Source organism: Streptomyces cinereospinus, from assembly GCF_042430725.1.
Lineage (GTDB): Bacteria > Actinomycetota > Actinomycetes > Streptomycetales > Streptomycetaceae > Streptomyces > Streptomyces cinereospinus.
The window spans coordinates 1-44428 of sequence record NZ_JBHMCY010000065.1 but is presented as its reverse complement, the minus strand read 5'-3'; the positions used below and the strand labels follow the sequence as shown (position 1 = coordinate 44428).

42 protein-coding genes, 3 tRNA genes and 4 pseudogenes are annotated in these 44428 nt (G+C 72.3%); 26 read left to right on the top strand and 23 right to left on the bottom strand.

The genetic code is table 11. The annotated features are described in order from the left end of the window. Positions 1-51: 51 nt before the first annotated feature. Positions 52-453 carry a DUF5958 family protein gene (locus ACFF45_RS27365; protein WP_381349238.1) on the bottom strand — a complete coding sequence of 134 codons (402 nt, stop codon included), beginning with the start codon at positions 451-453 and terminating at the stop codon, positions 52-54. A gap of 518 nt (positions 454-971) precedes the next feature. On the opposite strand from ACFF45_RS27365, the gene ACFF45_RS27360 reads away from it, so the two are divergent. The 3 genes and pseudogenes from ACFF45_RS27360 to ACFF45_RS27350 all read left to right on the top strand — a co-directional run. After that, positions 972-1535: a GNAT family N-acetyltransferase gene (locus ACFF45_RS27360; protein WP_381349245.1), complete on the top strand. Its 564-nt coding sequence runs from the start codon at positions 972-974 to the stop codon at positions 1533-1535. A 138-nt stretch (positions 1536-1673) separates the two neighbouring features. Further along, a pseudogene (locus ACFF45_RS27355) lies at positions 1674-1956 on the top strand (transposase); the annotation flags it as partial. Then, a pseudogene (locus ACFF45_RS27350) lies at positions 1956-2555 on the top strand (NsdA family TPR-like regulatory protein); the annotation flags it as partial. The pseudogenes ACFF45_RS27355 and ACFF45_RS27350, both read left to right, overlap by 1 nt. On the opposite strand, the gene ACFF45_RS27345 reads toward ACFF45_RS27350, so the two are convergent. Beyond that, positions 2536-3195: an HAD family hydrolase gene (locus tag ACFF45_RS27345; RefSeq protein ID WP_381349237.1), complete on the bottom strand. Its 660-nt coding sequence runs from the start codon at positions 3193-3195 to the stop codon at positions 2536-2538. The pseudogene ACFF45_RS27350 and the gene ACFF45_RS27345 sit on opposite strands and share 20 nt — an antisense overlap. 298 nt (positions 3196-3493) lie before the next feature. Here ACFF45_RS27345 and ACFF45_RS27340 point away from each other — a divergent pair. Beyond that, positions 3494-4099, top strand: a pseudogene (locus ACFF45_RS27340) (Eco57I restriction-modification methylase domain-containing protein); the annotation flags it as partial. A 927-nt stretch (positions 4100-5026) separates the two neighbouring features. On the opposite strand, the pseudogene ACFF45_RS27335 reads toward ACFF45_RS27340, so the two are convergent. Beyond that, positions 5027-5218 (bottom strand): annotated as a pseudogene (locus tag ACFF45_RS27335) (transposase); the annotation flags it as partial. Positions 5219-5679: 461 nt separating this feature from the next. On the opposite strand from ACFF45_RS27335, the gene ACFF45_RS27330 reads away from it, so the two are divergent. The 3 genes from ACFF45_RS27330 to ACFF45_RS27320 all read left to right on the top strand — a co-directional run bounded on the left by ACFF45_RS27330 (position 5680) and on the right by ACFF45_RS27320 (position 7797). Next, positions 5680-6180, top strand: a complete 501-nt coding sequence (locus ACFF45_RS27330) for a DUF3592 domain-containing protein (RefSeq protein ID WP_381349236.1) — start codon at positions 5680-5682, stop codon at positions 6178-6180. Positions 6181-6981: 801 nt separating this feature from the next. After that, positions 6982-7233, top strand: coding sequence for a hypothetical protein (locus ACFF45_RS27325; RefSeq protein WP_381349235.1), 252 nt, complete (start codon positions 6982-6984; stop codon positions 7231-7233). A 342-nt stretch (positions 7234-7575) separates the two neighbouring features. Then, positions 7576-7797: a hypothetical protein gene (locus tag ACFF45_RS27320; RefSeq protein ID WP_381349233.1), complete on the top strand. Its 222-nt coding sequence runs from the start codon at positions 7576-7578 to the stop codon at positions 7795-7797. Between the two features lie 514 nt (positions 7798-8311). Here the strand turns inward: ACFF45_RS27320 and ACFF45_RS27315 are convergent. Further along, the gene (locus ACFF45_RS27315; RefSeq protein WP_381349232.1) at positions 8312-9028 is read right to left on the bottom strand and encodes a siderophore-interacting protein; all 717 of its coding nucleotides are present in this window, start codon (positions 9026-9028) and stop codon (positions 8312-8314) included. Positions 9029-9119: 91 nt separating this feature from the next. Between ACFF45_RS27315 and ACFF45_RS27310 the strand changes: the two genes are divergently transcribed. The 4 genes from ACFF45_RS27310 (at position 9120) to ACFF45_RS27295 (ending at position 15218) form a co-directional block, all read left to right on the top strand. Then, positions 9120-11828, top strand: a complete 2709-nt coding sequence (locus ACFF45_RS27310; RefSeq protein ID WP_381349230.1) for a GNAT family N-acetyltransferase — start codon at positions 9120-9122, stop codon at positions 11826-11828. After that, positions 11825-12298 (top strand): cupin domain-containing protein, encoded by a 474-nt coding sequence (locus ACFF45_RS27305; RefSeq protein WP_381349229.1) that lies wholly within the window; start codon positions 11825-11827, stop codon positions 12296-12298. Before ACFF45_RS27310 ends, ACFF45_RS27305 begins: the two co-directional genes overlap by 4 nt. Further along, entirely contained in the window at positions 12295-13059 is a 765-nt protein-coding gene (locus tag ACFF45_RS27300) for an SDR family NAD(P)-dependent oxidoreductase (RefSeq protein WP_381349228.1), read from the top strand. Before ACFF45_RS27305 ends, ACFF45_RS27300 begins: the two co-directional genes overlap by 4 nt. 104 nt (positions 13060-13163) lie before the next feature. After that, positions 13164-15218, top strand: a complete 2055-nt coding sequence (locus tag ACFF45_RS27295) for a copper resistance protein CopC (RefSeq protein WP_381349226.1) — start codon at positions 13164-13166, stop codon at positions 15216-15218. Positions 15219-15782: 564 nt separating this feature from the next. Here the strand turns inward: ACFF45_RS27295 and ACFF45_RS27290 are convergent. The 4 genes from ACFF45_RS27290 to ACFF45_RS27275 all read right to left on the bottom strand — a co-directional run bounded on the left by ACFF45_RS27290 (position 15783) and on the right by ACFF45_RS27275 (position 17468). Further along, positions 15783-15867, bottom strand: a tRNA-Ser gene (locus ACFF45_RS27290). A gap of 69 nt (positions 15868-15936) precedes the next feature. Then, entirely contained in the window at positions 15937-16368 is a 432-nt protein-coding gene (tadA, locus tag ACFF45_RS27285; RefSeq protein ID WP_381349243.1) for a tRNA adenosine(34) deaminase TadA, read from the bottom strand. A gap of 56 nt (positions 16369-16424) precedes the next feature. Beyond that, the gene (locus tag ACFF45_RS27280; RefSeq protein WP_381349242.1) at positions 16425-16961 is read right to left on the bottom strand and encodes a tRNA adenosine deaminase-associated protein; all 537 of its coding nucleotides are present in this window, start codon (positions 16959-16961) and stop codon (positions 16425-16427) included. A 303-nt stretch (positions 16962-17264) separates the two neighbouring features. Then, the gene (locus tag ACFF45_RS27275) at positions 17265-17468 is read right to left on the bottom strand and encodes a hypothetical protein (RefSeq protein WP_381349224.1); all 204 of its coding nucleotides are present in this window, start codon (positions 17466-17468) and stop codon (positions 17265-17267) included. 96 nt (positions 17469-17564) lie between these two features. Between ACFF45_RS27275 and upp the strand changes: the two genes are divergently transcribed. Further along, the gene (gene upp / locus ACFF45_RS27270) at positions 17565-18200 is read left to right on the top strand and encodes a uracil phosphoribosyltransferase (protein ID WP_381349222.1); all 636 of its coding nucleotides are present in this window, start codon (positions 17565-17567) and stop codon (positions 18198-18200) included. A 226-nt stretch (positions 18201-18426) separates the two neighbouring features. Here the strand turns inward: upp and ACFF45_RS27265 are convergent, their stop codons facing one another. Continuing rightward, entirely contained in the window at positions 18427-19047 is a 621-nt protein-coding gene (locus ACFF45_RS27265; RefSeq protein WP_381349241.1) for a LytR C-terminal domain-containing protein, read from the bottom strand. 145 nt (positions 19048-19192) lie between these two features. Next, positions 19193-19489, bottom strand: a complete 297-nt coding sequence (locus ACFF45_RS27260; protein WP_003991361.1) for a type II toxin-antitoxin system VapB family antitoxin — start codon at positions 19487-19489, stop codon at positions 19193-19195. 104 nt (positions 19490-19593) lie between these two features. On the opposite strand from ACFF45_RS27260, the gene ACFF45_RS27255 reads away from it, so the two are divergent. Then, positions 19594-21195 (top strand): helicase HerA-like domain-containing protein, encoded by a 1602-nt coding sequence (locus ACFF45_RS27255; protein WP_381349220.1) that lies wholly within the window; start codon positions 19594-19596, stop codon positions 21193-21195. Positions 21196-21214: 19 nt separating this feature from the next. Here the strand turns inward: ACFF45_RS27255 and ACFF45_RS27250 are convergent, their stop codons facing one another. The 4 genes from ACFF45_RS27250 to ACFF45_RS27235 form a co-directional block, all read right to left on the bottom strand. Next, on the bottom strand, positions 21215-21340 hold the full coding sequence (locus ACFF45_RS27250; RefSeq protein ID WP_381349219.1) for a hypothetical protein: 126 nt from the start codon (positions 21338-21340) through the stop codon (positions 21215-21217). A 50-nt stretch (positions 21341-21390) separates the two neighbouring features. Next, a complete protein-coding gene (locus tag ACFF45_RS27245) occupies positions 21391-21720 on the bottom strand; it encodes a hypothetical protein (protein ID WP_381349217.1) in 330 nt (109 codons plus the stop codon). A gap of 552 nt (positions 21721-22272) precedes the next feature. Beyond that, on the bottom strand, positions 22273-22950 hold the full coding sequence (locus ACFF45_RS27240) for an HdeD family acid-resistance protein (RefSeq protein WP_381349216.1): 678 nt from the start codon (positions 22948-22950) through the stop codon (positions 22273-22275). 66 nt (positions 22951-23016) lie between these two features. Next, a complete protein-coding gene (locus ACFF45_RS27235; RefSeq protein WP_381349215.1) occupies positions 23017-23628 on the bottom strand; it encodes an HhH-GPD-type base excision DNA repair protein in 612 nt (203 codons plus the stop codon). A gap of 201 nt (positions 23629-23829) precedes the next feature. On the opposite strand from ACFF45_RS27235, the gene ACFF45_RS27230 reads away from it, so the two are divergent. From ACFF45_RS27230 to ACFF45_RS27215, 4 genes are all read left to right on the top strand, one after another. Continuing rightward, positions 23830-24009, top strand: coding sequence for a hypothetical protein (locus ACFF45_RS27230; RefSeq protein ID WP_381349213.1), 180 nt, complete (start codon positions 23830-23832; stop codon positions 24007-24009). After that, entirely contained in the window at positions 24006-24299 is a 294-nt protein-coding gene (locus tag ACFF45_RS27225; protein ID WP_381349211.1) for a Dabb family protein, read from the top strand. The genes ACFF45_RS27230 and ACFF45_RS27225 overlap by 4 nt, the downstream gene beginning before the upstream one ends. A 147-nt stretch (positions 24300-24446) precedes the next feature. Next, positions 24447-25322 (top strand): RNA polymerase sigma factor SigF, encoded by an 876-nt coding sequence (locus ACFF45_RS27220; RefSeq protein WP_381349210.1) that lies wholly within the window; start codon positions 24447-24449, stop codon positions 25320-25322. Positions 25323-25660: 338 nt separating this feature from the next. Then, entirely contained in the window at positions 25661-26596 is a 936-nt protein-coding gene (locus ACFF45_RS27215) for an RNA polymerase sigma factor SigF (RefSeq protein ID WP_381349209.1), read from the top strand. Positions 26597-27256: 660 nt separating this feature from the next. On the opposite strand, the gene ACFF45_RS27210 is transcribed toward ACFF45_RS27215, so the two are convergent. Then, positions 27257-27451, bottom strand: coding sequence for a hypothetical protein (locus ACFF45_RS27210; protein ID WP_381349207.1), 195 nt, complete (start codon positions 27449-27451; stop codon positions 27257-27259). Between the two features lie 184 nt (positions 27452-27635). Between ACFF45_RS27210 and ACFF45_RS27205 the strand changes: the two genes are divergently transcribed. From ACFF45_RS27205 to ACFF45_RS27195, 3 genes are all read left to right on the top strand, one after another. Then, positions 27636-28085: a MarR family winged helix-turn-helix transcriptional regulator gene (locus ACFF45_RS27205; protein ID WP_381349206.1), complete on the top strand. Its 450-nt coding sequence runs from the start codon at positions 27636-27638 to the stop codon at positions 28083-28085. 99 nt (positions 28086-28184) lie between these two features. Continuing rightward, positions 28185-30608 (top strand): MFS transporter, encoded by a 2424-nt coding sequence (locus tag ACFF45_RS27200; RefSeq protein ID WP_465269410.1) that lies wholly within the window; start codon positions 28185-28187, stop codon positions 30606-30608. 75 nt (positions 30609-30683) lie between these two features. Then, the gene (locus tag ACFF45_RS27195; RefSeq protein ID WP_381349204.1) at positions 30684-31505 is read left to right on the top strand and encodes a YceI family protein; all 822 of its coding nucleotides are present in this window, start codon (positions 30684-30686) and stop codon (positions 31503-31505) included. 4 nt (positions 31506-31509) lie between these two features. Here ACFF45_RS27195 and ACFF45_RS27190 read toward each other — a convergent pair whose 3' ends face one another. Then, complete coding sequence (locus tag ACFF45_RS27190) at positions 31510-32202, bottom strand: GAF and ANTAR domain-containing protein (protein ID WP_381349203.1); 693 nt, start codon at positions 32200-32202, stop codon at positions 31510-31512. Between the two features lie 286 nt (positions 32203-32488). Here ACFF45_RS27190 and ACFF45_RS27185 point away from each other — a divergent pair, with 286 nt between their 5' ends. Beyond that, positions 32489-32842 (top strand): STAS domain-containing protein, encoded by a 354-nt coding sequence (locus tag ACFF45_RS27185; protein ID WP_381349201.1) that lies wholly within the window; start codon positions 32489-32491, stop codon positions 32840-32842. 69 nt (positions 32843-32911) lie between these two features. After that, on the top strand, positions 32912-33382 hold the full coding sequence (locus ACFF45_RS27180; protein ID WP_381349200.1) for a PPOX class F420-dependent oxidoreductase: 471 nt from the start codon (positions 32912-32914) through the stop codon (positions 33380-33382). Between the two features lie 24 nt (positions 33383-33406). On the opposite strand, the gene ACFF45_RS27175 is transcribed toward ACFF45_RS27180, so the two are convergent. The 3 genes from ACFF45_RS27175 to ACFF45_RS27165 form a co-directional block, all read right to left on the bottom strand. Beyond that, positions 33407-34165, bottom strand: a complete 759-nt coding sequence (locus ACFF45_RS27175) for a TetR/AcrR family transcriptional regulator (RefSeq protein ID WP_381349198.1) — start codon at positions 34163-34165, stop codon at positions 33407-33409. Positions 34166-34256: 91 nt separating this feature from the next. After that, complete coding sequence (locus ACFF45_RS27170; protein WP_381349239.1) at positions 34257-35816, bottom strand: MFS transporter; 1560 nt, start codon at positions 35814-35816, stop codon at positions 34257-34259. A gap of 957 nt (positions 35817-36773) precedes the next feature. Continuing rightward, on the bottom strand, positions 36774-37514 hold the full coding sequence (locus ACFF45_RS27165; protein WP_381349197.1) for a response regulator transcription factor: 741 nt from the start codon (positions 37512-37514) through the stop codon (positions 36774-36776). A 330-nt stretch (positions 37515-37844) separates the two neighbouring features. On the opposite strand from ACFF45_RS27165, the gene ACFF45_RS27160 reads away from it, so the two are divergent. Beyond that, positions 37845-38639 carry an IS5 family transposase gene (locus ACFF45_RS27160; RefSeq protein ID WP_381349196.1) on the top strand — a complete coding sequence of 265 codons (795 nt, stop codon included), beginning with the start codon at positions 37845-37847 and terminating at the stop codon, positions 38637-38639. On the opposite strand, the gene ACFF45_RS27155 is transcribed toward ACFF45_RS27160, so the two are convergent. Continuing rightward, entirely contained in the window at positions 38587-39138 is a 552-nt protein-coding gene (locus tag ACFF45_RS27155; protein WP_381349195.1) for a hypothetical protein, read from the bottom strand. The two genes, ACFF45_RS27160 and ACFF45_RS27155, sit on opposite strands and share 53 nt — an antisense overlap. A 153-nt stretch (positions 39139-39291) precedes the next feature. Next, positions 39292-40173: a DUF2797 domain-containing protein gene (locus ACFF45_RS27150; RefSeq protein ID WP_381349194.1), complete on the bottom strand. Its 882-nt coding sequence runs from the start codon at positions 40171-40173 to the stop codon at positions 39292-39294. Between the two features lie 119 nt (positions 40174-40292). Here ACFF45_RS27150 and ACFF45_RS27145 point away from each other — a divergent pair, with 119 nt between their 5' ends. Further along, on the top strand, positions 40293-41081 hold the full coding sequence (locus ACFF45_RS27145) for a tyrosine-type recombinase/integrase (RefSeq protein ID WP_381349192.1): 789 nt from the start codon (positions 40293-40295) through the stop codon (positions 41079-41081). Between the two features lie 89 nt (positions 41082-41170). Here ACFF45_RS27145 and ACFF45_RS27140 read toward each other — a convergent pair. Together ACFF45_RS27140 and ACFF45_RS27135 are read right to left on the bottom strand one after the other, a co-directional pair. Further along, positions 41171-41243: transfer RNA gene (locus ACFF45_RS27140), tRNA-Arg, on the bottom strand. A 192-nt stretch (positions 41244-41435) separates the two neighbouring features. Further along, a tRNA-Ser gene (locus ACFF45_RS27135) sits at positions 41436-41526 on the bottom strand. Between the two features lie 184 nt (positions 41527-41710). On the opposite strand from ACFF45_RS27135, the gene ACFF45_RS27130 reads away from it, so the two are divergent. Both ACFF45_RS27130 and ACFF45_RS27125 read left to right on the top strand, forming a co-directional pair. Further along, the gene (locus tag ACFF45_RS27130) at positions 41711-42160 is read left to right on the top strand and encodes an SSI family serine proteinase inhibitor (protein ID WP_381349190.1); all 450 of its coding nucleotides are present in this window, start codon (positions 41711-41713) and stop codon (positions 42158-42160) included. Between the two features lie 221 nt (positions 42161-42381). Beyond that, a partial coding sequence (locus ACFF45_RS27125; RefSeq protein WP_381349189.1) for a PAS domain-containing protein occupies positions 42382-44428 on the top strand: 2047 nt, incomplete at its 3' end.

Here is a 44428-nt window from a genome sequence, read left to right as displayed (position 1 = left end):
TACCCGTTCCCAGCCGGGTCCGCGACAAGATCGCGAAGTCAGACTGGAGTACTAGATTGCGTCCCGCCGCGGATCCGACAGGTTGTGCCACTCGTGGCCGCACCCATCGGCACAATGCAGCATCCGCCTACGGGTATCCGCGATGCTGAAAAGGGCGATGAGCAGGCGGAACGACTTGGTGAGTTCATAGGCCGGGAGTGCTTCCATCCCGAAGCGCCACTTCCTGAGCATCACCGCCGGCGTGTGAGTGGGACGAATGCCGGAACGCGCAATGCTCTCCGGCACGTCCTCCTCGCAGGCGCGGGCCTGCCCGCAGAACAACACCAGTGCGTGCAGGACCTTGCGCTGGTTCTCCTCCGCAAGGCCCTCGAACCAATCGACACCCTCGGCCGTCGGCCTGAGCCCCTGCGCAAGCTCGTTCAGAACCACCTCGTGTACGTACACGTCGGCCACCTCCCCGCGACTACAGACCGACGGTACGCTCACCAAAGCCCCGCCGATTCCCCGAGCCGTTCAGTGCAAAGGCGTGAAGCAGGCGGACTGGTCGAGGTGGAACGCGGAACCCGGAGTCGTCGGAGTCCACCCCTCACCCAGGGCAAGCCGAACAGCCGCAGCAACATTGGACGGTCGTACAGGCTCAGCCTCGCGCCCCATCCAGTTGCTCGGATGCGGCTGGTCGGTGGTAACCACGAGCGTCAGTCCCGGGGTGTCCGCACTCTCGACCGCGAACGTACACGGCGACCAGGCCAAGCCCTGGAGATAGGTCGGCCTGCCTCGAAGCCGCCAGCGGTAGGCCGTACCGTCGACGACGATCCGTCGTGATCCCTTGCGGACCAGCGCCATGACTCCCCCTTCAACAGCGAAGAGGCTAGGAGCATGGGTCAGTAACGGGTTAGCTGCAGCCGAGGCTGGAGCGAGGGATCTCGGCTGGGCCTTGGGGCTGGCCTAGGCTGCTGGCCATGAATCCGGCCATGACCAGCGGTGTGACCACTGCGCCCGCCATCCTTGACGCCATGGAGCTGACTTCCGATCCGGAGCTGGAGGTGTGGTTCCCGGAGTCGGCCCACCAGATCCTGGCGGACCTGGTCAGTGGAGGTGCCGCGCTGGGCTGGGTCGAACCACCCTCGCGGGATGAGGTGGCGGAACTTTTCGGCGACGTCGTCTCTGCGGTGCAGGCCGGGGATGCGGCCCTGCGTGCCGCTTACCTCGACCGTCGGCTTGTCGGGTTGGGGTACTGGCTCCGCTACGCCCGACCGACCCATCGGCCACACGCCGATCTGGAGAAGATCGCGGTAGATGCTGCTGCCCATGGTCGTGGCGTCGGCCGGGCGCTGACCGCTGCCTTGATCGCTGACGCCCGGGAGGCGGGTATCGAGGTCCTCACCCTGGACGCCCGTGGCGACAACACCAACGCCCTGCACCTCTACCGGTCGCTGGGCTTCACCGAATTCGGCCGTCTCCCCGACTTCGTCGCCGTCGGCGAACACCGCTACGACAGGGTCTTCTGCATGCTGGACTTCCGCCAGCAAGGCTGACCACTGACACGTACGAAGGCCCGGCGGCGACCCGCTGGCGCTTCGCGATCTTTCATGCGAGATGATCACGATGGTGGGGACGGACTGTTCGAGGTCGAGCCGGTCGGGAAGAAGCGGTCTCGGGGCCGTCCGGCGGCGGTGGACAAGACGTTTCGGGCCTTCGACCCGCACCAGGTCCTGCTGCTGCCTCCGTCGCTGGACGACTGGCTGCCCGAGGACCATCTCGCCCGGTTCGTCGCCGACCTGGTCGATGAGGTGCTCGACCTCTCGCTGGTGCTGGCGGACTACACCGACGAGCGCGGCTACCCGCCCTACGATCCCCGGCTGATGCTGCGGCTGCTGATCTACGGCTACACCACCGGGGTGCGCTCCTCGCGGGCGATCGAGCGCAAGTGCACCGATGACGTCGCGTTCCGCATGTCGTTTATCCCCGGCTGGACCGATGACCGGGAAGCGGCGATCGAGCGCATGATGGCCGCCCGCACCTACGCTCGACGCGGAGACGCCTCCGCGGAGCTCTGGGCATGGCTGGATGCAGTCGAGGCGGAATGCGAGACTCGATGCGGCGACCCTCGCGCCGCGCTCCGCCTGATCGGACACGCCGAGGACGCCCTTTCCTCGGGCTCCGAGCACCCCACCCCTGAGTGGCTGGACTGGTTCAGCCCCGTGCGCCTGTCCGCGTTTAAAGGGAACACGCAGCTGAAGGCCGGCCATCTGCCACAAGCCCGCCAGACTCTTCAGGAGGTTCTCGACGACCTGCCGCCCGAGTCGGACAAGCAGCGCACGGTCGTCTTCGGTGATCTCGCCGCGGTCGAAGCTGCGGACGGCCACCCTGAGGCGGCATGCCGGTACGCCGTGCAAGCCCTCGACCAGCTCGCCATCACCTGGTACGCCACGGGTATGGAACGTATCCGCGAGGTCCGACGCACGCTCGCCCCATGGCAGAACGAGCAGTGCGTCCGAGACCTCGACGATCGTCTCTACGACTGGGGAACGACTGTCAGCGCTCTCCAGCGTTGAACTTGGCGATCTTCTCAGGCAGCTCCGCGAGCGAGTCGATGCGCATCGTGGTAATCGAGTCCGCATCCGGGTCACGCTGCTGAATCGTGCCCCAGGGCCCACGCCGAATCAGAGCTGTCAGAAGCCCGGCCTGCACGGCCGGACGTATGTCGTTGTCGAGCCGGTCCCCGACGTACAGGATCTCTCCCGGCTCGGCAGGCGTCGCCTCGATGACGTGCTCGAAGAACTTCACGTCCGGCTTCGACGCTCCCCAGTCGTCACTGGTGGCGATCAGGTCGGACGGAAGGTCCAGCCCGCGGAGCAGGCCACCCGCACGCACGGTCTGGTTCCCGGCGATGCCCACCCACAGGCCGGCCTCCCGCAGCGCGGCCAGCGTGGGTCGCACATCGGAATAGAGGTCGTCCTCGCCGAACCATTCCGGCTTCCCGGCAGCCGCGCGCTTCTCGCGCTCTTCGGTCAGGTCGAACCCGGGCCGGAACTCCTGGAACGTCTCGCGGTAGTCGCGCCCCTGCGCGATGACCGCCCCGAACATCGCCGCGAACGTATGCCGCGGCACGCCCAGCCAGTCCGCCCAGGTCCCGTACTCCCGGGTCTCATCGACAAGACACTCACCCACGTCGAACACCACCGCACGAATCATGCTCCGCAGGTTAGACGGTGCAGCGACTGGAGTAGACAGCCCTGTCGGACTGCGGCTGGATATCCACCCCGCACCTGACCTCAAGCGCAGCGAGGCGCCCTCGGTGAGCCAGGCTTCGGCGGTCGACAAGCCGCCCCGATGCTCATCGGGAGAGTCCTGACCGGCCTGCGCGAGCTGCAGTCGAGCCGATCAACCCCGCGCCCGACGCTGACGACCGTACCCCCAATCCCGTTATTAACCGACTACGCTCTGTGGATGGAAGTCAGGCTTCGAGAGGGTTCGGCGGTGCTGTCCTTGCGTGGCAACTATCGCGCTGTTCAGCACCGACGACCTCTCCCTCCCCGAGTCTCTGCAGGAGGCCGTGGAGCACGGTGAGGTGTTCACGCGTGCGTGGGTGGTCGAGCTCATCCTGGATCTCCTCGGTTACACCGCAGACAAGGACCTCTGCGATCTGAGGCTCGTGGAGCCAGCCTGCGGCGGCGGCGCATTCTTGACCGTCGCCGCGTCCCGAATCAGTGCGTCATGCCATGCGCACCAGCGCCCCATCACCGATGCAATCGACGCCGTCCGCGCCTTCGACCTGCTGAGCCGCAACGTGGAGCAGAGCAGGGTGCTGATCACGGAAACGCTGCAGGGCGAGGGCTGGGAGCCGAAGGACGCGAGGAAGGTCGCCACAGCGTGGGTGAAGCAGGGCGACTACCTGCTGCAATCAGACGCCGAACATCGCGCCGACTACGTCGTCGGTAACCCTCCGGACATCCGGCTCGAAGACGTTCCCGACGACCGGATGGCCGCTTACCGCCGGGCCTGCTCCACGATGGGTGGCCGAGCCGACATCTACATCGGGTTCTACGAGGTGGCCCTTCGTAGCCTCAATCGAGGTGGCCAGCTAGGATTCATCTGCGCGGACCGCTGGATGCGGAACCAGTACGGCCAGCGGCTGAGGCAGCTGGTGACCAAGCACTTCAGCATGGATCTCGCCCTCGTGATGCACGACGTCGACGCCTTCGACGATCAGGTTTCGGCCTATCCCGCGATCACCCTCATCTCGAACAAGGCCCGGGGTGCAGCGGTCACCGCGGACACGAATCGGTCCTTCGGAGCGGAGCAGGCGCGGGAGTTCGCGAGCTGGTACCTGAAGGGCGAGCCGCCGACGGTCGCCTCGGCATCCTACCAGGCTGCTCGCATGCCTCACTGGTTTCCGGAGGAGGACTCGTGGCCGGCTGCTTCGCCAGCGAGGCTCGCGGTCCTGGAGGACCTCACCGAGCGGTTCCGGCTCCTTGAAGACACCGAGACCGGAACGAAGGTCGGTATCGGCATCGCCACCGGCGCCGACAAGATCTTCCTCACCAAGGACAAGGACCTGGTCGAGGAAGACCGTTTGCTCCCCATGGCCATGGTGCGCGACACCACCAGCGGCACGATCGGTTGGGCTGGCACGCACCTGGTCAACCCCTGGACTGCCAGCGGTGATCTGGTCGACTTCGGTGGGTTTCCGCGTCTCGCCTCCTACTTCGAGAAGCACGGCGAGGCCCTGCGGGAAGCGCTACGTCGCGGTCAAGCAGCCGCAGCGCTGGTACAAGACCATCGACAAGGTCGACCACCAGCTCACCCGTCGTCAGAAACTGCTGTTTCCGGACATGAAGCTGAGGATCCATCCGGTCCTCGACGAAGGCGGCCTGTACCCTCACCACAACCTGCACTTCATCGTCTCGAACGTCTGGGACATGCGCGTACTCGGTGGCCTGCTGCTGTCCAAGGTCGCGGAGGCATTCGTGGAGGCGTACGCGGTAAAGATGCGCGGAGTTGGGGAGGTGGCGGATGCCGTCGATTCCGGCCGCCCGCCCCGGCCTGCCAGCCACCCCGGAACCGGCAGCAGAGCCCGCACCAGAGCCCACTCGGCATCGCTCATGTCCGAGCCGTACCGGGGCCAGCGTCCCGGCCGGTCGGCCGCGTTCCTGAACCTATGGGCGACACAGTCACACCCAGGAGTGGACGGACAGGACCCACCACCCGTGACCACGCGACACTTCGACAACAGGGCCTCTTGCTCCTCGCTGGACTCGACATCCGCGAGCTACCAAGAGGCCCTTCTTCCATGCGTCCGCACCGGCAGACTCACCCGAACCAGGCCCCTGTTCGAGCCCCGTCGATCACCCGGCCGGATAGAGAACAGCCAGTTACGGAGCCACTTTGGCGTGAGCCTCGAAGATCATGGCCCCAACGTCGCGCTTTACGGGCAGGTCCACAGACTGCCCGACTCGCCGGAAGCTTACGGGGCCATGACCACTCACCCCAAAGCAGCTCCAGCCCAAGGCCGCTCCGCCGACCTTCGTTGCCGACAGCAGGCAGCCAGGCCGTGTCCGATGTGCCGAATCAGCACCCGATGCCACCTCGCCAGACTTTTATCCTGTTCACACCATGGATACGAGGTGCACTCCACGTGTGAGACGTGGCACACAGCCTCGACGTCAACTGAAACGGATGGTGAGAGCCCTGAAGGGCATATCGAACGCAGGTTTTTCCAGCGCGCACCAGCAGAGCGGCAGCTTAGGGCCTCGCGCGTCCCTAGTAGGGTCGCTGGTGCTCGCGCTGCTACTGGGCGCGTTGTCGGCACTGGTGATGCTTCCGGCGGCCCAACACCTACGCTCTCTCCAAGACGGCGAGCGGGCTCGTGCGACGTTGCATACGAGCGGCTCGTGCATGGTGGGCCACTGCCGGGTCAAGTTCGCGGCCGATGGACGGACCGTGGTGGCAGATCTTCCGGTAGGCAGCGGCGGCGGCAAGAACTCTGTCGGCAGCCCACTGACCGTCCGGTACCAGGCGGACGATCCACAGGTCGTCGCCCGTGAAGATGATGTCGGGGGCGGCGGGGCAGCCGTATTGGCGGTGATATCGGGCGGTGGCGCGCTGCTTTTCCTGATGATCTCGGTCGTCGCGGCTCTATACGTGGTGCGGCAGCGGCGCGCGGGCTCGATGCCTTAGCTGCTGCAGTCGATGCAGCGGTCAGGGCGGCCGCAGGCTCGGTGCAGGGGGTGTTGTGCCTGTCCCAGCTACCTTCCACGCTCAAACGCTGCGGCGTCGGCGGCAGGACGGAGGTCGTGCTGATCCCGAGGAGGGGCCCGTCGATTCGTGGTTTCGAATGCACTCCCGCCTCAATGACTGCCTTGATGCCTTCGTGAGAGCAGCACTTAACGCTATGGACGATCTACTGCGCGTGAGTGGACCGAAAGCGGCAGCTCAGCCAGAGGGATGATCCAACGGCTGGGCCGTCCCTGGGCCGTGCGAGGTCGGCCAACGCTGACAGAGGACGCCCGCGGGTGACCACCCCCACCCCGCTCTGGCCTGGGCCCCCGCGGATGATCTGCCACACTGGACGTGTTATGCCTGCACCCGGAGAACTGAGCTGCCGTGCGCTGACCAAGCGCATCGGGAGCTGCACCGGGTGAGCGTCTCACTGCGTGACAACGCTGACGAACAACCGCGGACGAGCACGGACGTCTGCGGACCATCGGCGCAGGTGACGGGCACGCCCTCTCAATGCAGTAGCGCTACCGAAGTGCTTCGGGGCGAAGAAGTCACGACCCCAACGCCCAGTGACCACGCCTCTGCCGTCGAGGCTTGCTCTGGCGGACGTCACCAGGCAGCGTGGCTGAGGCCGGTGGGGGTACCGCGAGACACACGCGCGCCTGATCAGTCAGCGCACCCGCCGTCGTGGCTGACTGTCGTCGGCCGAGGCCCCGTGAGTGCGGTTCTCGACCAAGGCACGAGGGTAGCGACGTCGACGTGAGCGATGACCACAAGGAAGGGCTACGCAGTCTCGTGAGCCACCTGGGCGCCGGCATCCGTGACACGCACTACCGGCCCGCGTACGACGCAGCCGCGAACATCTGCTCCGGCATCTTCAACACGATCCCTGTACACCTCCACGACGTCGTACACGAGGCGGTCATGGCCGGATACGCAGCCGCGCTGAGCGACCTGGTGGACGGCAAGCTAGACGACCAGGTTCGAGAGCGGTCCGAGATCATCGCGTGAGACTCCGCGCAGCAGGCCGTCTCAGTTTCCGTCTCATTCAGCCCCGTTCACGGCCGTTCAGGTGAGACCCGGAGTCGTTTCCACACCAGTGGCGGCCTCCCATGAACCCAGGTGAACGGCCCCGAACGACGCCCAAGACCGCGCCAACACAGTTGGAAAGCGTGTTGGGGGCAACCCCTCACGAGTTCGACTCTCGTATCCTCCGCCAGTGCCTCACCGGGCACGTTGTCGAAGGGCCCCACCGCTCGCGGTGGGGCCCTTCGGCGTCGGTCGGCCCGGCCCGATGCCGGATCTGTGCCCGCGGACACAGCGCGCGGGGCGTTCGTAGGCTCATACTGAACCATGACAAAGCCTGCGGGACCGAAGCGTCATCTGCCCACCAGCCCCTTCAAGGTCCCGGTCGCACCGGCTCCCAAGCACTTCGCCACGGGCGACCAGGTCACGCACGACGTCTACGGGCTCGGCCGGGTGGTCGGCATCGAGGACGGCATCGCCGCACTCGTGGACTTCGGCTCGGCGCAGATGCGGATCCTGAGCCCGTACGCCAAGATGACCAAGCTGTAGGACCGCTGTGCCCGGTCACGGCACACCAGGCCCCGTCAGGGACCTGTACCGAAAGAGAGACCTCCCATCGATCTGACGCCGCTGTTCTCCGCCCCGGACGGGCAACCCCGCCGCTCCAGCGCGGCATCGCCGCCTCCGACGACGCAGCCCTTCCAGGCCCCCGACTTCGGGCAGGACGACTTCCCGCCGTTCGAGGACGCGCAGGAGCCCGACTCGCGTGCGCGCGCGGCGCGAGCCGAGGCGGCCTAGTTCCGCGCACGACATCCGGACGACGACGGCCACGAGGCCGCGTCCCGCCTGCTTCACCAGGTCAGAGGGCCGGGCCGCATCAGCGGTCCGGCCCTCTGCCGTTGGGCCGTCTGCCTCTGCGTCGTGGCGGTACCGCCCTCGGCCACCGGCTCGGACGGACGGCCGGCCGGTCACCGGTCACCGGTCACCGGCGGTGACGGCTCACGGCACCAGGCGGCGTTCGGCGAGGTGTCCCCCACCCGGTCCGCCGCCCGGAGCGAAGCCGTCAGCCCGCCCGCCAGTACCCCAGCGCGTGCACCCGGTCCTTCGGCACGGACAGGTCCTTGCGGACGTACGACGCCAGGGTCCGGGTCGTCGCGGCGTCGCAGGCGATCCAGACGTACGGGTCGGGCGTGGCCGCCAGCAGCGCGGGCAGCGTGGCCCGTACGTCGTCGACCAGGCCGGTGCCGGTGCGGGGCACCTGGCGTATCTCGTGCCGGGCCGGGTCCGCGTGGCACGGCAGGCCGTCCAGGCCGCCCTCGAACCAGACGGTCGCCGGGGCCGGGCCGAGGGCGCCGAGGAGGGAGTTGAGCGCGGGCAGCGAGGCGGGGTCGCCGATCGCGAAGACGTGCGAGGGCTCGGGCCGGGGATGCTGGAAGCCCGTGCCCTGCACCGTCGCCTCGATCGTGTCCCCCGGGCGCGCCGCCCGCGCCCAGTCGCTGGCGCACCCCTCGTGGAGGGCGAACTCCAGGCTGAAGGTGCCCGCCGCCGGATCGGGGTCGACCAGCGTGTACGCCCGCTGGTGCGGCTTGCCCGCGTTGTCGAACCACAGCCGGGCCCACATCGTGGGGTGGACCTCGCAGGCGGTGAGCAGTCCGCCGTCGGTGAAGCGCAGCCGCCGGTACTCCGGGGTGACGTCCTCGGCGCCGGTGACGGTGAGGACGAAGTCCTTCGCTCCCATCAGCTTCAGGACCGTGCCCTGCCAACCGTGCCCCTGCCCCATGGCACTCCTTCACATCTCGCGTACCATTCCGCCACGGCAAACTTAGGGAAGCCTAACCTAAAGCTCAGAAGGATGACAGGGTGATGACCAGGTGACCACAGAGATCTACCGAGACGCCTGGGGCATCCCGCACCTGCGCGCCGCCGACGCCCGCCAACTCGCCCGCGCCCAGGGCCGGGTCACCGCCCTGGACCGGGCCTGGCAGCTGGAGGTCGAGCGCCACCGCGCCCAGGGCACCTCCGCGGCCTTCCTCGGTCCGGCCGCCGCGGCCTGGGACGTACTGGCGAGACGGGCACGGCTGGCGGACACAGCGAAACGTTCCTTCGATGCGCTGGACCCCGACACGGCCGCCTGGGTGCGGGCCTACGTCGACGGCGTCAACGAAGGACTCGCCGAAGGCGCCCGCCGCACCCCCGAGTTCGCCGGCACCGGGCTCGCCCCCGGCCGCTGGGAGCCCTGGACCCCGCTGGCCGTCTGGCTCGCCACGCACCTGCTCTTCGCGGGCTTCCCCGCCAAGCTCTGGCGGGAGCAGGTGATACGGCATCTGGGGCCGGAGGCGGTGGCGCTGTTCGCCACGGACGGCCCCGGCACCTCCGGCAGCAACGGCTGGCTGGCCGCCGGGGAACGGACCGTCACCGGGCAGGCCGTGATCGCCGGCGACCCGCACCGGTTCATCGAGGAGCCGGGCGTCTACCAGCAGATCCGCCTGAGCTGCCCGGAGTTCGACGTCGTCGGCCTCGCCGTGCCCGGCGTCCCCGGCATGGCCCACTTCGGCCACACCGGCACGGTCGCCTGGGCCATCACCAACGCCATGGCCGACTACCAGGACCTCTACCGGGAGCGGCTGCGGCGGACGGGCGCGGGCGTGGAGGCCCTCGGACCGGACGGGCGGTGGGAACGCGCCTACCGCGCGACGGAGTCCGTCGAGGTGCGCGGCGCGGACCCGGTGCCGGTCGAGGTGATCGAGACCGGGCGCGGGCCGGTGATCGCCGGCGGCCCGGAGGGCCTCGACGACGGCACGTTCTTCCCGGACGCCCCGGACACCCCGCTCGCCCTCGCCCTGCGCCACCCGCCGCGCGTCACGTCCGACCTCGGCTTCGCCACCCTGCTCCCGCTGCTGCGGGCCCGTACGGTCGCCGACGTCGACCGCGCCTTCGACACCTGGGTGGAGCCGGTCAACGTGGTGCTGGCCGCCGACACCGAGGGCGGCACCCTGCACCGGGTGGCGGGCCGGGTGCCGGTACGGGCCGAGGCCAACCGGGTCCGGCTGGTGCCCGCGTGGGAGCCCGGGCACGAGTGGCGCGGCTGGCACGAGACGCCCCGCGCGGGCCTCACCGACGGCGTCGCGGTGATGGCCAACCAGCGCGGCCCGTCCACCCCGCTCGGCGTCGAGTTCGCCCCGCCGCACCGCGCCGACCGCATCGCCGCGCTGCTGAGCGGCCGGGACCGGTGGTCGGCGGCCGACATGCCCGCCCTCCACATGGACACCCACCTCGCGTCCGCCGCGCCCCTGCTGGACCGCCTCGCCGCCCTCGACGGCCTGTCCCCCGCGGCCGCCGCGCTGCGCGACCGGCTGCTGCGCTGGGACCGCCGCATGGACGCCGCGAGCGAACCGGCCGCCGCCTACGCGGCCGTCCGCAGCGCGGTCGTGCGCCGGCTCGCCGCCGAGCCGGCGTTCACGCGGCTCACCGAGCCGCCCGCCTACCCGGAGGCCCTGCTGCCCTGGCTGGGGCTCACCGCCCGGATCGCGTTCGCCCTGGAGAACCTGCTGAGGGCCGAGGAGCTGTACGGCGTGGACCGCCCGGCGCTCGTGCGCGCGGCGCTGGAGGAGGTGGCGGCGGACCCGGCCCCCGCCCGCGGCTGGGGCGAGACCCACCGCCTCGCCCCGTGGCGGGCGCTGCCCGGCACGCCGTACGCCCCCGGGGCGGAGACCGAACCGGCCCTGTCCGGCGACCACGACTGCGTGCTGTGCACCTCGGCCGTCCCCGGCCTCACCGACCTCGCCGCGCGCGGCCCGGCCGCCCGGTACGTGTGGGACCTGGCCCGGCGCGAGGACAGCCTGTGGGTGGTGCCGCTGGGCGCGTCCGGCGTGCCCGGCTCGGCGCACCACCGCGACCAGCTTCCGCTGTGGACCAGGGGAGACCTCGTCCCGGTCGTCACCGACTGGGCCCGCCTGACGAAGGAGACGACCATGACCGACCCGTACGCCGACCGCCCCGCCGTCCACGAACAGGTGGTCGACGGCTACGGCACCGTACGCGTGCTGCCCCTCGACGCGAAGGGCGACGCGGAGCTCGTCCACGGCTGGGTGAGCCAGGAACGCGCCGCCTTCTGGGGCATGAACGGGCTCGCCCAGGACGACGTGGCGGGCATCTACGCCCACCTGGACACCCTCGACACCCACCACGCGTACCTGGTGGTGAAGGACGGCGAACCGGCCGCCCTGCTCCAGACCTACGAGCCGGAGGCGGACCGGGTCGGCGAGTGCTACGACGTCCGGCCCGGCGACATCGGCGCGCACCTGCTGCTGGCCCCCGCGTCCGCCGACAGCGCGCGCGCCGGCTGGACGGGCGGGCTGCTGGTCGCGCTGGTCTCGTTCCTGCTGCTCACGCTCGACCGGCAGCGGATCGTGATCGACCCGGACGTGCGCAACGCCAAGGCGATCGACCGCTTCGTGCGGCAGGGCTTCGAGGCGGGGCCGGAGGTCGTGCTGCCGGAGGTGGACCTCCCCGACGTGTACCTGCCGGAGAAGCGCGCCCAACTCGCCTTTTTGTCCCGGGCGGTAGCCTTCCCCGGGTGACTCCAGAAGACCTCGTCGCGCACTACGCCATGGAGCCGATCCCCCGCGAGGGCGGCCTGTTCCGGCAGACCTGGGCCGGACCGGACCGCCCCGACGGACGCCCGGAGGGCACCGCCATCGTGGCGCTGCTCCGGCGGGACGACTACTCCGCCCTGCACCGCCTGCCCACCGACGAGGTCTGGCACTTCTACCTCGGCGACCCGCTGGAGCTGCTGCTCCTCGCCCCCGACGGCGGCTCCCGCACGGCCGTCCTCGGACCGGACGTGCTCGGCGGCCAGCACCCGCAGTTCACCGTGGCGGCCGGCACCTGGATGGGCGGGCGGGTCGCCGCGGGCGGCTCCTGGACGTTCTTCGGCTGCACGATGGCGCCCGGATTCACCTTCGCGGGGTACGAGCACGGTGACGCCGCCGAGCTGACCGCCCGGTACCCGGACCGGGCCGGGCGGATCGCGGAGCTGTGCCGGCCATGAGACTGCTGGAGGGACAGGTCGCCCTGGTCACGGGCGCGGGCGGCGGGATCGGCCGGGGCATCGCCCTGCGCCTCGCCGAGCAGGGCGCGGCGGTCGCCGTGCACTGCCGTACGTCGGTGGAGCCGGCCCGGGAGGTGGCCGGCCGGGTGCGGGAGCTGGGCGGCCGGGCCGTCGTCCTGCGCGGGGAGCTGACCGACGAGGACGCGTGCCGGCGCGTGGTCCGCGAGGCGGCCGAGTGGGGCGGCGGACGGCTGACCGCGCTGGTCAACAACGCCGCCGTGCAGCCGGTGCAGGACCTCGCGACGATGACCGCGGCCGACTGGCGGACCGTCGTGGACACCAACCTGACCAGCGTCTTCGCCTGCACGCAGGCGGCCGTCGCGGTGATGCGAGAACAGGGCGAGGGCGGCTCGGTGACCCACATCGCCTCCACCGAGGCGAGCGCGCCGGCGCCGGCGCACGCGCACTACTGCGCCTCCAAGGCGGCGGTGGTGATGCACGCCCGGTCGGCGGCGCTGGAGTACGGGCGCCACGGGATCCGCGTCAACACCGTCTCCCCCGGGCTGATCGACCGGGAAGGGCTGGCGGAGGCCTGGCCGGAGGGGGTGGGGCGCTGGCGGCGGGCGGTGCCGCTCGGCCGGCTGGGCCGGGCGGAGGACGTCGGTGACGCGTGCGTGTTCCTGGCCTCGCCGCTGGCGTCCTGGGTGACGGGGCACGACCTGGTGGTGGACGGGGGCGTCTCGGCGCGGCCCACCTGGTGAGCGCGGAGGCCGGCTGACGGACACCGCGCGCCCGGCGTTCCGGTGAGCACACCGGCCCCGGCATCCGTACGTATCCCGGGAGCAGGTCCGACGACGGGGCGGCGATGGGGATGCGCGAGGGCGGGGCACGGCACTGCGGCGACGGCGACGGTGGCGGCGCGGCCCCGCCGGCCACCCGGCGGCGGACGGGGCGGCTGGTGCTGCTGCTGCCCGTACTGGTCCTGCTCGTCCTCGGCGGCGCGGCCCCCGCGTCCGCGCACGCCGCGCTCGGCCGCACCGACCCCGCCGACGGATCCGTCCTCGACTCCGCCCCCCGCCGGCTCACCCTGACCTTCACCGAGTCCGTCGGGCTGCTGGACGACTCGGTGCGGGTGATCGACCCGGAGAACCGCCCGGTCGACACGGGTGGGGCCGCGCACGCGGGCGACCGCGCCGACACCGTCCGGGTCGGCCTGCCCGCCGGCCTGGCGGACGGCACGTACACCGTGGCCTGGCGGGTCGTCTCGGCGGACAGCCACCCGGTCTCGGGCGCGTTCGTCTTCTCCGTCGGCGCGCCGACGGCGACGGCCGCCGCGGTCACCGGCCCGGGCGAGGACCCGGCGACCGCCTCGCTGCACAACGCCGCCCGCTATGCCGCGTACGGCGGTCTGGCCCTGCTCGTCGGCGTCACCGTCTTCCGGTCCGCCGTGCTGCGCGGCCCCACCGCCGCGCTGCGCCGGCTGCTGCCGGCGGCCTGGCTCACCCTGGTGGTCTCCACGGCCGCCCTGCTGCTCCTGCGCGGCCCCTACGAACGCGGCACGGGCCTCGCCGACGCCCTCGACCCGGCCGTGCTGGGCGCCACCCTTACCACCCGGCCCGGACTGGCGCTGCTCACCCGGCTGGCCCTGCTCGCGGCGGCCCTCGTCCTGGTACGCCGGACCGCCCACCCGGCACCCGGCGGCGCGCTCGCCGTGGCGCTGGCCGTCACCTGGGCCGCCGCCGACCACGCCTCGGCCGGCCCCCAGGTGCCGGTCGCGATGGCGTCGTCCGTGCTGCACCTGCTGGCCATGGCGGTCTGGCTGGGCGGCCTCACGGCGCTGCTCACCGTCCTCCACCGCGCCCCGCACGACCTCACGCCCGCCGCCGTCACCCGTTTCTCCCGGCTGGCCTCCGCCTCGGTCCTCGTCCTCACCGTCACCGGCGGCTACCAGTCCTGGCGCAGCCTGGGCTCCTGGGACGCCCTCACCGGCACGACGTACGGCCGTGTCCTGCTCGCCAAGGTGGCCGCGGTCGCCCTGCTGCTGGCGGCGGCCCACTTCTCCCGCCGCTGGACACTCCGCTGGACCCACCACCGGACAGCGAGCGAACCGGCAGGGGCGGAGCCCGGGGCCCGGGTGCAGCCGGGGGCGGGCGAGCGGGCCGAGGCGGCCGGGGGCCGGACGGCGGCGGCGAGCGAACCGGCCCGGTCGGAGGCCGGGGCGCGGGTGCCGGTGACGGTGGGCGCACCGGCGGGGGCGGGCGAGCGGGCCGAGGCGGTGGCCGGACGGGCCGGGGAGGCGGTGACCGGGCGGGCCGGGGAGGGAGCGGGCGGGCCCGTGAGCGGGGTCGGCGGCTCCGCCGGGTCCGGGCGGGGCGGGGCCCCGGGGCTGCCGGGCGCCGCCGGTGACGGGCGAGGCCCGCTGGACCGGCACCGGCGCCTGCTCCGCCGTTCCGTCCTCGCCGAGCTCCTGACCGGCGTACTGGTGCTGGTGATCACCACCCTGCTCACCGTCACCCTGCCGGGCCGCGCCGCCATGGAGTCCGCCGCGGCGCGGACGACGGCCGCCGACCCCGGCCGGCCCACCGCCTCCAGCAGCGTGGTGCCCTTCGACGTGGGCACGCCCAGCGGCCACGGCAAGGTGCAGGTCGACCTCGCCCCGGGACGGGTGGGCCGGAACCAGGTGCAGGCCGTCGTCTTCGGCCCCGACGGGGGCATCGTCACCGTCCCCGAGCTGCGCCTGACCTTCACCCTGCGCGCGCGGGACGTCGGCCCGATCGACGCCGGGCTCGCGAACCGGGGCGGCTACTGGGCCACGGACGGGCTCCGGCTTCCGCTGCCCGGCGTCTGGACCATGCGGATCACCGTCCGGACGACGGACATCGACCAGGTCACCGTGGAGAGGGACGTCCGCGTCGGCTGACCCCGGCCGAGGCGGAGCACGCCGAAAGGACGGCCCCATCGGGACCGCCCTTTCGGGGAGGTCTGTTCGTGCTGTTCAGAGCGCGATCCGGGGCTGTTCGGACCCGTTCGGGCCCGTACTCTCCTCCGCTGCGTGGTCCGCCCTGAACGGCTCCGGACGGCTCTGGACGGCTCCGGACGGCTCCGGCTCTGGACGGCTCTGGACGGCTCTGGACGGCTCTGGACGGCGGTGAACGAGACGGAAACCCAGACGGCCCGCATGCCGGATGACCAGGGCCTTCGGATCACCCGTGCCGACTCCGCGCCAGCGTGACACCGGCAACCGCCATGTTGCCCGCAACGAGGACGATGAGCACGGTGACCAATATGCGGGCCGTGGAAGACAACTGCATGGTGGCCATGGCGACTATCAGCCCTGCCAGTGCGCATAGGCCCGCCGTAACCAGGAGAAATCCTAAGGATCTCCACTTTTTCATGCCCCTGTTTTCCGGGCCAACTGAGAGGGGAACTGAGACGGAAGCCGAAGGGGCGCCCGGTTCGATGAACCGGGCGCCCCTTCTGCCAGCGGTAGCGGAGGGATTTGAACCCTCGGTGACTTGCGCCACACTCGCTTTCGAGGCGAGCTCCTTCGGCCGCTCGGACACGCTACCGAGGGAGACCTTACAGCACGGTGGCGCGTGCTCCGAAATCCGTTTCCGCCCCCGCCGGGGGCGGCGGCGTCACCGGGCCCGGAAGAAGTCGGTGAGCAGTTCCGCGCACTCCTCGGCGAGCACGCCCTCGATCACCTCGGGGCGATGGTTGAGGCGCCGGTCGCGGACGACGTCCCACAGGGAGCCGGCCGCGCCCGCCTTGTCGTCGCGGGCCCCGTAGACGACCCGGTCCACCCGGGACTGCACGAGCGCGCCCGCGCACATCGTGCAGGGCTCCAGGGTGACCACCAGCGTGCAGCCGGTCAGCCGCCACTCGCCCAGCTCGGCGGCGGCCCGCCGGACCGCGAGGACCTCGGCGTGCGCGGTGGGGTCGCCGGTGGCCTCGCGTTCGTTGTGCCCGGCGGCGAGCACGGTCGTCCCGTCGGCGGCGAGGACGACCGCGCCGACGGGGACGTCGCCGCCCCGGGCCGCCCGCCCGGCCTCGTCCAGGGCGAGCCGCATCGCGGCCCGCCAGGGGTCGCGCACCGGGTCCGGCGGCGCGCCCGGGGCGGGCCGGGTCAGCGGACGGTCTCCAGCGTCTCCGAGGCGCCCAGGGACTCGGCGATCTCGGTGAGCGCGTCCTCGGTCAGCGCCAGCAGTTCCTTCTCGGTGACGCCGAGGTCGTCGAGGATGCCGGTGTCGCCGACCGGGCCGTGCGGCACGGCCTCGGCGGAGCCGCCGTCCTCCTCGTCGCCGTCGGCGACGCCGTCCGCGGGCTCCCCGTCCTCGGTGCCGTCCAGGTCGAGGGCGTCCAGGTCGGCGTCGTCGGCCGGTTCACGGCCGAGCAGTTCGTCGGTGAGCAGGATCTCGCCATAGCTGCTGCGGGCAGCCGCGGCGGCGTCCGAGACGTAGATACGAGGGTCGTCCTCGCCGTCCACGCGGACCACGCCGAACCAGGCGTCCTCCTGCTCGATCAGGACGAGCACCGTGTCCTCGTCGGGAGAGGCTTCCCGGGCCAGGTCGGCCAGATCCGACAGGGTCTCCACATCGTCGAGCTCCGTGTCGCTCGCTTCCCACCCGTCTTCGGTGCGCGCGAGCAGTGCGGCGAAGTACACCGTGACTCTCCCACTGGTCATAGGCGTGCCGGTTGGGGGTCCCCCCGGCGGAGGCTGCGGGCGGGGAGAGCTCGGGCTCCGAGTCCCACCCACTCGGAATCGTGGCAGAAACAAGGCGTTCAGGGGACGTCTTCGGCCCGCTGTGTCCGGCTGTTTTGATCGCACGTCCGCGAACGACTCACCAGCACACTCGTTGCCGCCACCTGCGGATCGTACGCGGCTTCCGGCCGGGATCGCGCACGCCCACCCCCACAACGACCGCCGGGTACGCGGTTCTTCCCGCCCGGGGACGGGCCGCGGGAGCTACCAGCGAAACGTTCGCATGCGCATCGCGTGGCGCAGCCGGGCCGCCTTGGCCCGGCGCGGCTGGACGCGGTCACGAAGGGCCCGGGCCTCGGCGAGTTCCCTCAGGAACTGGGCCCGGCGCCGCCTCCGCTGGGCGTCGGTCTCCGGCGCGCCGGCGTCCGCCCGGGACGCGCGATCGGGCCGCTCTGGCAGGTCAGGCATAGGCACACCACCCCTATCCGTCCCTCTCACCTTCCCCCGGATGGCCGGTTTGACGCCAGGGAGTGCCCGCACCGGAGCGCGGTTACTGTTGTGCCCATGCGTCTCCACGTCGTCGACCACCCCCTGGTCGCCCACAAGCTCACCACGCTGCGCGACCGCCGCACCGACTCCCCGACCTTCCGCCGGCTCGCCGACGAACTGGTCACCCTGCTCGCCTACGAGGCCACGCGCGACGTGCGCACCGAACAGGTCGACATCTCCACCCCGGTCGCCACCACTACCGGCGTCAAGCTCTCCCACCCGCGCCCTCTGGTGGTGCCGATCCTGCGGGCGGGCCTCGGCATGCTGGACGGCATGGTCCGGCTGCTGCCGACCGCCGAGGTGGGCTTCCTGGGCATGATCCGCAACGAGGAGACGCTCCAGGCCTCGACGTACGCCACCCGGATGCCGGAGGACCTCTCCGGCCGCCAGGTGTACGTGCTGGACCCGATGCTGGCCACCGGCGGCACCCTGGTCGCGGCGATCCAGGAGCTGATCCGGCGCGGCGCGGACGACGTGACGGCCGTGGTGCTGCTGGCCGCCCCCGAGGGCGTCGAGCTGATGGAGCGCGAGCTGGCCGGCACCCCGGTGACGGTCGTCACCGCCTCGGTCGACGAGCGCCTCAACGAGCACGGCTACATCGTGCCGGGCCTGGGCGACGCGGGGGACCGGATGTACGGGGCGGCCGAGTAGGACCCGGCATACGGGGCGGGCGAGCACGGCAGGACACACGAGGCAGCCGAGCACGGCCGGACGCACGAGGCAGCCGAGCACGGCCGGACGCACGAGGCAGCCGAGCAGGGCCGGACGTACGAGGCAGGCGAGCAGGGCCGGACGTACGAGGCAGGCGAGCAGGGCCGCTCAAGCGCCGGTCAGGCGCCGCGCCCCCGCCGCTCGGCGGCGGGCCGGGGCCGCCCGTTCAGCAGCCCTTCGTCCCGGTGGCCGCCGGCCGCGGCGCGGTCAGCGCGGCCAGCGCGCGGTCGGCGTCCGGCTTCTTCGCCAGTTCCCGGAAGCCGTTGCCGATGATGAGGTCGACCGCCGCGCCCTTGCGGGCCGCGTCCGTGCTGCGCTCGGCGGTGGGCAGCTGGGTGGCGAGCACCGGCAGCGACGTGTTCAGGGCCGAGCCGGGCCCGATCAGCAGCCCGGCGCCCTTGACCTTCTTGTCCCACTGCTTGGGCGCGTTGCCCACCTCGCCGATGGTGAAGCCACGTTTCTTCAGCTCGTCGGCGGTCCGCTTGGCGAGACCGCCGCGGGTCGTGGCGTTGAGCACGTTGACCGTGACGGCACCGGGCCGCGGCACGGCCACGGCCGGGCTGGGCGAGGGGGAGGGGGTCGCCGCGCGGGCGCAGCCCGCCTTGGTGCCGGCCGCCGAGGCGCTGTCGCCGCCGCCGGTGAAGACGTCGACCAATTGCAGGGTGCCCCAGCTGAGGAGGCCGATCACGACGACGGACCCGGTGACGACGAGTACGAGCCTGCCGCGCCGACGGGGTGGACGCATCCGCGGGTACTTGTCCCCCGTGATCCGGTACTGGCCGCCCATGCCGGGGGGAGTCAGCATGCTCATGAGCGCAGCGTAGTGCGCCGGGGCGGTGATGCCTACCTGATGATCATTTGAGCCGCCCAGGATGAACCCGAAAGGGCCAAGCCGGGGCCCGCCGGTGCCGTTCCGAGGGCCCGCGCGGCCGTCAGTCCAGCTCGAGGACGCGGGCGTGGAGCACCTGACGCTGCTGGAGCGCGGCGCGCACCGCGCGGTGCAGGCCGTCCTCCAGGTACAGGTCGCCCTGCCACTTCACGACGTGCGCGAAGAGGTCGCCGTAGAAGGTGGAGTCCTCGGCGAGGAGGGTCTCCAGGTCGAGCTGCTGCTTGGTCGTCACGAGCTGATCGAGGCGGACCGGGCGCGGCGCGACGTCCGCCCACTGCCGGGTGCTGTCCCGGCCGTGGTCGGGGTACGGCCGGCCGTTTCCGATGCGCTTGAAGATCACACGGAAAGCCTACCGGTCAAGACGTTCCGGGCGCAGCCATGGAGAGGGAGTGCAACGCTGGAAAAGATGCCGTGAACCGGGGCGAAACGGAACAGGGGTCCGACATGAGTGACAGCGAGACCGCGCACGCGGGCGTCCGTCCCGAGGCGCCCGGCAGCGCACCCGCCCTCCCGCGGGAGGCCCTGGAGATCGCCGCCGGGTACGCGTTCACCGGGCCCGCGCTGGAGCTGGGCGCCCTGGTGTGGGACGGCCGGTGCCTGCCCGACGCCCGGATCCGCATCCCGCTGCCGGTGCTCAACCGGCACGGGCTCGTCGCGGGCGCCACCGGCACCGGCAAGACCAGGACGCTCCAGCTGATCGCCGAGCAGCTCTCCGCGCAGGGCGTGCCGGTCTTCCTCGCCGACGTCAAGGGCGACGTGTCGGGCGTCGCGGCGCCGGGCCTGGCGAACGACCGGATCCGCTCCCGCGCCGCCGAGGTGCACCAGCGGTGGACGCCGACCGGCTTCCCGGCCCGGTTCTACGCCCTCGGCGGCCTCGGCCGGGGCGTCCCGCTGCGCGCCACCGTCACCAGCTTCGGCCCGGTGCTGCTCGCCAAGGTGCTCCAGCTGAACCGGACCCAGGAGCAGTCCCTCGGCCTGATCTTCCACTACGCCGACGGCAAGGGCCTGGAGCTGGTCGACCTCAAGGACCTGCGCGCGGTCGTCGCCTTCCTCGCCTCCGACGAGGGCCGGGCCGAGCTGAAGGCGGTCGGCGGGGTGTCCACCGCCACCGCCGGGGTGATCCTGCGGTCGCTGACCGCCTTCGAGGCGCAGGGCACGGGCGTCTTCTTCGGGGAACCGGAGTTCGACTCCGCGGAGTTCCTGCGCACCGCGGAGGACGGGCGGGGCCTGGTGTCGGTGCTGGAACTGCCGGCCGTGCAGGACCGGCCGGAGCTGTTCTCCACCTTCCTGATGTGGCTGCTCGCCGACCTCTTCCACGACCTGCCCGAGACCGGTGACGCCGACAGGCCCCGGCTGGTGTTCTTCTTCGACGAGGCGCACCTGCTCTTCGACGGCGCGTCGAAGGCCTTCCTGGACGCCGTCACCCGGACCGTGCGGCTCATTCGCTCGAAAGGGGTCGGCGTCTTCTTCGTCACCCAGACGCCCAAGGACGTGCCCGGCGACGTCCTCGCCCAGCTCGGCAACCGCGTCCAGCACGCCCTGCGCGCCTTCACCCCCGACGACCAGAAGGCCCTCAGGGCGACGGCGCGGACCTTCCCCGACTCCGCCTACGACCTGGAGGAGCTGCTCACCACCCTCGGCACCGGCGAGGCGGTCGTCACGGTGCTCGGCGAGAAGGGCGCCCCGACGCCGGTCGCCGCGACCCGGCTGCGCGCCCCCGAGTCCCTGATGGCCCCGCTCGAACCGGCCGAGCTGGACCGTGCGGTGACGTCCTCGCCGTTGTACGGGCGGTACGCGCGGGCGGTGGACCGGGAGTCGGCGTACGAGAAGCTGCGGGCGGCCGAGGCGCGGGAGCCGCAGGCCGGACCGAGGCCCCGGGCGACGGAGTCGGGGACGGGGACCGCGCGGCCCCGGCCGCGTGAGGAGTCCGTCGTCGAACAGGTCGTCGGCAGCGACCTGTTCCGGTCGCTGGCCCGTTCCGTCGGGACCCGGATCGGGCGGGAGATCACCCGCTCGCTGTTCGGCACAGCGCGGCGGAGGCGGTAGGCCCGCCTCCGCCGGCGGCTCAGCGGCTCCGCTTCTTCGGCGGCTGCTGCGGCTGCTTGGTGTCCTTCAGTTCGGGCTTGGGTTCGTTACGGATGGCCTCCGCGCGCACCAGGGCGCGCAGCACGGCGTACGGATCCGAGGGCATGGTCGTGCCTCCTTGCGTCGTACCGACTGACCTGGGGGAAGGGCGGTCCGTCAGCAGCGCAGGACCACCGAGCGCAGGGTGCGCAGTGGGTACGGCGGTCCGGTCGGCGTCCGGGGGGCGTGGGCCGGCGTCGCCGGCGCGGGCGAGGGGGCCGGGTGGACCGGCCGCTGCGGCACCACGGGGCGGTGCGAGTCCCGCCCCGGCGGCCTGAGGGCGGTGTCGAGGACGTCGGCCTCGGCGACCTCGCCCGCCACGGCGGCGACGGGCACTGCCGCCGACTCCGCGTGCGCCACCGGCAGGAGGAGGGCGAGCAGCAGCGCGAGCATCCGTGGCCAGGTGCGGCGGCGCACGGTTCGGCGGGTCTGCGGCGAGGTGCTCACAGCAGGTCATCTCCCCGGACGGCGTACGGCGTCCATCGCATGGCCGGTGGAATCCGCCCGCCCGGCGCAGCGGTGGGACACGGCGACGCCCCACCGCCCCACCGCCCGGCGACGGTCCGGCACGGCGCCCCGCGACGAACCCGCCTCGAACTCCCGGACCGGGCCGGGGACATGCCGGGGCGGAGGGTGGCGCCGGGGCGCGAGGTGGCGGGGGTGAGCGGGGTGGCGCCGGGCCCGGTGGTCGACGGACGCCGCCGGGTACCGGACCCGACCGGGGAAGGGCCAGAGACATCCGGGACAGGGCCGGGCCCGGTGGTCGACGGACGCCGCCGGGTACCGGACCCGACCGGGGAAGGGCCAGAGACATCCGGGACAGAGCCGGGCCCGGTGGTCGACGGACGCCGCCGGGTACCGCACCCGACCGGGGAAGGGCCGGAGCCGGTGGTCGGTGGGGGTGGGGGTGTCGCGGACGGAAGTGGCGACGGGGCGGGGTGGTGGGGGGATATGTCGGAGTGGGGTGCACCCGGGGGGTCGGAGGGTGTGGGCACGGGGTCACACCTCCCGGGGGATCCGGCGGGCGTGGCTCCGGATGCGCAGCGCCGTGGCGAACTCGACCGCGCCGACCACGACCAGCCAGCACCCGCCGACCACGGTGAGCACGGCGACCGACTCGATCGGCGAGACGATCAGCACGATCCCGGCGAGGACGGTGACCACGCCGAGGGCGATCTGCCAGCCGCGGGCGGGCACCGCCGGGTCGGAGGCGGCGGCCAGCGTCTGGGTGATCCCGCGGAACAGCCAGCCGATCCCGATCCACAGCGCGAGCAGCAGCAGCGACCGCGTGAGGTCGCGGAAGCAGAACAGCCCCAGCAGGACCGACAGGGTGCCGCTGACGAACGCCAGCACGCGCAGCGCGGTCGTCCGGTGGGTACCGAAGGCGGCGACGAGCTGGAGGACGCCGCTGACGAGGAGGTAGAGGCCGAACAGGACCGCTGCGGCGAGCAGTGAGGCGCCCGGCCAGACCAGGACGAGGACGCCCAGGACGAGCGAGACGGCACCGGTGACGAGGACCGCCTGCCAGGCCGCCCGGGACAGCAGGTGCAGCGGTCCCTCGAAGGGCGGTTCGGGACCCTCGTACGGCGGTCTCGGGGCGTGCGGGTCACGGGCGGCGTGGACGCGCCGGTCGTCGAACTCCGGTCCCCGGCGCGTTCCGCTGGGTGGCTCGGTCATGCTCCATGCTGGGAACGGCACCGAGCCCGGCGCACGCCGGAGCGGTCCAGTCGGCTGACGCGGGCGCTACTCCCGCGCGGACTCCCCGGCCTCGGCCGCCTTCGCCGCCTTGGCCGCCGCCTTCGTCTCCTGCTTGTGCGCGCGCACCCTGGCCAGCGACTCGGGCCCGGTGATGTCGGCGACGGACCGGAAGGACCGGGGCGCGCCGTAGTCGCCCGCGGCCTCCCGCCAGCCCTCGGGCGTCACCCCGAGCTGCTTGCCGAGCAGCGCGAGGAAGATCTGCGCCTTCTGCCGGCCGAACCCGGGCAGTTCCTGAAGCCGCCTCAGCAGCTCGCGCCCGTCGCCGACGCCCTCCCAGACGGCGCTCGCGTCACCGTCGTAGTGCTCCACGAGGTACTGGCACAGCTGCTGGATCCGCTGGGCCATCGACCCCGGGTAGCGGTGCACGGCCGGCTTGTCGGAGAGCAGCGCCGCGAACGCCTCCGGGTCGTACACGGCGATCTCGTGCGCGTCCAGGTCGCCGGCGCCCATCCGCCGGGCGATGGTGGAGGGCCCCTTGAACGCCCACTCCATCGGGATCTGCTGGTCCAGCAGCATCCCGACCAGCGCGGCGAGCGGGGAGCGTCCGAGCAGTTCGTCGGCCTCGGGGTCCTGGGCGAGGTGCAGGGTGACGTCCATGGACCGATGATCCCGCGCCCGCCGCCGGGCCGCCTCCCCGTGCCGGTCGCCGGGGGCATCGGAAACGGCACGTGGCGCGGACGCCGTTCAGCGCGCCGTTGGTCGTCGAAGACGGCGTGAAGCTACACTCGCGGCCGGCAAACAGGCGTTCCAACAGGCGCCCCGGACGCGACGGACACAGCAGGCACAGGGGAGGCCGCGGTGGCGGTGCATGTGAAGAAGATCGCCGTCTACGTGCTCGTGGTCTTCGTGCTCTACCTGATCATCACCGACCCGGCCAAGGCCGCGGACTACGTCCAGATAGGCTTCGAGGGCATATCGGACGCCGCCAAGGCCATCGGCGACTTCATGACCTGGGTCGCCAACGGAGGAAAATCATGATCCGCCACCTGGTCCTGTTCAAGCTCAACGAGGGCGTCGAGCGCGACGACCCCCGCGTGGTCGAGGGCGTGGCCGCCTTCCGCGCCCTCGACGGCAAGGTCCCGGAGATCCGCTCCTGGGAGCTGGGCTGGAACGTCAGCGACCGGCCCGACGCCTACGACTTCGCCCTCAACTCGTCGTTCGACGACCCGGAGGCCCTGCGCCGCTACGTGCAGCACCCGGAGCACCAGGCCGGGGCCGCCCTGTGGCGCGCGTTCGCCACCTGGGTGGTCGCGGACTACGCGTTCTGACCCCACGGTGGGTCCGGCCCCGCACCCCTCCGGTGCGGGGTCGTTTCGCGTCTTCTGCCCCAACTCTCCTTCAACACGGCATTATGCGGTGCTTGCACACAGTGCACATGTCTTGTGATGCTATGACCGCTTTTGACGGATGAGTTGATGGATCACGAGGTGGAGTTGACCGTGCCGGCCAGTACTGCGCCTCAGGCCCCGCCCCACGAGCCACCGACCCCGGAAGCAGCCGGCACCGAACCCGCACCCCAGCGCAGCAGCCGGGGCGCCGACACCAGGGCCCTCACCCAGGTGCTCTTCGCCCAGCTCAAGGAATTGGAGCCGGGGACCGAGGAACACACCCGGGTGCGTGGGGCGCTGATCGAGGCCAACCTCCCGCTGGTGCGGTACGCCGCCGCCCGGTTCCGCTCCCGCAACGAGCCCATGGAGGACGTCGTCCAGGTCGGCACCATCGGCCTCATCAACGCCATCGACCGCTTCGACCCGGACCGGGGCGTGCAGTTCCCGACGTTCGCGATGCCGACCGTGGTCGGCGAGATCAAGCGGTACTTCCGGGACAACGTCCGCACGGTGCACGTGCCGCGCCGGCTGCACGAGCTGTGGGTGCAGGTGAACAGCGCCACCGAGGACCTGACCACCGCCCTGGGGCGCTCCCCGACCACCGCCGAGATCGCCGAGCGGCTGCGCATCACCGAGGAGGAGGTGCTGTCCTGCATCGAGGCCGGGCGCTCGTACCACGCCACCTCGCTGGAGGCGGCCCAGGAGGGCGACGGACTGCCCGGACTGCTCGACCGGCTCGGGTACGAGGACCCGGCCCTGGACGGGGTCGAGCACCGCGACCTGGTCCGGCACCTGCTGGTCCAGCTCCCCGAGCGCGAACAGCGCATCCTGCTGCTGCGCTACTACAGCAACCTGACCCAGTCACAGATCAGCGCCGAACTCGGCGTCTCCCAGATGCACGTCTCCCGGCTTCTCGCGCGCAGTTTCCAGCGCCTGCGCTCGGCCAACCGCATCGACGCATAACGGCTTCCCCCCGTCCGGCGCAACCGCCGACGGGATCATCGACGCGGTCCTGAATCGAACCGGCGCACAACCGAAAGCAGCTTCGATCCGTCACCGTCGAGAGGGAAACGCCCACCAGGGGATTTGCCGACGAATACGGCCCGAAACACCGTCAGCACCTCTGCTGCCAGGGGCTATTCACTTCTCACATGTCGACATGTCACTACAGCGTGTTGCCGACATGTGACATTCTGCGGAAAGAGCGTTTGCCGGTGCTCCGGCGCCGGTATTCAGGTGAAGGCTGCGCTCCTCGCGAGAGAGCGTCCGCCGCGACCGTCCCGCGACCCAAAGGGGGTGGCATGTCCGCAGACCAGGGCAGCTCGAAGGTGCTCACGCTCACCAAGAGCGAGACAGCGCCCGAGACGCTCGACGCGCCCGACGCGCTCGACCCCATCGATGACGTTCCGGCCCTGGCGGCCGCACCGGCCCCGGACCTACCGGCCACGGACGCACCGGCGCTGCCGGCGTCGGCGGACATCGACACCCGCACCCTGTCCCGCTCCCTGTTCCTCCGGCTCGCCGCCCTCGACGAGGACAGCCCGGAGCGGGCGTACGTCCGGGACACCCTGATCGAGCTCAACCTCCCGCTCGTGCGGTACGCGGCGGCACGCTTCCGCTCCCGCAACGAGCCGATGGAGGACATCGTCCAGGTCGGCACGATCGGCCTGATCAAGGCCATCGACCGGTTCGACTGCGAACGCGGCGTGGAGTTCCCGACGTTCGCGATGCCGACCGTGGTCGGCGAGATCAAGCGGTTCTTCCGCGACACCTCGTGGTCGGTGCGGGTGCCGCGCCGGCTCCAGGAGCTGCGCCTGGCCCTGACCAAGGCGAGCGACGAGCTGTCCCAGAAGCTGGACCGCTCCCCCACGGTCACCGAACTCGCCGCGGTGCTCGGGGTCTCCGAGGAGGACGTCGTCGACGGCCTCGCGGTCGGCAACGCCTACACCGCCTCCTCGCTGGACTCCCCGGCCCCCGAGGACGACGGCGGCGAGGGGTCCCTGGCCGACCGGCTCGGCTACGAGGACAGCGCCCTGGAGGGCGTGGAGTACCGCGAGTCCCTCAAGCCGCTGCTGGCCAAGCTCCCGCCCCGCGAGCGGCGGATCATCATGCTGCGCTTCTTCGCCAACATGACCCAGTCGCAGATCGGCGAGGAGGTCGGCATCTCCCAGATGCACGTCTCCCGCCTGCTCACGCGCACCCTGGCCCAGCTGCGCGAGGGCCTCATCTCGGACTGACCCGGACCGGGCGCCTTCCGTCCCGGCCCGCCGCCGTCAGTCCCTGTCGCGAGCCGCGGCCCGGGAGGCGTGCGCGCACACCGTCACCCGCCGCCGCGGCACCTGCCGGGTACCGCGGCGGCGACCGCGCACCCGGCCACGTCCCTGTACCCGGCGACGGCTCTCACCCGGCCGGATACGCGCGCCCGCCGGCACTCATCCGCCCGGCCACACTCGATGCCCGCGGCAGTCGTGCGCCCGGCGACGCGACGCCTCCTCGCCCGGCGACGCTCGTGTGCCAGGGGCACGCGCGATCCCGGCCGCACTCGTGCGCCCGGCCACGCCCCTTCACCCCGGCAGCGCCCGCGTGCCCGCACGCCCGCCCATGCTCGATCCGGCGGCACTCGTCACGTCTGTGCCAGCGGTCACTTCTGTGCCAGGCGTCACTGTGTTAGGCGGCGTCACTCCTGCACCAGCCGTCACTCCGGTGCCAGGCGGCGTCATTCCTGCGCCAGGGTCACTCGGGATCAGGCATCACTCGTCTCCGGGCATCACCCGCGTACCCTGCGGCACTCTGGTATCCGACGGGCACTCCGTACCCGGCGGGGCACTCCCGTACCCGGCGACGCCGCCCCGGACGCACTCCGGCACCGACACCGCCGGTGCCCCGGGCCCGGCCCGTTACATCAGCGCGAGCCAGGCGACCGCGGCGACGATGACGACGGCCGCGACGACGCCGACGATCAGCCCGATCCGCGGGCCGGCCGGCGCGGCGGCCGGCTGCCGGCCCCGGGGGGCCTCGTCGACGAACGCACGGAACATCTGGGTGCTGCCTGCGGGGTCGTGATTGCCCTGGGGACCCTGGTTGTTAGCCATGGCCCGAGACCCTAGCGAAGACGCGGGGAACTGCCCAAGCGGGGGTCGCACCGGGTCCGACCTGCACGTTTACGGTCGCAATACTTGCCTTTGCCAAGTTTTTATGGCCGAACCGCCGATTTCATTTGCCTGTGGCAACCAACTGTTCCTATGGTTGCTCCAAGCAACTTAAGTGGGAGAGGCCATGGCAGAGCGGGCGCAGTACGAGGAACTGGCGCGGCAGTTCAGCGCCTTCGGCGCCGTGAAACGGGAGATGGGGCGGGCCCTGCCGCCCGACTGCCCCAGCGGCTCCGCCGCCGTCCTCACCCTGCTCGGCCGCCACGGCGACATGCGGATGAGCAGGCTCGCCGAGCTGCTCAGCGTGGACATGTCGGTGACCAGCCGCCATGTCGCGCACGTCGCCGAGCGGGGCTGGATCGAGCGCTCCCCCGATCCGGCGGACAAGCGCTCCCGCATCCTGCGCCTGACCCCCAGCGGCCGGAGCACGCTCGACGAGCTGTCCCGGCGGAGCGCGTACCTGCTCGCCCAGCGGCTGAGCGACTGGAGCGACGACGAGGTCGGCCAGCTCATCCAGCTGATGACCCGGCTCCGGGCGAGCTTCGACGACTGCACCCGTACACCCGCAAACACGTAGGAGAAAAGGAAGCCCATGGCAACATCCACACCAGCCGGTGTGCGGGCCCACGCCAGGCACGGAGGAGGCGCCCACGGCCCGCACGGCTCCGGCGCCCCGATGACGCACCGGCAGATCATGAAAACGCTGACCGGACTGCTGCTCGGCATGTTCGTGGCGATCCTGTCCTCGACGATCGTCTCCAACGCGCTGCCCGACATCATCAAGGACCTCGGCGGCGGCCAGAGCGCCTACACCTGGGTGGTCACCGCGTCGCTGCTGGCGATGACCGCGTCCACCCCGCTGTGGGGCAAGCTCGCGGACCTGTTCTCCAAGAAGCTGCTGATCCAGCTGGCCCTGGTGATCTTCGTGCTGGGCTCGGCCGCGGCCGGCCTGTCGCAGAACCCGGCCATGCTGATCACCTTCCGCGCGGTCCAGGGCATCGGCATGGGCGGTCTGTCCTCGCTGGCCCAGATCATCCTGGCGGCGATGATCTCCCCGCGTGAGCGCGGCCGCTACAACGGCTACCTGGGCGCGACCTTCGCCACCGCGATGGTCGGCGGCCCGCTGATCGGCGGCGTCATCACCGACACCGACTGGCTCGGCTGGCGCTGGTGCTTCTACGTCGGCGTGCCCTTCGCCGTCATAGCCCTGCTGGTGCTCCAGCGCACCCTGCACCTGCCGGTCGCCAAGCGGCGGGTCAAGGTCGACTGGGCGGGCGCCTTCTTCATCAGCGCCGCGGTCTGCCTGCTGCTGATCTGGGTCACGTTCGCCGGCAACAAGTACGACTGGGTGTCCTGGCAGACCTACGCCATGGTCGGCGGCACGGTCGCGCTGCTGGCGATCTTCCTGCTGATCGAGACGAAGGCGAGCGAGCCGATCGTCCCGCTGCGGCTGTTCCGCAACCGCACCATCACGCTGGCCTCGCTGGCCTCGCTGTTCGTCGGCATCGCGATGTTCGCCGGCACCATCTTCTTCAGCCAGTACTTCCAGCTGGCCCGCAACGAGTCGCCGACCATGTCCGGCGTGCTGACCATCCCGCTGATCGGCGGCCTGTTCATCTCGTCCACCGTCTCCGGCCAGGTCATCACCCGCACCGGCCGCTGGAAGGCGTGGCTGCTGGCCGGCGGTGTGCTGGTGACCGGCGGGCTCGGCCTGCTCGGCACCATCCAGTACGACACCGCGTACTGGCACGTGGCCCTCTACATGGCGCTGCTCGGCCTGGGTGTCGGCATGATGATGCAGAACCTGGTCCTCGCCACGCAGAACCAGGTGGCCCCGAAGGACCTGGGCGCCGCCAGCTCGGTGGTCAACTTCTTCCGCTCCCTCGGCGGCGCCGTCGGCGTCTCCGCGCTGGGCGCGGTGCTGACCCACCGGCTCTCGCACTACGTCGAGGAGGGCGCCGCCTCCCTCGACCCGCAGTCGGCCGCCGCGCTGGCCGCGAACTCCTCCAGCGGCAGCATCCCGGACATGGACGCGCTGCCCCTGCCCATCCGCACGCTGATGGAGAGTTCCTACGGCGACGGCATCGCGGACGTCTTCCTCTACACCGCGCCGATCGCGCTGCTCGCCCTGCTGTGCTCGCTGTTCATCAAGGAGGTCCCCCTGAAGACCGCGGGCGCCCTGGCGCAGACCGCCGCCGACGAGGCCCCGGCGCAGCAGGCCGCGCCGGCCGGGCAGCCGGCGCCGGGCCGGCCGGCCGGGGCGGAGACCGAGGCCGGCCCCGAGGGCACGCAGCGGCTCGCGGCCACCGCCGCCGTGGCCACCGAGTCCCCGGTCTCCGGCGGCGTCCCGATCCGCGGCCACGTCCGCGGCGCGGAGAGCGCGCCCGTCCCGCAGGCCGGCGTCACGCTGATCTCCCTCGCGGGCCGTCAGCTCGGCCGCTCGGTCGCGCAGGCCGACGGCGCCTACGCGGTGGACGCGCCGGGCACCGGTTCGTACGTCCTGCTCGCCTCCGCCGACGGCTTCCAGCCGCAGGCGTCCACGATCGTCGTCAGCGGTGAGCCGGTGTCGTACGACATCCTGCTCAGCGGCACCAGCGGGCTGACCGGTGTGGTGCGGGCGGCCGGGAACGCGCTGCCGGTGAAGGACGCGATGGTGATCGTCACCGACGTGCGCGGCGACCTGCTGGCCAGCCAGACCACCGGCGAGCAGGGCGAGTTCGGCTTCGCCGAGCTGGTGCCCGGACCGGTGACCGTCGCGGTCAACGCCGCCGGGTTCCGGCCGCGCGCGCTGCCCGTCGAGGTGGGCGGCACCGGGGTCACCCGCGTCGAGGTCGACCTGGAGGCGGGGGCCGAGCTGCAGGGCGTCGTCCGGGCGCCGCACGGGCCGCTGGCCGACGCGCGGGTGACGCTGGTCGACGCGGCGGGCAACGTCGTCGGCACCGCGACGACCGGGACGGACGGGGCGTACGCCTTCACCGACCTGGACGGCGGCGAGTACACGGTGATCGCGACCGGCTACCCGCCGGTGGCGACCGCGCTGACCGTCACCGGCAGCGGCGTCGACGGACACGACATCGAACTCGCCCACCCCGGCACGTAGTTCACGAGGATCAGCTCCGGCCCGTGGCGGGTGCCCCGTCACGGGCCGGAGCCAGTACAGGGAGGTGCGAAGGACATGGGGCTGACCGCGAGGATCCGCACCCGGGACGGATGGGCCGTGTCGCACGCGGTCGTCACCGTGACGGACGCGAGGGGCACGCAGGTGCTGCGGGCCGAGGCGGACGCCGAGGGCGCGGTGCGGGACGGGACACCGCTGGAGCCGGGGGCGTACACGATCGTCGTCACGGCGGTCGGCTACGCGCCCGCCGCGGCCGGCGCGATCGTCACGGCGAGCGGCCGGGCCGAGGTCGGCACGGTGACGCTGGCCCGGCAGGGCGGGGCGGAGCTGCCGCCGCCGGGGCCGTGGACGATCGACCCGGCGCACTCCAGCGTGGCTGCCGTCGCCCAGCACCTGGGGATCTCCAGCGTGCACGGGCGGTTCACCGACTTCACCGGCACCGTCGAGATCGCCCCGGACGACATCACCAAGTCCCGGGTGACGGCGGTGATCCGGGCCGCGTCCATCGACACCGGCAACGGCATGCGCGACGAGCACCTGCGCTCGGCCGACTTCCTCGACGTCGAACGGCACCCGGAGATCACCTACCGGTCGACGGGCCTGACGGTGGCCGGCCCCGACCGCTGGACGGTGCACGGCGAACTCGCCCTGCACGGCGTGGTCCGCCCGGTCGACCTGGACCTGGCCTACCTCGGCACCGGCGCCGACCCGTGGGGCGGCACGCGCGCCGCGTTCCGCGCGACCGCGCAGCTGCGCCGCGAGGACTTCGCCATGCGCTACAACCAGGTGGTGCAGGCGGGCATCGCCGCCATCGGCACCACGCTCAGGGTGGAGCTGGACGTGCAGGCGGTGCAGGGGGAGTCGCTGCCGGCGGCGTGAGCCCTCACGCCGGGGGCTGGGCGTCCACCAGCCGGCGGGCGAGGTCGCGCAGTTTGACGTTCTCCCGCTGGGAGGCGCGCACCAGGCTCTCGAAGGCCTCCCCCGCGTCCATGTTCATCCGCTCCATCAGGATCCCGGTGGCCTGCCCGATCAGGTCCCGGGTGCGCATGGCCTCGGTGAGCTGCTCGCGGACGGTGGCGGAGTCCAGGGCGATGCTGACGTGGGCGGTGAACAGGCGGCCGATCCGGGTCGCCACGTCGTCGAAGACGTGCGGCTTGCGGGCGTAGGCGGTGAGCACGGTCAGGGTGCGCCGGTCGGCCCGCAGCCGCAGCGCCAGCGCCGAGCGCAGCCCGAGCCCGGCCGGCCCGTCGCCGCCCTCCTCGGTCTCGCTGTCGGCGAGCCGCACCACGGGGGCGTCCCACAGCCGGGTCCAGTACGGCGGCCGCGCACGCTCGTCGCGCGGCCCCTCGGCGGAGCGCACCAGCTCGTCGCTGACCGCCACCGTCCGCCGCTGGCCGTCCCGTTCGACCACGCAGATCGCGGCGTACTCGGCGCCCGGCAGCAGCCGCACCGCGAGCCGTACGGCGGTGTCCAGGGTGGAGTCCAGGGTGGAGTCCGGGGTGAGGGTCTCGTGCAGTTGCTGGGCCGCCACCGCCAGGGCTTCGGCCAGCTCGAAACCAGCCGGAAAACGGGGCAAACCAGAAAAGTCGGACGCAGTCACCACGAACCTCTTCAGCGAGCGCGGCCTCACGGCCGTGCGCAGGAGAGCTCCGCAGCACATTCCCGACTGCGAGCACAGGACGGACAGAACTTTATCTGCTCCGTTGCGGCCAGGTGACGCCCGGCTGACGGTCTTTCCGGACACCTTTGAAGCGGGCGGCGGGCGTGATGGAATGGGCCCTCGGGTCAGGAAGCGGCCTCTCGGAACTCGGAACCGGACGATCGTCTGCCGTCTGCCACACGCCGTCTGCCAGGTGAATGCCGTGACCCACTTCCCGAGCCCGTGCCGGGTGCGCGACCTGCCGGGCTGCACCCTGCTCGCGCTGCCCGCCGAGATCGACCTCGGCAACCGCGCCGCGCTGTACGCCGCCGTGGCCGCCGCCGTCGACGCCCGCGCCGGCGAGCTGCGCGTCCTGGTCCTGGACTTCACCGGGACCACCTTCATGGACTCCCAGGGCGCCCGCCTGGTCGCGGACGTCCGCCACCATCTGCCGCCGCACGTCCGGCTCCGGGTGGTGGCGCCCCCGGACGGGGTGCCGAGCCGGGTCCTGGAGGTCACCGGCGTCCGCCGGGACGTCCCCGTCTACACCGGCCTGGCGGAGGCGCTGGCCATGTGAAGGTACCCCCGGCAGGGTCCGCCTCGGCGGCCCCCGGACGTCCCAGGGGTGCGGCACTAGGCTGCCGTCATGGCACCGAACATCGCGACCAACACCCGTGTCTCGCTCGACGAGCTCCTGGACTTCGTCCGCCCCCGCCACCGTGCCCTCCTGATCACCCGCCGCGCCGACGGCAGCCCGCAGGCGTCCCCGCTGACCTGCGGGGTCGACGACTCGGGCCGGATCGTGGTGTCCACCTACCCGGAGCGGGCCAAGACCCGCAACGCCCGGCGGGACCCGCGGGTCAGCGTCCTGGTCCTGAGCGACGACTGGAACGGGCCGTGGGTCCAGGTCGACGGCACCGCCGAGATCGTCGACGCGCCCGACTCGGTGGAACCCCTCGTGGAGTACTACCGGAACATCGCCGGGGAGCACCCGGACTGGGCGGAGTACCGGCAGGCCATGGTGCGCCAGGGCAAGTCCGTCATCCGGATCACGCCGCTGCGGTGGGGGCCGGTGGCCACGGGGGGATTCCCGGCGCGGCTGGTGCAAGGGGAGTAGCCGGCGGCTGACGCGAGGGGGGAGTCAGCCGCGTTCGGCCATGGCTTCGATCCCGGCCACCAGCAGGTCCAGGGCGAAGGCGAAGTCCCGGTCCATCATCTCGGCGACCGTGTCGCCGCCGCGGGCCGCCATGAGGGCCCGGGACTCCAGGACGACCTCGGCGCTCTCCGGCACCTCGCTCACCGAGTCCATGGACTGCCGGAAGTACTCGTCCGGGCTCGTGCCGGCCCGGGCGGCGCGGGCGAAGAAGTGGCCCTCGACGGTGCCGTAGCCGTACACGAACTGGAGGACGGCCGAGATGGCGCCCGTCACGCCGTGCGCGGGCAGCCCGGCCCCGCGGACCACCCGCTGGACCACCCGGGAGAACGCCAGGGAGTTCGGCCCGATGTTGAGGTACGTCCCGGCCAGCGGTGACAGCCAGGGGTGGTGCACCAGCAGCGCCCGGTACCCGGTGGCGAGCGCCCGCAGCTGGTCGCGCCAGTCCGCGCCGGCGTCCGGGTCGGGCAGCCGCAGCTCGCCGAAGGCGGCGTCGAGGGCGAGTTCGAGGAGGTCGTCCTTGGTGTCGACGTACCAGTAGACGGACATCGCGGTGACGTTCAGCTCGGCGGCCAGCCGCCGCATCGAGAACTGCGCGAGCCCTTCGGCGTCCAGCAGCCGCACGGTCGCCCCGGTGATCCGCTCCCGGTCCAGCCCGGACGGCTGGCCGCCCCGGCCGCCGCGGCGCTCCTTCTCCGCCAACCACACACTGGCCCGCGCCGCCCGCCCCGCAGCTGCTTTCGCCATCGGCGCACCTCTCCTCGACGAACCCGACGTTCCCTGCTCGCAAGGCTAGGTCCTGCCCGACGACCGCCGTCGCGGCCCGCACGGCGCGCGCTCAGGCGGCGGCCCGCTCGGCCCTCCTGAGCAACGCCGCCGCCAGCAGACCGCCCAGCAGCACCGCCACCGCGCCCGCCAGCTGACTGGTCCGCAGCCCGGACGAGAACGCCTCGGTGATCTCCCGCCGCTCGCCCGCGGACCCCGCCGCGGCCAGCGCGGCCGGCAACGAGGTCGCCGCCACCGGAATCAGCGCCGCGAACCGGGAGTTGAGCACGGCCCCGAGCACGGCGACCCCCAGCCCGTTGCCGAACTCCGCCAGCGTGCCGTTGATCCCGGCCCCCACCCCGGCCTTGGCGGGCGGGATCGCGCTCATGACGGCGTGCGCCATCGCCGGGTTGGCGACCGCGCACCCCACGCCGATCAGCACCAGCCCGAGCAGCGTCCCGGCGTACCCGTCCGAGGCCGGCAGGGCGATGGAGACCAGCCCGCCCGACATCAGCACCATGCCGAGCCCGACCGACAGCGGCGTACCCAGCCCCGCCGTCCACTTCGCCGACAGCCCCGAGAAGTTGAGCGCCACCACCACCAGGGCGAGCGGCGCCGTCCGCAGCCCGGCCTCCAGCGGCTCGTACCCGAGGACGAACTGCAGGTGCTGGGTGAGCAGGAACAGCGCACCGCCCATGCCGAAGGTGATCAGCACCGCGCCGGCCACCGCCCCCGTGAACCGCTGGTCGCGGAAGAAGTGCAGGTCCAGCATCGGGTACGGGATCCTGCTCTCCCACCGGGCGAACAGCGCCAGGGCGGCCATCGCGACGCCCCCGCCGGCCAGCGCCCGCCCGGACGTCCACCCGTGCTCCGGCCCGGAGATGATCGCGAGCACCAGCGCGGTCATGCCGACCGTGGAGAGCAGCGCGCCGAGCAGGTCCGGCCGGTCGCCCCGCGGGTTCTTCGACTCCGGCACCAGCGCCACCACCGCGACCAGGCCGAGCGCCACCACCGGCAGATTGATCAGGAAGATCGCACCCCACCAGAAGTGGTCCAGCACGAACCCGCCGATCAGCGGTCCGGCCGCGAAGCCCAGCGCGTTGACGGCGCTCCAGATGCCGATCGCCCGGGGGTGCTCCTCGGGCGCGAAGATCTGCATCGCCACGGCGAGGGTGGTGGTCAGCAGCAGCGCGCCGCCGACGCCCATCCCGGCCCGCGCGGCGATCAGCTGCCCGGTGGAGGAGGCGAGCCCGGCCGCCAGCGAGCCGATGCCGAACAGCGCCAGACCGGCGATCAGCATCTTCTTGCGGCCGTAGCGGTCGGCGGCGCTGCCCGCGGTGAGCAGCAGGCCCGACTGCACGAGGGAGTAGGCGTTGATCATCCACTGGATGTCGGAGGTGGCCGCGTCCAGCTCCTGGGTCAGGGACGGGATCGCCACGTTCAGCACGGTGTTGTCCAGCAGCACGGTGAGCTGCGCGAGGCAGATGACTCCGAGGATCAGCCAGCGCTGCGGGTGACCGGCCGGGTCCGGGTCCGGGGCCTCGTCCGGGTCCGGGTCCGGGGCCTCGTCCGGGTCCGGGTTCGGGGCCTGGTCCGGGGCCTGCGCGGAGGAGGTCGTCGACATGCCGTACACCGTAGAACACTTCCCATACGGCGTACAGGGAAGCCGACGGCGAGGCGACGCCGACGACGACGACGAGGCAGTGGATCCTTCCGTCCTGTACGTACCGCTGGAACTGGGCCGGGGTCGGCGACGGGTCAGGTGCCGTCGCAGCCGCCGATCGCCATCGCCGTCTCGCCGGTGGCGAGTTGGTGGCTCGCGGCGTTCTGGGCGCCGACGGCGGCGAGCACCGGCGGGACCCAGGCCCGGCCGCGCTCCCGGGCACAGCAGTGCCGCGCCCATGCCGATCAGCGGGGCGGCCTGCGGGGCCGGGGTGACGGTGCAGTACTCGCGGAAGGTGCCCTGCATGAAGCTGAAGATCACCGCCGTGATCAGCAGCGAGCCGCCCCAGAGCGGGAACGCGGCGCGGCCGGTGTCCGTCCGGCGCCGCGCGCGGGTCAGCCCCAGGGCCGCCACCGGCAGGATCAGTGCCGCCAGGACCAGCCAGGAGCCCTGGCCGCCGGCGCTCGAACCGAACCTCCGGTCCCCGCCGGTCTCGCCCCACCCGCCGCCCCACCCGCCGCCGACGCCGCCGGTCTCCTCGCCGTCGGTCCGGCCGGGTCCGTCGTGGCCGAAGGCCGGCTCCAGGAAGGAGTTGGTCCGCGCGCCGCCGACGCACGGGCGCGAGGACGCCGGCCACAGCTCGGCCACCGCCACCCACCAGCCACCCGCGACGACCATCGCCGCCCCGGCGGGCAGCACCCGCCCGATCCGGCGGCGCACGGTCGTCGGTGCCTGGAGCACGTACACCGGGCGGGCACCGGCGGGATCAGGAAGGCCTGGACCGCGGCGCGGGCGGGGCGACCGAGCCGATCGTCGCGCAGACCACCGCGACCGGCACCACGGACGGGACGACGAGCCGGGTCCGCAGGGTGCGCGGCCCGCCCACCGGACCGGCCGGCCGCCGCGGACGCGGCCGCCGTCACCGGGTCATGACGCGGCGGGCTTGATCAGGTAACCGGCCCCGCGCCGGGTGTGGATCATCGGCTCCCGCCCGGCGTCGATCTTCCGGCGCAGGTACGAGATGTACAGCTCGACGACGTTGGCCTTCCCGCCGAAGTCGTACGACCAGACCCGGTCCAGGATCTGCGCCTTGCTGAGCACCCGGCGCTGATTGCGCATCAGGAAGCGCAGCAGTTCGAACTCGGTGGCGGTGAGGTGGATGCTCTCCCCGGCCCGCGTCACCTCGCGGCTGTCCTCGTCGAGGGTGAGGTCCCCGACCACGAGCACGGAGTCGGAGCGCCGGTCGGCGGTGCCGGAGCGCCGGATGAGGCCGCGCAGCCGGGCGACGACCTCCTCCAGGGAGAACGGCTTGGTGACGTAGTCGTCGCCCCCGGCGGTGAGCCCGGCGATGCGGTCCTCCACGGCGTCCTTGGCGGTGAGGAACAGCACCGGCACATCCGGCAGTTCCCGCCGCAGCCGGCCGAGCACGGTCGGCCCGTCCATGTCCGGCAGCATCAGGTCGAGCACCACCGCGTCGGGCCGGAACTCCCGCGCGGCCCGGACGGCGTCCTGGCCGTCCCCCGCGCTGCGTATCCGCCAGCCTTCGTACCGCAGGGCCATGGACAGCAGTTCGGTGATCGACAGCTCGTCGTCCACCACCAGCACCCGGACGGGGCTCCCGTCCGGCCTCAGCAGTTCGGTACGCCCGTGGGGCGAGGTCGTGGTCATGGCGGACACCTTGTCGCCCGGCTCTGAGAGGGCCCTTGCGGCAACCTGTGATTTGCCTGAGAAGCCGTATCTCAACCGATCTTGGAGCGTGTGAATCGAACAGAGTTCCTGGTCGGGTGATCTTCCGGCGGTACGCGCATGGAGGCAGGGCCTCCTGGTAGCTCGGGGGTGCGATTCCATTCCGAGCGGTTCCCGGAGGCCCTGTTGTCGTTGTTGTACGCGCCCGAGCCCGTTGACTTCAACTCGTCCGTCGTGTCGTGCGATTGCCTCGCGCACGTGTACGGGAACGCGGCCGATCATCCCGATCGGGTGCGCCGGTATCCGTCGGACATGACGGACGCGGAGTGGGCGGCCATCCGACCGCTGCTGCCGGTGCCGGCCTGGTTTCAGGGGCGGGGCGGACGGCCCGAGGGCTACTGCCACCGCCAGCTGCTGGACGCGATCCGTTACCTGGTCGCGGGCGGGATTTCCTGGCGGGCGATGCCCGCGGACTTCCCCGCCTGGGCCCGGGTCTACGCCTTCTTCCGCCGCTGGCGCGAGCACGGGCTGATCACCGAGTTCCACGACCGGCTGCGCGGGAAGGTCCGTGAGCGCGAGGGCCGTGAGGCCGAGCCCACGGCGGGGATCATCGACGCGCAGTCGGTGCGGGCCGCGGCTTCGGTGCCGGCCGCCTCACGCGGCTACGACGGCGGGAAGAAGGTGCCGGGCCGCAAACGGCACATCGTGACCGACACCCTTGGCCTGCTCCTGGTCGCCCGCGTGACCGCCGCGAACATCGGCGACCGGGATGCCGCGGCGGGCCTGCTTGGGCGGCTGCACCGCCTGCACCGCGACATCACCCTGGTCTGGGCCGACGGCGGCTACACCGGCTCCCTCGTCGGCTGGTGCCGGGACAAGCTCGCTCTGACCTTGGAGATCGTCAAGCGCACCGACGACATGACCGGGTTCGTGGTGCTGCCCAGGCGGTGGGTGGCAGAGCGCACGTTCGCGTGGCTGATGAACTCCCGCCGTCTGGCCCGGGACTACGAGACCCTGCCCGCCACCAGCGAGGCGATGATCCGGTGGTCGATGGTCACGCGGATGAGCCGGCGTCTGGCACGGCCACGGGCCGCCGGCCGGCGCTGAACGCCCCCGACGCCTCCAACAGGAGCCACCCGCGCTCCGCCAGGCGCCTGGCTTTCGACCGCAGCCCCTCGACCTTCGCCGGCGTCGCCCCAAGGCCCAGCTCCACCGCGATCTCCTTGGCCCGAAGCGGCCCCTGCCCCGTGGACCGCTGCTGTTCCAGCACGCCCAGAATCTGCTGATAGTCCGGCGCCAGAACCGTCACCGGCAGCCCTTCCCGCCAGGGCGGCACGATCGAGCCCGGCACCGGGGCGAGCGACGGCACCGCTTCCTCCTCCGCCTCGGCCGTGGTCACGGCAGTGGACTCGGCCGCAGAGACAGCCAAGGCCTCGAGCAGTTCCTCCCGCGCGATCACCCGCCGGTCCAGCTCGATCTCCGCAGCCTCCAACACCTCAGCCAACCGCGCGACTTCCTCCCGCAAGCCCTCCACCCGAACACGGGCAACCGCCTCCCGCTCCTCCAGCATCCCCAGCACCGACGCCACCGCGCACCCCTTGACCATGAAGCGGATACAAGACGTCGCGAAACCTCCCTCAACCCGAGCGAAACCATGCCTGACCAGCAGGAATCAAGGGATCACATTCGGTTGAGATACGGCTTCTGAGAAACACACGGGGACCCGGCAGGCGCCGCCTGGGAAGCGCCCGGCCGGGCCTCAGAACAGCCCGTCCTGCGCGGCCGCCGCCTCCCGGAACCCGCGTACGGGGAAGGAGACACCGTCCTCCCGGCCCGGCGGCGGGGGGACCAGCTCCCACCCGCTCATGAGCCGGGTGTCCAGCACCACGACCCGCCCGCCGGCGTCCAGGTGCAGATCGGGCCCGAACGCGGCGACCAGCTCCCCCACGGCCGCCCCGCCGGCCACCAGCTCGGTCACCTCCCCCACGGCGTCCGGTACACCCGCCGGCCCGAACGTCCGCAGGTGGTCGACGGCCCGGAACGGCAGCCGGGCCAGCGACTCCGGCCACTCCGCGAGCGCGGTGGCGCGCGCGTGCAGCCCGGCGATCTCCGCCGCCCGCCCGGCCTCCGTCCCGGGCAGCCGCGACCGGACCGCCCGCTTGGCCGCGTACGGCAGCCGGTCGGGCACCCGCAGGGCCGCCCGCACCATCTCCTCGGCCCGCCGCGCGGCCATCAGCGGTCCCGCCCCCAGCCAGCTGGAACAGACGGCTCCCTGCTCCAGCAACCGCGCCCGGCCCCGCTCGACGGCGGTGATCCCGACCTTCACCAGGCCGGGCCCGAACCACGCCAGATACACGTGGAAGGCGCGCGGATCGTCCGGGACGGCATCGGCGGCCACGGAGTGCGCCCGGTCCAGCCGCGCGCACTCCTCACACCGCGCACCGATGCTCCGCCCCGGCACGACGGCCCCCACGGGACACGGATGCCCCCGGGCCCCCGCACACGCCCGCATCCCCGCGCCCACGACCTCGAACCCCACCCGCTGCCCCCACCGCAGCGCACTGCACCGCCCCCCGCTCCACCCGAGCACGGGCCCACCGTCCCCCCACCGCAGCCCCGAGCACTTCCACACCTGTGCCATCCCGTCCGAGGGTAGGCGGGGCCACTGACAACAGGGCGGGCCACCGGGCGCGGCCGGAGCACAAGCGGCGCTGCTGCGCCCTCGGCAAGTGCTGCGAGAAGCTCCCGTCCGACCGGACCGTGCGCTTCCTGCTGGTGATCCTTCGGGCCGCCCTCCAGCACGCCGTACGTGAGGACGAGCTGCCGCGCAACGTCGCCCGGAACGTGGAGCTGAGCATGGGGACGAAACGCGAGATCGAACCGCTCACCGCCAAGGAAGGGCGTCAGCTCCTGGCGGCGGCCCGCGACAAGCGGCTCTGGGCCGCGTACGAGCTGGCGGTCCGCATCGGTCTGCGGCGCGGTGAGCTGCTTGGGCTGCGCTGGTCGGACGTGGATCTCCACGAAGGCGTCCTCACCGTGCGGCAGGCTCTACAGCGGGTCGCCGGCGAGCTGCTGATCGTCGCGCCGAAGACGCAGCGCTCGGCCCGTCGCGTGGCCCTGCCGGCCGAGTGCGTGACCGCGCTCCGGGCCCAGCGCGCCCAGCAGATCGCCGACCGGAAGGGAGCGGGCAACAACTGGAAGGGGACGGGCCAGGGCCTCGTCTTCACCACGAAGAACGGGACGCCGATCGAGCCGCGGAACCTGAACCGCTCCTTCGAGATGCTGTGCCTCCGGGCCGGCGTCCGCAAGGTCCGCTTCCACGATCTGCGCCACACCTGTGCGTCCCTCCTCCACGAGCAGGGCGCCGACGCTCGCATGATCATGGAAGTCCTCGGTCACAGCTCGATCCGCGTGACCATGGACATCTACACCTTCGTCCGGCTCGACTCGCAGCGCTCGGCGTTCGATCGCGTCGGGGACGCCCTGAGGGGTGACGGCGATGATCCGGACGATGACGACGGCCCGGCCGGTGTCCCGGTCGCCGTCTGATCGGCCCGTCACCCGGTTGCCGTCAAACACTGCCGTCAAGGCGAAAGCCAGAGGCCCCGTGAATGCTCCACGGGGCCTCTGGTCTGCTGTGCACTCGGCAGGATTCGAACCTGCAACCTTCTGATCCGTAGTCAGATGCTCTATCCGTTAAGCTACGAGTGCTTGTTTTTAGTTCTGTTGTACCGCCGCTCCCGTTCCTTCCGGCCCGCTCGCGGCGACAGGAAGAACATTACATGACTGCCGCCGTCATGTGAAATCCGTTGGCCGCACCCCTTGCGACCTGGGCAAACGCGTCTCGTGGGGCCTGGAACGACCGAAGCCCCGGTCCGAGGGGACCGGGGCTTCGGTGTTGCGCGGAGGCGGAGGGATTTGAACCCTCGATGGGCTTTAAGGCCCAAACCGCATTAGCAGTGCGGCGCCATAGACCGGACTAGGCGACGCCTCCAGCACAGCCACTCACGTATGCGCGAGCGGTGCGTGCAGATGATGACACAGTCGAGCGTGCTGTCACCAATCGCCCCCCACGGTACTAGGCAGGCGGGCCGCAGGGCAAAGGGCTTCGCCGCCGGCCGGGGCGGGCCGCGCAACGTCCGGGGGCGTACGGCGTTAGCCAGGTCATGTTGCAGGTCATGAGTCTCACGCTGCCGCGGCTCGCGCTCGCCGCCGGCGCCGCCCTCGCCACCCTCGCCTCGCCGGTCACCGCCCCCGCGGCCGCCGCCGTGCCGTCGCCCCTCCCCGGCCACCAGCACGGCGAGAACGACCGCCTCACCGTCGCCGTCCATGGTGTGAGCGGTGGGGCGGACGGGACGTTCGAGGTGCGGTGCCACCCGAGTGGCGGCAGTCATCCCGACGCGGGCGGGGCGTGCCGGGCGCTGGAGCGGGAGACCCGGTGGGGCCGGGACGTGTTCGCGCCGGTGCCCCGGGACACCCTGTGCACCATGCAGTACGGCGGTCCCGCCACCGCCCGAGTCACCGGGACGTGGGCCGGGCGCCCCGTCGACGCCACGTTCGCCCGCAGCGACGGCTGCGAGATCGCCCGCTGGGACCGGCTCGTTCCGCTGCTTCCCCAGGCCCGCTGAACGTAAAGGTCCGGCGTAGGGGGCGCGAAGGGCGCATGGCGCCGGTGTGCGGAGTCGCGTGCCGCGCTCCGGTCCGGCGCCCCCCGTCGTGCGACCTCTCTCTCAACCCGCGCCGCGAGGACAACCCCAGCCCTTAGACTCCCTCGCGTGACACGTCGCGGGCCGGTTGGCAAGATGGCCCGAGCGGTCGGCAAGGTGCGGTAACAGGAGGGAAGCGTCTCGTGAGCAGCAGGCCATCCCGAGGCGCTGCTCGCCTCGCAGCCATACTGGACGCGCTGCCCGACGCGTTGGTGCTGGTCAACGCGAACGGAACCGTCGTCAACGCGAACTCCATCGCGCTGGAGGCCTTCGAGGCGCCGGGGACCGCCCTGGTCGGGCGGGGGCTGCTGGACCTGCTGCCGCAGTTCGACTCCAAGCTCATCCCGGGCTCCATGCGGCGCCCCGACCACATCGATCCGCGCGGGCGGACCAAGCCGACCCGGATGATCGCCCGGCGGACCGACGGCAGCGAGTTCCCCGTAGAGGTCACCAGCGCCAACCTGGAGAACGGTCAGCAGGCCTACGACAGTTACGGATACGCCAGCGACGAGCTGCTCATGCTCGTCGTGCGCGACCTCTCCGGCACCGTCGACACCGAGGCCGAGCTGGCCCGCTCGCAGCGGCAGACCGAGATGATCCTGCGCGCCGCGTCCGAGGGCGTCGTCGGCACCGACACCGACGGGCGGATCGTGCTCGTCAACCCGGCCGCCGCGCAGATCCTGGGCTACCGCGCCGGCGAGCTCGGCGGCAAGGAGCTGCACGACCTCGTGCTGCACACCCGCGCCGACGGCACCCCCTTCCCGTACGAGGAGTCCGCGCTCGCCGACACCCTGCGCTCCGGGCGCAAGCACCGGGTGCGCGGGCAGGTGCTGTGGGCCAAGGGCGGCGACAAGGTCTCCGTCGACCTCACGACCGCGCCCGTGCGGGACGGCGACCAGCTCGTCGGCGCCGTGATGACCTTCCTGGACCGGCGGCCGTACGACGTCCTCGCCGACGAGAAGGCGGCCGTCGAGAAGCGGCACGCCGAGGAACTGGAGCGGCTCTCCGAGGAGCACGCCTCCGACCTCACCGCCCTGCGCCAGCAGCACGTCACCGAGATGGAGGAGCTGCTCGAACAGCACGCGGAGGAGACGGCGGCGAACGAGGAGCGGTACGCCGCCCTCGCCGAGCGGGAGAAGGACCGCTACGAGGCCCTGGCCGGGCGCCACGAGCAGCTGCTGACGCTGCTCGGCCGCTCCCTGCGCGGCCCCCTCGACGAACTGCGCCGCGAACTCGCGGCCCTCGCCGCGGACGACGCCGGACAGCTGTGGCCCGAGGCCAACCAGGTCCTCCACCACCTGTCCGCCGGGTACTCCCGCATCACCCAGCTCATCGACAACGTCCTCGGCTACCAGCGGCTCGACGCGGGGACCGAGGAGATCACGCGGACCAAGGTGATGCTCGACGCGGTCGTCGCGGCCGGTGTCGACGGTGCCGTCGAACTCGTCGGCCCGGGGCGCGTGCAGTTCGCCGTCCACGCGCCGCCCATCGAGGCCGAGGTCGACCCGCGGCGCCTGGCCACCGCGCTCGCGCATCTCGTCGCGGACGTGGCGGGCGTCGACGCGACCGGCAACGCGCCCACCTCGGCGGGCGGTTATCTGGACAACACCGTCGTGGTCGCGGCGGCGCAGCGCGGCGAGGTCGTACGGATCGAGGTGCGCGGGCCGTACGCCGGGGGAGACCCGGTGCACGAGCCGATCGTGCGCGGCATCGTGCGCGCCCACGGCGGCGTGCTCCAGACGCACGACGTGCCGGGCATGAGCGGCAGCGCGTACGTCCTGGAGGTGCCGATCGGCGGTGGGGCGGGGGCCGTCGCGGCTCCGGTCGTGCCGCCCGTGCCGGAAGTCATGCCCGAGGCCGCCCACGAGGCCCCCGAGGAGAGCTCCGGCGGCGGGCGGCGGCGCGCGCGGCGTGCCTCCACGGACGCCTTCCTGGGGAGCGAGGCACCGCAGGCCGGGGCAGCCGAGTCGGAGGCGGCCGTTCCCACCGGACGGCGCCGGCGGCGGACCGCGCCCGCGGTGGCGGCGGCGCCCGCGCCGGGCGACACGGGCGACACGGGCGAGGCCGGTGGCGGTACCGGGCGGCGTCGGGGACGGTCGGCCGAGGGCGCCGAGATCGCCTTGGTGGGCGGTGCGGCGGCGGACGGCGTCGCCGAGGGCGCCGTCGTCGCGGCGGCCGAGCACGCCGCGG

What these genes read in the sequence shown, in the direction of transcription:
- ACFF45_RS27360 (WP_381349245.1), top strand. Translation starts at nt 972, where the DNA reads ATGACCAGCGGTGTGACCACTGCGCCCGCCATCCTTGACGCCATGGAG.
- ACFF45_RS27345 (WP_381349237.1), bottom strand. Translation starts at nt 3,195, where the DNA reads ATGATTCGTGCGGTGGTGTTCGACGTGGGTGAGTGTCTTGTCGATGAG.
- ACFF45_RS27330 (WP_381349236.1), top strand. Translation starts at nt 5,680, where the DNA reads ATGGTGAGAGCCCTGAAGGGCATATCGAACGCAGGTTTTTCCAGCGCG.
- ACFF45_RS27320 (WP_381349233.1), top strand. Translation starts at nt 7,576, where the DNA reads ATGACAAAGCCTGCGGGACCGAAGCGTCATCTGCCCACCAGCCCCTTC.
- ACFF45_RS27315 (WP_381349232.1), bottom strand. Translation starts at nt 9,028, where the DNA reads ATGGGGCAGGGGCACGGTTGGCAGGGCACGGTCCTGAAGCTGATGGGA.
- ACFF45_RS27300 (WP_381349228.1), top strand. Translation starts at nt 12,295, where the DNA reads ATGAGACTGCTGGAGGGACAGGTCGCCCTGGTCACGGGCGCGGGCGGC.
- ACFF45_RS27295 (WP_381349226.1), top strand. Translation starts at nt 13,164, where the DNA reads ATGGGGATGCGCGAGGGCGGGGCACGGCACTGCGGCGACGGCGACGGT.
- tadA (WP_381349243.1), bottom strand. Translation starts at nt 16,368, where the DNA reads ATGCGGCTCGCCCTGGACGAGGCCGGGCGGGCGGCCCGGGGCGGCGAC.
- ACFF45_RS27275 (WP_381349224.1), bottom strand. Translation starts at nt 17,468, where the DNA reads ATGCCTGACCTGCCAGAGCGGCCCGATCGCGCGTCCCGGGCGGACGCC.
- upp (WP_381349222.1), top strand. Translation starts at nt 17,565, where the DNA reads ATGCGTCTCCACGTCGTCGACCACCCCCTGGTCGCCCACAAGCTCACC.
- ACFF45_RS27265 (WP_381349241.1), bottom strand. Translation starts at nt 19,047, where the DNA reads ATGGGCGGCCAGTACCGGATCACGGGGGACAAGTACCCGCGGATGCGT.
- ACFF45_RS27255 (WP_381349220.1), top strand. Translation starts at nt 19,594, where the DNA reads ATGAGTGACAGCGAGACCGCGCACGCGGGCGTCCGTCCCGAGGCGCCC.
- ACFF45_RS27250 (WP_381349219.1), bottom strand. Translation starts at nt 21,340, where the DNA reads ATGCCCTCGGATCCGTACGCCGTGCTGCGCGCCCTGGTGCGCGCGGAG.
- ACFF45_RS27240 (WP_381349216.1), bottom strand. Translation starts at nt 22,950, where the DNA reads ATGACCGAGCCACCCAGCGGAACGCGCCGGGGACCGGAGTTCGACGAC.
- ACFF45_RS27235 (WP_381349215.1), bottom strand. Translation starts at nt 23,628, where the DNA reads ATGGACGTCACCCTGCACCTCGCCCAGGACCCCGAGGCCGACGAACTG.
- ACFF45_RS27225 (WP_381349211.1), top strand. Translation starts at nt 24,006, where the DNA reads ATGATCCGCCACCTGGTCCTGTTCAAGCTCAACGAGGGCGTCGAGCGC.
- ACFF45_RS27220 (WP_381349210.1), top strand. Translation starts at nt 24,447, where the DNA reads ATGGATCACGAGGTGGAGTTGACCGTGCCGGCCAGTACTGCGCCTCAG.
- ACFF45_RS27215 (WP_381349209.1), top strand. Translation starts at nt 25,661, where the DNA reads ATGTCCGCAGACCAGGGCAGCTCGAAGGTGCTCACGCTCACCAAGAGC.
- ACFF45_RS27210 (WP_381349207.1), bottom strand. Translation starts at nt 27,451, where the DNA reads ATGGCTAACAACCAGGGTCCCCAGGGCAATCACGACCCCGCAGGCAGC.
- ACFF45_RS27205 (WP_381349206.1), top strand. Translation starts at nt 27,636, where the DNA reads ATGGCAGAGCGGGCGCAGTACGAGGAACTGGCGCGGCAGTTCAGCGCC.
- ACFF45_RS27200 (WP_465269410.1), top strand. Translation starts at nt 28,185, where the DNA reads ATGACGCACCGGCAGATCATGAAAACGCTGACCGGACTGCTGCTCGGC.
- ACFF45_RS27195 (WP_381349204.1), top strand. Translation starts at nt 30,684, where the DNA reads ATGGGGCTGACCGCGAGGATCCGCACCCGGGACGGATGGGCCGTGTCG.
- ACFF45_RS27180 (WP_381349200.1), top strand. Translation starts at nt 32,912, where the DNA reads ATGGCACCGAACATCGCGACCAACACCCGTGTCTCGCTCGACGAGCTC.
- ACFF45_RS27175 (WP_381349198.1), bottom strand. Translation starts at nt 34,165, where the DNA reads ATGGCGAAAGCAGCTGCGGGGCGGGCGGCGCGGGCCAGTGTGTGGTTG.
- ACFF45_RS27165 (WP_381349197.1), bottom strand. Translation starts at nt 37,514, where the DNA reads ATGACCACGACCTCGCCCCACGGGCGTACCGAACTGCTGAGGCCGGAC.
- ACFF45_RS27160 (WP_381349196.1), top strand. Translation starts at nt 37,845, where the DNA reads ATGACGGACGCGGAGTGGGCGGCCATCCGACCGCTGCTGCCGGTGCCG.
- ACFF45_RS27155 (WP_381349195.1), bottom strand. Translation starts at nt 39,138, where the DNA reads ATGGTCAAGGGGTGCGCGGTGGCGTCGGTGCTGGGGATGCTGGAGGAG.
- ACFF45_RS27150 (WP_381349194.1), bottom strand. Translation starts at nt 40,173, where the DNA reads ATGGCACAGGTGTGGAAGTGCTCGGGGCTGCGGTGGGGGGACGGTGGG.
- ACFF45_RS27130 (WP_381349190.1), top strand. Translation starts at nt 41,711, where the DNA reads ATGAGTCTCACGCTGCCGCGGCTCGCGCTCGCCGCCGGCGCCGCCCTC.